This is a genomic window from Arthrobacter sp. KBS0703 (assembly GCF_002008315.2).
Lineage (GTDB): Bacteria > Actinomycetota > Actinomycetes > Actinomycetales > Micrococcaceae > Arthrobacter.
Genome location: NZ_MVDG02000002.1, coordinates 226,930 through 283,692, shown reverse-complemented (window position 1 = coordinate 283,692; position 56,763 = coordinate 226,930). Strand labels below are relative to the sequence as shown.

Annotated in this window: 53 protein-coding genes and 3 pseudogenes (2 of these 56 cut by a window edge); 19 read left to right on the top strand and 37 right to left on the bottom strand. The window is 66.3% G+C overall.

The genetic code is table 11. The features are described 5' to 3' along the window. From B1A87_RS21845 to B1A87_RS24410, 4 genes and pseudogenes are all read right to left on the bottom strand, one after another. Window positions 1–63 carry the 5' end (the start) of a glycosyltransferase family protein gene (locus B1A87_RS21845; protein WP_260681115.1) on the bottom strand. The gene continues 1,098 nt to the left of window position 1, outside the view, so only the first 63 of its 1,161 coding nucleotides appear in the window; the start codon lies at window positions 61–63; its stop codon lies beyond the left edge, outside the window. Between the two features lie 810 nt (window positions 64–873). Beyond that, window positions 874–1,454: pseudogene (locus B1A87_RS21840) on the bottom strand (thymidylate kinase). A gap of 147 nt (window positions 1,455–1,601) precedes the next feature. Then, complete coding sequence (ykgO, locus tag B1A87_RS21835; protein ID WP_056624948.1) at window positions 1,602–1,724, bottom strand: type B 50S ribosomal protein L36; 123 nt, start codon at window positions 1,722–1,724, stop codon at window positions 1,602–1,604. A 151-nt stretch (window positions 1,725–1,875) separates the two neighbouring features. Continuing rightward, window positions 1,876–1,953 (bottom strand): annotated as a pseudogene (locus B1A87_RS24410) (hypothetical protein); the annotation flags it as partial. Window positions 1,954–1,956: 3 nt separating this feature from the next. Here B1A87_RS24410 and B1A87_RS24405 point away from each other — a divergent pair. After that, window positions 1,957–2,721, top strand: coding sequence for a hypothetical protein (locus tag B1A87_RS24405; protein ID WP_260681114.1), 765 nt, complete (start codon window positions 1,957–1,959; stop codon window positions 2,719–2,721). A gap of 199 nt (window positions 2,722–2,920) precedes the next feature. Then, window positions 2,921–4,312, top strand: a complete 1,392-nt coding sequence (locus B1A87_RS21825) for a cation:dicarboxylate symporter family transporter (protein WP_078029623.1) — start codon at window positions 2,921–2,923, stop codon at window positions 4,310–4,312. Between the two features lie 29 nt (window positions 4,313–4,341). Here B1A87_RS21825 and B1A87_RS21820 read toward each other — a convergent pair whose 3' ends face one another. From B1A87_RS21820 to B1A87_RS21810, 3 genes are all read right to left on the bottom strand, one after another. Further along, window positions 4,342–5,190 (bottom strand): PhzF family phenazine biosynthesis protein, encoded by an 849-nt coding sequence (locus B1A87_RS21820; RefSeq protein WP_078029624.1) that lies wholly within the window; start codon window positions 5,188–5,190, stop codon window positions 4,342–4,344. 122 nt (window positions 5,191–5,312) lie between these two features. Beyond that, window positions 5,313–5,828, bottom strand: a complete 516-nt coding sequence (locus B1A87_RS21815) for a YbaK/EbsC family protein (protein ID WP_221937618.1) — start codon at window positions 5,826–5,828, stop codon at window positions 5,313–5,315. A 146-nt stretch (window positions 5,829–5,974) separates the two neighbouring features. Next, the gene (locus B1A87_RS21810) at window positions 5,975–6,421 is read right to left on the bottom strand and encodes a hypothetical protein (RefSeq protein WP_185982434.1); all 447 of its coding nucleotides are present in this window, start codon (window positions 6,419–6,421) and stop codon (window positions 5,975–5,977) included. Window positions 6,422–6,626: 205 nt separating this feature from the next. Between B1A87_RS21810 and B1A87_RS21805 the strand changes: the two genes are divergently transcribed. The 3 genes from B1A87_RS21805 to B1A87_RS21795 all read left to right on the top strand — a co-directional run bounded on the left by B1A87_RS21805 (window position 6,627) and on the right by B1A87_RS21795 (window position 11,580). Beyond that, on the top strand, window positions 6,627–8,384 hold the full coding sequence (locus tag B1A87_RS21805) for an ABC transporter ATP-binding protein (RefSeq protein ID WP_144275929.1): 1,758 nt from the start codon (window positions 6,627–6,629) through the stop codon (window positions 8,382–8,384). Next, entirely contained in the window at window positions 8,381–10,420 is a 2,040-nt protein-coding gene (locus tag B1A87_RS21800; protein WP_078029625.1) for an ABC transporter ATP-binding protein, read from the top strand. Before B1A87_RS21805 ends, B1A87_RS21800 begins: the two co-directional genes overlap by 4 nt. A gap of 401 nt (window positions 10,421–10,821) precedes the next feature. Further along, window positions 10,822–11,580 (top strand): phosphotransferase, encoded by a 759-nt coding sequence (locus B1A87_RS21795; RefSeq protein ID WP_260681113.1) that lies wholly within the window; start codon window positions 10,822–10,824, stop codon window positions 11,578–11,580. 116 nt (window positions 11,581–11,696) lie between these two features. Here the strand turns inward: B1A87_RS21795 and B1A87_RS21790 are convergent, their stop codons facing one another. Continuing rightward, window positions 11,697–12,116: a hypothetical protein gene (locus B1A87_RS21790; protein ID WP_078029627.1), complete on the bottom strand. Its 420-nt coding sequence runs from the start codon at window positions 12,114–12,116 to the stop codon at window positions 11,697–11,699. A gap of 293 nt (window positions 12,117–12,409) precedes the next feature. Here B1A87_RS21790 and B1A87_RS21785 point away from each other — a divergent pair, with 293 nt between their 5' ends. Beyond that, window positions 12,410–12,958 (top strand): hypothetical protein, encoded by a 549-nt coding sequence (locus tag B1A87_RS21785; RefSeq protein ID WP_078029628.1) that lies wholly within the window; start codon window positions 12,410–12,412, stop codon window positions 12,956–12,958. Between the two features lie 78 nt (window positions 12,959–13,036). Here B1A87_RS21785 and B1A87_RS21780 read toward each other — a convergent pair whose 3' ends face one another. The 4 genes from B1A87_RS21780 to B1A87_RS21770 form a co-directional block, all read right to left on the bottom strand. After that, window positions 13,037–13,756 carry an anti-sigma factor gene (locus B1A87_RS21780; protein WP_078029629.1) on the bottom strand — a complete coding sequence of 240 codons (720 nt, stop codon included), beginning with the start codon at window positions 13,754–13,756 and terminating at the stop codon, window positions 13,037–13,039. Continuing rightward, the gene (locus B1A87_RS21775; RefSeq protein WP_078029630.1) at window positions 13,753–14,259 is read right to left on the bottom strand and encodes a sigma-70 family RNA polymerase sigma factor; all 507 of its coding nucleotides are present in this window, start codon (window positions 14,257–14,259) and stop codon (window positions 13,753–13,755) included. Before B1A87_RS21775 ends, B1A87_RS21780 begins: the two co-directional genes overlap by 4 nt. Window positions 14,260–14,425: 166 nt before the next feature. Next, a complete protein-coding gene (locus tag B1A87_RS23190) occupies window positions 14,426–14,599 on the bottom strand; it encodes a hypothetical protein (RefSeq protein WP_185982433.1) in 174 nt (57 codons plus the stop codon). Window positions 14,600–15,535: 936 nt separating this feature from the next. Next, window positions 15,536–16,141, bottom strand: a complete 606-nt coding sequence (locus B1A87_RS21770) for a TetR/AcrR family transcriptional regulator (protein WP_078029632.1) — start codon at window positions 16,139–16,141, stop codon at window positions 15,536–15,538. 83 nt (window positions 16,142–16,224) lie between these two features. Between B1A87_RS21770 and B1A87_RS21765 the strand changes: the two genes are divergently transcribed. Together B1A87_RS21765 and B1A87_RS25135 are read left to right on the top strand one after the other, a co-directional pair. Beyond that, complete coding sequence (locus B1A87_RS21765; protein WP_260681112.1) at window positions 16,225–16,668, top strand: SDR family NAD(P)-dependent oxidoreductase; 444 nt, start codon at window positions 16,225–16,227, stop codon at window positions 16,666–16,668. Window positions 16,669–16,989: 321 nt separating this feature from the next. Further along, window positions 16,990–17,379 (top strand): ATP-binding cassette domain-containing protein, encoded by a 390-nt coding sequence (locus B1A87_RS25135; RefSeq protein WP_395940286.1) that lies wholly within the window; start codon window positions 16,990–16,992, stop codon window positions 17,377–17,379. A gap of 16 nt (window positions 17,380–17,395) precedes the next feature. Here the strand turns inward: B1A87_RS25135 and B1A87_RS21755 are convergent, their stop codons facing one another. Next, window positions 17,396–17,995, bottom strand: a complete 600-nt coding sequence (locus B1A87_RS21755; protein ID WP_078029634.1) for a TMEM175 family protein — start codon at window positions 17,993–17,995, stop codon at window positions 17,396–17,398. 563 nt (window positions 17,996–18,558) lie between these two features. Between B1A87_RS21755 and B1A87_RS25130 the strand changes: the two genes are divergently transcribed. Next, window positions 18,559–19,008, top strand: coding sequence for a Rieske (2Fe-2S) protein (locus B1A87_RS25130; RefSeq protein WP_078029635.1), 450 nt, complete (start codon window positions 18,559–18,561; stop codon window positions 19,006–19,008). Between the two features lie 422 nt (window positions 19,009–19,430). Next, on the top strand, window positions 19,431–23,081 hold the full coding sequence (gene metH, locus B1A87_RS21745) for a methionine synthase (RefSeq protein WP_078029636.1): 3,651 nt from the start codon (window positions 19,431–19,433) through the stop codon (window positions 23,079–23,081). On the opposite strand, the gene B1A87_RS21740 is transcribed toward metH, so the two are convergent. The 6 genes from B1A87_RS21740 to B1A87_RS21715 form a co-directional block, all read right to left on the bottom strand. Continuing rightward, entirely contained in the window at window positions 23,071–25,989 is a 2,919-nt protein-coding gene (locus B1A87_RS21740; protein ID WP_144275928.1) for an ATP-binding cassette domain-containing protein, read from the bottom strand. The genes metH and B1A87_RS21740 overlap by 11 nt on opposite strands. Continuing rightward, the gene (locus B1A87_RS21735; RefSeq protein ID WP_078029637.1) at window positions 25,986–26,543 is read right to left on the bottom strand and encodes a hypothetical protein; all 558 of its coding nucleotides are present in this window, start codon (window positions 26,541–26,543) and stop codon (window positions 25,986–25,988) included. Before B1A87_RS21735 ends, B1A87_RS21740 begins: the two co-directional genes overlap by 4 nt. Window positions 26,544–26,688: 145 nt before the next feature. After that, complete coding sequence (locus B1A87_RS21730) at window positions 26,689–28,326, bottom strand: APC family permease (protein WP_078029638.1); 1,638 nt, start codon at window positions 28,324–28,326, stop codon at window positions 26,689–26,691. Window positions 28,327–28,431: 105 nt separating this feature from the next. After that, window positions 28,432–30,087: a GMC family oxidoreductase gene (locus B1A87_RS21725; RefSeq protein WP_078029639.1), complete on the bottom strand. Its 1,656-nt coding sequence runs from the start codon at window positions 30,085–30,087 to the stop codon at window positions 28,432–28,434. Then, window positions 30,088–31,626, bottom strand: a complete 1,539-nt coding sequence (locus B1A87_RS21720) for an aldehyde dehydrogenase family protein (RefSeq protein ID WP_078029640.1) — start codon at window positions 31,624–31,626, stop codon at window positions 30,088–30,090. It abuts the gene before it with no gap. Between the two features lie 75 nt (window positions 31,627–31,701). Continuing rightward, window positions 31,702–32,295, bottom strand: coding sequence for a TetR/AcrR family transcriptional regulator (locus B1A87_RS21715; protein WP_078029641.1), 594 nt, complete (start codon window positions 32,293–32,295; stop codon window positions 31,702–31,704). A 150-nt stretch (window positions 32,296–32,445) separates the two neighbouring features. On the opposite strand from B1A87_RS21715, the gene B1A87_RS21710 reads away from it, so the two are divergent. After that, on the top strand, window positions 32,446–32,751 hold the full coding sequence (locus tag B1A87_RS21710) for a hypothetical protein (protein ID WP_078029642.1): 306 nt from the start codon (window positions 32,446–32,448) through the stop codon (window positions 32,749–32,751). 102 nt (window positions 32,752–32,853) lie between these two features. On the opposite strand, the gene B1A87_RS21705 is transcribed toward B1A87_RS21710, so the two are convergent. Next, window positions 32,854–33,777: a LysR family transcriptional regulator gene (locus B1A87_RS21705; protein ID WP_078029643.1), complete on the bottom strand. Its 924-nt coding sequence runs from the start codon at window positions 33,775–33,777 to the stop codon at window positions 32,854–32,856. Between the two features lie 263 nt (window positions 33,778–34,040). Between B1A87_RS21705 and B1A87_RS21700 the strand changes: the two genes are divergently transcribed. Next, window positions 34,041–34,388 carry a YgjV family protein gene (locus B1A87_RS21700; RefSeq protein ID WP_078029644.1) on the top strand — a complete coding sequence of 116 codons (348 nt, stop codon included), beginning with the start codon at window positions 34,041–34,043 and terminating at the stop codon, window positions 34,386–34,388. Window positions 34,389–34,488: 100 nt separating this feature from the next. On the opposite strand, the gene B1A87_RS21695 is transcribed toward B1A87_RS21700, so the two are convergent. Continuing rightward, a complete protein-coding gene (locus tag B1A87_RS21695) occupies window positions 34,489–35,583 on the bottom strand; it encodes a type I restriction endonuclease (protein WP_078029645.1) in 1,095 nt (364 codons plus the stop codon). Window positions 35,584–35,761: 178 nt separating this feature from the next. On the opposite strand from B1A87_RS21695, the gene B1A87_RS21690 reads away from it, so the two are divergent. Both B1A87_RS21690 and B1A87_RS21685 read left to right on the top strand, forming a co-directional pair. Next, window positions 35,762–36,637, top strand: a complete 876-nt coding sequence (locus tag B1A87_RS21690; RefSeq protein ID WP_260681111.1) for an aminoglycoside phosphotransferase family protein — start codon at window positions 35,762–35,764, stop codon at window positions 36,635–36,637. A gap of 54 nt (window positions 36,638–36,691) precedes the next feature. After that, the gene (locus B1A87_RS21685; protein WP_185982432.1) at window positions 36,692–38,116 is read left to right on the top strand and encodes an HNH endonuclease signature motif containing protein; all 1,425 of its coding nucleotides are present in this window, start codon (window positions 36,692–36,694) and stop codon (window positions 38,114–38,116) included. Between the two features lie 109 nt (window positions 38,117–38,225). On the opposite strand, the gene B1A87_RS21680 is transcribed toward B1A87_RS21685, so the two are convergent. The 4 genes from B1A87_RS21680 to B1A87_RS21665 are packed head-to-tail and all read right to left on the bottom strand — an operon-like array spanning window position 38,226 to window position 42,150. Beyond that, entirely contained in the window at window positions 38,226–39,464 is a 1,239-nt protein-coding gene (locus B1A87_RS21680; RefSeq protein WP_078029648.1) for an NYN domain-containing protein, read from the bottom strand. A 45-nt stretch (window positions 39,465–39,509) separates the two neighbouring features. Beyond that, window positions 39,510–40,376, bottom strand: coding sequence for an alpha/beta fold hydrolase (locus B1A87_RS21675; protein ID WP_078029649.1), 867 nt, complete (start codon window positions 40,374–40,376; stop codon window positions 39,510–39,512). Beyond that, entirely contained in the window at window positions 40,373–41,404 is a 1,032-nt protein-coding gene (locus B1A87_RS21670) for an NADP-dependent oxidoreductase (RefSeq protein ID WP_078029650.1), read from the bottom strand. Before B1A87_RS21670 ends, B1A87_RS21675 begins: the two co-directional genes overlap by 4 nt. Next, window positions 41,401–42,150 (bottom strand): SDR family oxidoreductase, encoded by a 750-nt coding sequence (locus B1A87_RS21665; RefSeq protein WP_078029651.1) that lies wholly within the window; start codon window positions 42,148–42,150, stop codon window positions 41,401–41,403. The genes B1A87_RS21670 and B1A87_RS21665 overlap by 4 nt, the downstream gene beginning before the upstream one ends. Window positions 42,151–42,238: 88 nt before the next feature. Here B1A87_RS21665 and B1A87_RS21660 point away from each other — a divergent pair, with 88 nt between their 5' ends. After that, a complete protein-coding gene (locus tag B1A87_RS21660; protein ID WP_078029652.1) occupies window positions 42,239–42,877 on the top strand; it encodes a TetR/AcrR family transcriptional regulator in 639 nt (212 codons plus the stop codon). 15 nt (window positions 42,878–42,892) lie between these two features. Here the strand turns inward: B1A87_RS21660 and B1A87_RS21655 are convergent, their stop codons facing one another. Both B1A87_RS21655 and B1A87_RS21650 read right to left on the bottom strand, forming a co-directional pair. Further along, window positions 42,893–43,594 carry an SCO1664 family protein gene (locus B1A87_RS21655; protein WP_078029653.1) on the bottom strand — a complete coding sequence of 234 codons (702 nt, stop codon included), beginning with the start codon at window positions 43,592–43,594 and terminating at the stop codon, window positions 42,893–42,895. 46 nt (window positions 43,595–43,640) lie between these two features. Then, entirely contained in the window at window positions 43,641–44,312 is a 672-nt protein-coding gene (locus B1A87_RS21650) for an MSMEG_4193 family putative phosphomutase (RefSeq protein ID WP_078029654.1), read from the bottom strand. Window positions 44,313–44,399: 87 nt separating this feature from the next. On the opposite strand from B1A87_RS21650, the gene B1A87_RS21645 reads away from it, so the two are divergent. The 4 genes and pseudogenes from B1A87_RS21645 (at window position 44,400) to B1A87_RS21625 (ending at window position 49,436) form a co-directional block, all read left to right on the top strand. Further along, window positions 44,400–45,788 (top strand): sigma 54-interacting transcriptional regulator, encoded by a 1,389-nt coding sequence (locus B1A87_RS21645; RefSeq protein WP_078029655.1) that lies wholly within the window; start codon window positions 44,400–44,402, stop codon window positions 45,786–45,788. Window positions 45,789–45,817: 29 nt separating this feature from the next. Further along, a pseudogene (locus B1A87_RS21640) lies at window positions 45,818–47,850 on the top strand (VWA domain-containing protein). 308 nt (window positions 47,851–48,158) lie between these two features. Beyond that, window positions 48,159–48,989, top strand: a complete 831-nt coding sequence (locus tag B1A87_RS21630) for an oxidoreductase (RefSeq protein WP_078029657.1) — start codon at window positions 48,159–48,161, stop codon at window positions 48,987–48,989. 48 nt (window positions 48,990–49,037) lie between these two features. Further along, window positions 49,038–49,436: a cupin domain-containing protein gene (locus B1A87_RS21625; RefSeq protein WP_078029658.1), complete on the top strand. Its 399-nt coding sequence runs from the start codon at window positions 49,038–49,040 to the stop codon at window positions 49,434–49,436. A 22-nt stretch (window positions 49,437–49,458) separates the two neighbouring features. Here B1A87_RS21625 and B1A87_RS21620 read toward each other — a convergent pair whose 3' ends face one another. The 10 genes from B1A87_RS21620 to B1A87_RS21575 all read right to left on the bottom strand — a co-directional run. After that, complete coding sequence (locus tag B1A87_RS21620) at window positions 49,459–49,968, bottom strand: mycothiol transferase (RefSeq protein ID WP_078029659.1); 510 nt, start codon at window positions 49,966–49,968, stop codon at window positions 49,459–49,461. Window positions 49,969–50,070: 102 nt separating this feature from the next. Further along, entirely contained in the window at window positions 50,071–50,463 is a 393-nt protein-coding gene (locus B1A87_RS21615; protein ID WP_078029660.1) for a DUF6221 family protein, read from the bottom strand. A gap of 998 nt (window positions 50,464–51,461) precedes the next feature. Beyond that, entirely contained in the window at window positions 51,462–52,244 is a 783-nt protein-coding gene (locus tag B1A87_RS21610; protein ID WP_221937617.1) for a class I SAM-dependent methyltransferase, read from the bottom strand. A 24-nt stretch (window positions 52,245–52,268) separates the two neighbouring features. Further along, window positions 52,269–52,400 carry a hypothetical protein gene (locus B1A87_RS24400; protein WP_260681110.1) on the bottom strand — a complete coding sequence of 44 codons (132 nt, stop codon included), beginning with the start codon at window positions 52,398–52,400 and terminating at the stop codon, window positions 52,269–52,271. Window positions 52,401–52,683: 283 nt separating this feature from the next. Continuing rightward, entirely contained in the window at window positions 52,684–53,400 is a 717-nt protein-coding gene (locus B1A87_RS21600) for a uridine kinase (protein ID WP_260681109.1), read from the bottom strand. Window positions 53,401–53,469: 69 nt separating this feature from the next. Next, a complete protein-coding gene (locus B1A87_RS21595) occupies window positions 53,470–53,790 on the bottom strand; it encodes a carboxymuconolactone decarboxylase family protein (RefSeq protein WP_078029662.1) in 321 nt (106 codons plus the stop codon). Between the two features lie 59 nt (window positions 53,791–53,849). After that, window positions 53,850–54,251: a flavodoxin gene (locus B1A87_RS21590; RefSeq protein ID WP_078029663.1), complete on the bottom strand. Its 402-nt coding sequence runs from the start codon at window positions 54,249–54,251 to the stop codon at window positions 53,850–53,852. Next, complete coding sequence (locus B1A87_RS21585) at window positions 54,251–55,108, bottom strand: aldo/keto reductase (RefSeq protein WP_078029664.1); 858 nt, start codon at window positions 55,106–55,108, stop codon at window positions 54,251–54,253. Before B1A87_RS21585 ends, B1A87_RS21590 begins: the two co-directional genes overlap by 1 nt. A gap of 25 nt (window positions 55,109–55,133) precedes the next feature. Further along, on the bottom strand, window positions 55,134–55,544 hold the full coding sequence (locus tag B1A87_RS21580; protein ID WP_078029665.1) for a cupin domain-containing protein: 411 nt from the start codon (window positions 55,542–55,544) through the stop codon (window positions 55,134–55,136). 40 nt (window positions 55,545–55,584) lie between these two features. Beyond that, window positions 55,585–56,763: the 3' portion of a DHA2 family efflux MFS transporter permease subunit gene (locus B1A87_RS21575; protein ID WP_078029684.1), read on the bottom strand. The gene runs 186 nt beyond the window's last position; only the last 1,179 of its 1,365 coding nucleotides appear in the window; its start codon lies beyond the right edge, outside the window; the stop codon is at window positions 55,585–55,587.

Sequence of the window (56,763 nt, the reverse complement as noted above, 5' to 3'; positions counted from 1 at the left end):
ACGCCCGATCAGTCCGGGAAGTTGGTTGGTCAGGGCATGGGCGAGGGCCAGATTGCGGCGCACGTGCCCCAGACCGAGGGAGTCGTGTGAATAAAGAACAATTCGTATGTGTTCCAAGGTGGGCCCCATAGCCTGCCGGACTCTCACCGGAATAACTCTTGATGTGCAAGCCAAAAGACAAGGCTTGTTCGGGAATCAGGGAATCATTAAAGAATTCTCATAAATGTCCGCCGCAAGATGTCGGAGGACATTGCCGACCAATTTCACGCTACCGACCAAGTTCTCGCTGACAAATGTCGAATCACAAAAGGAACAGTGCCTGGGCTGCTGGTGCCTGGGGGTGGCCGGCCTCGGCCAGAGACGAACGCCGCCACGAACGCCGCGAAGGCTGCCGTGTCGGCAAGGAGTAACAGGGCCCCGGCGCGGCGTGGGCTGCTCCGTCCGCGCCTGCCCGAATCAAAAACCAAGGCTATGAAGTACATGTGCATTAAGACCCCCGCGTCAATGGGAGGGTGGGAACTGACTCCCACGTTGCCACCGCTTGACGTTAAGGTCAATGCTCAAATTCAACGTTCCACCACTGAATTAAATGCATCGAATGGCGAATCTCGGAAAATGTTGGCGGGGGATCTGCTGCGTTGCTTTTCCTGCAATTTGGTGAGGTCTGTGGATGGGGCGCAGTCCGGATTTTATGCCCGGCCAGGAACGTGCCGGTCTGGCGGAAGTATGAAGGAAGCCTCCGCGCGAATCCTGCGGACTCAAGCGCGGAGGCTTCCGGCGCTCCGTCTTGGGGGGAAGCGGAGAGCTCGAATCCAATGTAGCGTCGCGCTGACGCGCACGTCGGCGGATCCGCCGGGTTTCGGAAATTCTTGACTAAACCTTGAGCCCGCCGGTGTCGTCGGTGGCTTCCGCCAGCCCGGAGAGCACGGCGGCCGGCGTCGCATCGGCGTCGATCTTCACGAAGTCCGTGTACTCCGGCAGGGAGCGGTAGGCGTCGCGCAGCGACTGCAGATCGGCCAGGGATTCCTCATCGGTGCCGCGGGCCACGATTCGCTCGTGTGCCCGCTTCGGACTGACGTCCAGATACGCCACCAGGTCCGGACGGGGCAGCGCCCCGATGAGCCGGGGAGAAGCCATCCGCGCGGCATGTTCCTGACCCGGCGCAGCGCCAGCTGGCACTGGAGATGGCGGTCCATGACCACCAGGCCGGGAAACCTCCGGGCCCGGGCATGGGACACCAGCACGTTGGTTATGCGGATGGCAGTCTCCACGGCATCGGCCAGTCGGGCCGGGAGCCGGGCGCCCAACCTGGTGCTGAGCAGCGACATCCTGCGCCGGCCCGCGTAGTTGCTGAGCAGCAGCGCTTTGTTGCCGCGCGCGCGGGCGGCGGCAACCAGGGCGTGGGCGGCCGTCGTTTTTCCTGAGCCGTCGATTCCTGTCAGGACAATGATCAAGTGGCCTCCTTCCGCCACTGGTTCCAACGACGCTCGGCGCGGGATCGTCCCTAGGTGAGGCACAGCTCACTTCGTGCAGCAGCGAGACCGGCACCTGGTCCCGGCGGCCGGTCCCGGCGCCGCTCCCCGCGGCCGATCCGGCGGGTCTCAGCCCTGGCGAGCCTTCATGCGCGGGTTCTTCTTGTTGATGACGAACGTCCTGCCGCGGCGGCGTACCACCTGCGCGCCCGGCATCTTCTTCAGTGCCCGCAGCGAGTTCCGAACTTTCATGCGTTGCTCCTTTGTTTGGGGTCTTTGGGATGGGTTTCGTCGGGCCCGGTTTCGCGTCCGGGTCCGTGCTGCGGTCCGCCGGGGTTGCGCCCTGGTCGGCCAGCCACGGGCCGGTGTTTTCCAGCCAGACGCGCGGCCCGATTCCCTGGACGGCGATCCGGCAACCCGGGGCTGCCGCTACCCACAGCCGGCCGCGGAGCCAGCAGCATCCCTGCGCCAGCGTGGCCAACGCGTGCCGGAACCGCTCGGGGTGGAGGGGCCGCTGAACCCGCTGGATGACGGTGGTAAAGGGTGCCGCGGGTGGTCCGGCCGGGGTCCGCACCGTGCCGGGAACGGTCCTGCCGGCGGCCTCCGCATGGTCATGCCGGCCACCGCGGATGCTGCCGGCGTCCTGCGTGATGTCCGCATGCGGCGCCAACTCCCGGAGCAACTGCAGGCCGCGGGCACGCCCCTCCGGGTCCACCGGGAAGAGTTCGGGATCGGCCCAAAGAATGGTGTCGTTGAACTGCAGCTCTCCGATGAGGAATTCTCCGGGGGTCCGCTCGTCGTCCGGGACGGGAGTGAACCCGGATTCGAACAAGGTGTAGTGGTCCCAGATGTGGTCTTCCACGGCATCCGGCGCGCACGCGAGTACGGCCGCGTCCACGGCGAACTCGTGGGCGGGTCCCCGCTTCAGGGCCTGGATGGCCGTCGACGAGGGAACCGCGGGCGGCAGCCCGACGATGATGTGGTCCTCGCCGAGCGCCAAGAGCCGCTCGACGGTGGGAACCACGTCCAGGCGCACCGTGCAGCTGAGGCAGCCGTGTTCCAGCAGGGTTTCCTCGCGCTCGAGGGGCCCGGACCGGCCGAAGATGCGGCGGATGACGCGACCGTTCTCGGGCAGGTCGTGGAGGACGATGACGGCCCCGGGGTGGGTGGCGGCCAGGGCCTGGCACGCCTGCTGCCGGCACAGGGCATCGAGGGAACTAACGACGGTGAGATGCATGGCTCCAACTAATGAGAATCGTTCTCAAATACAACTTGAGCCGCACCGCGGCTGGCCCGCCCCTCGAGCGCGCCATTCAACGGACGAGAAGTTCCATTAAGCGGTTAAACAATTCCGCAGTGCGGATGTAGCGTGCCGGAAACATGAGGTCCCTAGCGTTGCCTGTGACCGAACGGCACCCCTGTGCCGCCGCACATCGATAGGCAACCAGATGAAGCTCCCAGCGTCTCCCGCTGTCCAGGCACCGAAGAAGCCCTTCCACAAACAGCTGTTCTTCCAGATTCTCGTGGCGGTGTGCCTCGGCGTGCTTGTCGGGCACTTCTGGCCGGGCCTCGGCTCGAACCTGCGGCCCCTGGGGGACGGCTTCATCCAGCTGATCAAGATGATCATTGCGCCGCTGATCTTCCTGGTGATCGTCACCGGGATCTCTGCGGTGGGGGACGTCAGGGCCGTGGGCAGGGTCGGGGTGACGGCCCTGGTGTACTTCACGGGCGCCACGCTGCTCGCGCTGGTCTTCGGCCTGATCGTGGGCAACGTGGTCCAGCCCGGCGCCGGGCTGAACATTGACCCCGCCACGCTGTCGCAGGATGCGCTGGACGCCAAAACGGGGACTGCCCCGCCCAAGGACGCGGGCCAGTTCCTGCTGGGCATCATTCCCACCAGCGTTGCTGGCGCCTTCGCCTCCAACAGCCTGCTCCAGGTGCTCTGCTTCTCGGTCTTCTTCGGGGCGGCCATCGTGGTGGTGGGCCGTGAACGCTGCCTGCCGGTGGTGAACCTGCTGGAGACCGTGCTGGAGCTGTTCTTCAAGATCATGGGCTGGGTCATGCGCGTGGCGCCCATCGGCGCGTTCGGTGCCATGGCGTTCATCATCGGCCAGTACGGGCTCGGCTCCCTGGGCACCTACGCGGTGCTCATCGCCGCCTGCTACGGCGCGGCCATCATCTTCATCGGGCTGCTGTTCCTCGTTGCCTGGGTCTATCCGCGGGTGCCGCTGTGGCAGTTCATCAGGTATTCCCGCGAGGAGTTCCTGCTTGCCCTGGGCACGGCCTCCACCGAGTCCGTCCTGCCGCGCATCATGACCAAGCTGACCAACGCCGGGTGCTCGCGCGCCACCACCGGGCTGGTGGTCCCCACCGGCTATTCATTCAACCTCGACGGCGCCGCGCTGTACCTCTCCATCTCCCTGCTGTTCCTGGCTCAGGCCTTCGGCCACAACCTGGACCTGGGCCAGCAGCTCGCGGCCCTGGGCGTCCTCATGCTCACGTCCAAGGGCATGGCGGGCGTGCCGGGCTCGGCCTTCCTGGCGCTCTCCGCCACGGCCGGTGCGCTGGGCATCTTCCCCGTGGCCGGCGTGGCACTGCTGCTGGGGGCGGACCGCGTCATGGACTCCATGCGGGTCGCCGTGAACCTGCTGGGCAACTGCGTGGCCACCTTTGTGGTGGCGAAGTGGGAGGGCCAGTTTGACCGGGAGGCAATGCTCCAGGCGTTCCGCGGGGAAAGCGGTGAACGCCCGACGGCGGCCGGCGCGCCTGAGGTTCCTGCCGCCGTCGGCAGCGTGCCGGCGGGATCCGGCGAACGCGAGGTGGCTGAACCGGTGCGGTGACCCGCCGCCGTCGTGGGCTTCCTGGTGGCCTACAGCCGGACGCTGCCGCGGATGACGGTGCGGCTGGCGCCGCCCACCCACATGGTGTCCGCTTCGCTGGTAAGGGTGACCAGTCCGCCGCGTCCCAGGACTGTTCCCTGCCGGACCGTGTAGTCCCCGGCCACCACGCCTTCGCTGCGCAGCCACAGCGCCAAGCCGGCGTTGAGGCTTCCAGTGACGGGGTCTTCGGGCACATCCAGTCCGGGGGCAAAGGCCCGGACCTCGAAGTCCGCCGGGCCGCCGGGCTCGAAGGCGCCGATGACGCCGACCAGGAGGTCGCCCATGGCGGCGAAATCGGGCTTGAGGTCAACAACCTGCTGGGCCGTGGCCAGGCGGATTCCCAGCCACCCCGGGCCGTTGTCCACCCAGTTGCTTCCCAGAACCTGCTCCGGGCTGATGCTGAGGCTGGCCACCGCCTGAGCCAGCACCGCGGGTTCCACCGGGCCTGATTTGCGCAGGGGCGGCGCCGCGAAGGACAGCCCGTCTTCCGTGCGCCTGAGGTTCACCAGGCCGGCCCCGCATTCCTGGACCAGCTGTCCTTCACTGCTGGGCTGGCCGCCGTTCTCCAGCCAGGCGTGGGCCGAGCCGAGGGTGGGGTGCCCGGCGAACGGAAGCTCGGCGCGGGGTGTGAAGATCCGCAGCCTGTAGTCCGCCTCCGGGCGGGACGGCCGCAGCAGGAAGGTGGTCTCCGACAGATTGGTCCAGTTGGCGAAGCTCCTCATCTGTTCCGTGGACACGTCATCGGCGTCATGGACCACGGCGACGGGGTTGCCCGGCTTCGGTCCCGGCGCAAAGACGTCTACTTGCGAGAACGGATATTCGTTGACGGCGGCGCCCATGCTGCCCTTTCTCTCGGATTTAGCGGATCTTCTGACGAAGCCCTCATCCACGGTAGGCGGGTGGCCGGACGCCGCACCATAGCCACATCGCGAAAGTGGCCTCCGGTCAGTCCAGCTGTTGCCTAGTCCCGCTGTTCCGCCGGTTCGCGCGGAGTGGCGAGCCCGTCCACCACCTCGACGCCGGGCAGCTTCAGGAGCTCGGCCGGGGCGAGGACGATCTTGCTGGACCGGTTCCCGCCGCCTATGACCACCCGGGGCGCGTCCATGACGGCCCGGTCAACATAGACCGGGAGCCCTTCGATGCCGGGGGCGGTGACGCCGCCCACCAGCATGCCGGTCTGGGCCACGGTGGTTTCGGCGTCGGCAAAGGAGGCCCGCTTCACGTCCAGCAGGCCGCGGACGGAACGGTTGACGTCGAGGCGCGTGGTGCCGAGGACGACGCAGACGGCGTACCGGGGCGGGTCGAGCTTGCGGGACGCCACCAGGATGGTGTTGGCCGCCTGGTCGAGGGTGAAGCCGTAGTGCTCGCAGAACTCGGCGGTGTCCGCGAGTTCGGGGGAGCATTCGAGCACCTCGTGGCGGACGCTGTGGGCGGCCAGGGCGTCGGCCACCGCGGGCAGGAGGATCGTGTCAGTCACAGGAGTTCTCTCTTCCGGCTAAAGCGGCGGGCGGTATTCCCGCGACGCGCAGCCTGGCCGTCACGGCAGCGGCTTTCCCTGACGATAACCAGAAAGGCGGCCGCCGCCCAAGCTCTGGCCCAAGACACATCGTCAAATGGTCCTGCTCAGGCACCCACTGTCGCGCAGCGCCCGGACTCCTGGTCCAAAGCCTCTGCCCGCGCTCCGTTCCGGACCAGCAGGAAGTGCCGGTTGCTCACGGGCAGCCACATCAGCACCGTGCCGGCCAGCGTCAGCGCCAGGCCGGCCAGGATGGGCACCGACGGGTCCAGCGGCACGGCCAGCACGGACACGACGGCGGCCGCTGTCAGGAGGAGCCGCGCCCACCGCGCCCCGTGCGGCAGCTGGAGTGCCGCCCACACCTGGAGGGTAGTCAGCGGGACCGCGAATGCCACGATGTAGGGCACCGCCCACTGAGGCATGGACTGGCCGAAGTTGATTCCTGCCACGTCCAGGATGACCGGCACGATGCCGAATAGCACGGCGCTGGTGAGCCAGCACGCCGTCGATAATCGGATGGCCGCCGGTATGTCCCCGGGCGCGCCGGAATCCAAACGCTGTTCCCCCAATGAAGTCCCCAATCTTCAACATGCGGATACCGCGGTTTTCCGGCGGTGAGCACAGCCTACAGGGGCGGCCGGACAGCCGCCTGTCATATGCCCCGCGGCGGCCCCCAACATGCCCAGCCAGCCCAAGTTCGTCCCAAGCAGTCCGGACGTAGACTGGCCTTCAAATCACTTCGAGTGACGTGGAGTCCCGATGCTCTGGAAGCTGCTCGTTGAATACCTGCGGCCGCAGCGGCGGCTGCTGATCGCCGTCGTGGTTTTCCAGCTGGCGCAGTCCATCGCCTCGCTGTACCTGCCCACGCTGAACGCGGACATCATCGACGAAGGCGTGGCGAAGGGGGACACCGGGTACATCCTGCGGGTGGGCAGCCTCATGCTGTTCATCACGCTGCTGCAGATCGCCTGCGCCGTCACCGCCGTGTACTTCGGGGCGAAGGCCGCGATGGGCATGGGGCGGGACCTGCGCGGGGCCATCTTCACCCGGGTGGGCGAGTTCTCCGAGCAGGAAGTCACCCGGTTCGGCGCCCCGAGCCTCATCACCCGCTCCACCAACGACGTCCAGCAGGTCCAGCAGCTGGTGCTGATGTCCGCCACGCTCATGGTGGCCGCGCCCATGCTCAGCATCGGCGGCGTGATCATGGCCGTCCGGCAGGACGCGCAGCTGTCCTGGCTGATCGCCGTCAGCGTGCCCGTGCTGCTGATCGGCGTCGGCTTCATCGTCAGCCGGATGGTGCCGCTGTTCCGCAGCATGCAGGTCCGGATCGACACCGTCAACCGCGTGCTCCGCGAGCAGCTGGCCGGCATCCGCGTGGTGCGGGCGTTCGTGCGGGAGGATCTGGAGACCGACCGCTTCGCGCAGGCCAACGCGGACGTCACGGAGACCGCCCTGCGCGCGGGCCGGCTGATGGCGCTCGCCTTCCCGGTGGTGATGCTGGTGCTGAACGTCTCCAGCGTGGCGGTGATCTGGTTCGGCGCGTTCCGGATTGAGGACGGCTCCATGCAGGTGGGCACCCTCATCGCGTTCCTCAGCTACCTGCTGCAGATCCTGATGTCCGTCATGATGGCCACGTTCATGGCCGTGATGATCCCGCGCGCCGCCGTTTCCGCGGACCGGATCGGCGAGGTGCTGGAGACGGAATCGTCCGTGCGCCCGCCGGCCCGCCCGCTTGGCTTTGCCGGCGCGGGCGGCGGGCCGGGCGCCGTCGGCACCGGCGAGCTGGAGATGCGCGGCGTCCGCTTTGCGTACCCCGGCGCCCAGCAGCCCGTCCTCAGCAACATCACCTTCACCGCCCGCGCGGGGCGGACGACGGCGATCATCGGCAGCACGGGGTCGGGGAAAACCACGCTGGTGAACCTGATGCCCCGGCTCTTCGATGCGAGCGGCGGCACGGTGCTCATGGGCGGGGTGGACGTGCGCGAGCTGCACCCGGACCTGCTGTGGGGGCACATCGGGCTGGTGCCGCAGCGGCCGTACCTGTTCTCCGGCACGGTTCGCAGCAACCTGCTGTACGGTAAGCCGGACGCCACGGAGGACGAACTCTGGGGTGCGCTGGCCACGGCCCAGGCGCAGGACTTCGTCCGGGAGATGGAGGGCGGCCTGGATGCGCCCATCTCGCAGGGCGGCACCAACTTGTCCGGCGGCCAGCGGCAGCGGCTGGCCATTGCCCGGGCGCTGGTGAAGCGGCCGGAACTGTACATCTTCGACGACTCGTTTTCGTCGCTGGACACCGCCACGGACGCCCGGCTCCGCCAGGCGCTCAAGCACGACACCTCCGGGGCCACCCTGGTGATCATCGCCCAGCGGGTGTCTAGCATCATCGACGCGGACCAGATCCTGGTGCTCGACGACGGCAGGATCGTCGGGCGCGGAACGCACGGCGAGTTGCTGGAGACGTCCGAGACGTACCGGGAGATCGTGTCCTCGCAGCTGGCGGCGGAGGAGGCGGCATGAGCACCTCCAGCCGCACCGGGCGGGCCCCGGAAACCGGGCCCACCGCCGTCGTACGTCCTGCGGGTCCGGCGGGGAGCGCGGAACGGCCAGCAGGCCCGCCGCGGCCTCCGATGGGGCCGGGCAGGGGAGGGCCGTTCGCCGGGATGAATGTGCCGGCGGAGAAGGCGATGAACTTCGGGGCGTCGGCCAGGCGGCTGCTGGGGACGCTGCAGCCCGAGCGGCTGTGGCTGGTGCTGGTCCTGGCGCTCGCCGTGGCGAGCGTGGCGTTCTCGGTGATCGGACCGCGGCTGCTGGGGGAGGGCACCAACCTGATCTTCGCCGGCGTGGTCTCCAAGAACCTGCCGGCCGGGGTGAGCAAGGCGGACGTGATCGCGGGGCTGCGGGCGGCCGGCAAGGATTCACAGGCGGACATGATCGGCGCCATGACGCTGACGCCGGGGACGGGAATCGACTTCGCGGCGCTGCTCTCGGTGCTGCTGTGGGCGCTGGCGCTGTATGTGCTGGCGTCGGCGTTCGGCTGGATCCAGGCGTACGTGCTCAACGGCGTGGTGCAGCGGACGGTGTACCGGCTGCGCGAGCAGATCGAGGCGAAGATCCACCGGCTGCCGCTGCGGTACTTCGATTCGATCCAGCGCGGCGAGCTGCTGAGCCGGGTGACGAACGATGTGGACAACATCTCGCAGAGTCTGCAGCAGTCGATCTCCCAGGCGGTCACGTCGTTGCTCACCGTGGTGGGCGTGCTGGTGATGATGTTCCTGCTCTCCCCGGTGCTGGCGCTGATTGCGCTGGTGACGGTGCCGCTGACGCTGGTGACCACGGCGCTGATCGCGAAGAGGTCGCAGAAGCTGTTCGTGGCGCAATGGAAGCACACGGGAGAGCTGAACGGGCAGATCGAGGAGACGTACACGGGGCACGCGCTGGTGAAGGTGTTCGGCCGGCAGCGGGAGGTGGAGGAGCGGTTCCGGGAGAAGAACGGTGAACTGTTCGCGGCGAGCTTCGGGGCACAGTTCATCAGCGGCCTGATCATGCCGGCGCTGACGTTCATCGGGAACCTGGTGTACGTGGGGATCGCCGTGGTGGGCGGGCTGCAGGTGGCGTCCGGGGCGATGCAGCTGGGCGACGTGCAGGCGTTCATCCAGTACTCGCGGCAGTTCACCCAGCCGCTGGCCCAGCTGGGGTCCATGGCCAACCTGCTGCAGTCCGGCGTGGCGTCCGCGGAGCGGGTGTTCGAGCTGCTGGACACGGACGAGCAGAGCCCGGATCCGGCGCCTGCTGAGTCGCCGAACGGCGGGCGGGGCAGGCTGGTGTTCGGCGACGTCTCGTTCTCCTATTCGCCGGACAAGCCGCTGATCTCTTCCCTTTCTTTGGTGGCGGAGCCGGGGCAGACGGTGGCGATCGTGGGCCCGACGGGTGCGGGCAAGACCACCCTGGTGAACCTGATGATGAGGTTCTATGAACTGGATGCGGGGCGGATAACGCTCGACGGCGTGGACGTCACCGCGATGACGCGGCACGAGCTGCGCTCGCGGATGGGCATGGTGCTGCAGGATACGTGGCTGTTCGGCGGGACGATCCGGGACAACATCGCCTACGGCCGGCCCACTGCCACCGAGGCGGAGATTCTGGAGGCGGCGCAGGCGACGTATGTGGACCGGTTCGTGCACTCCCTGCCGGAGGGGTACGACACCGTGCTGGAAGACGAGGGTTCCAACGTTTCGGCCGGCGAGAAGCAGCTGCTGACGATCGCGCGGGCGTTCCTGGCCCGGCCGTCGGTGCTGATCCTGGACGAGGCGACTTCTTCCGTGGATACGCGGACCGAGGTACTGGTGCAGAAGGCGATGAGCGCTTTGCGCTCGGATAGGACGAGCTTCGTGATCGCGCACCGGCTGTCCACCATCCGCGACGCCGACCTCATCCTGGTGATGGAGGCAGGCCAGATCGTGGAGCAGGGCACGCATGCTTCCCTGTTGTTGGCCGGCGGGGCTTACTCGGCGCTGTACGCGGCGCAGTTCGCGGCTCCGGTGGCGGAGGTCTAAGGGCGGTCCTCGCGAAAGCAGAGGGTTGCGAGAGCGGCTGGTTACGGGGAGGAGAAAGCATGGATGGACGGAGCATCTCGCCCGTTCCAGAGTCAGCCGACGACGATACGGGGACAACTTGGCTGATTCAGCGGGCATGGCCGGACAAGACACCAGGAGAATTTGTCCTGGAGGTCCTGACTCCGGGGCGGCCCGGAGTCCGGGGAGCTCACCTGCGTCACGGGCAGTTCGAACTTATCCCGTTGGACGATCCGGGACTGCCCGCCTTGCGGCGGGAAGCACAGCAGGGTGAATTGATTTCGTACTGGCCCCACCACCAGGCGGTCGTCCGGGCGGAGGGTCGCTACATAAAGATCTTTAAGCGCGGCAGCGCCGTCGTGCCGGCCGAGCGTTGCGCACAGATGGACGTCCTACTGGACGTCGGCAACTTCACAACACCCAGAATCCTCCGGCAGAGCTCCCAGGAGGACGTCATCGTATTTAGCGCCATCGCGGGACAGACTCTGAACGAGCTGGGCCGGGAGGACGCCGCCGTCGGCGATGAAGCGTTCGCCGGGGCGTGGGAGAAATGGTCGCGGGCCTGGGTCGCGGAACTGAACGGATCCCATGGTCCCGCAGCGCAAAGCGTTCTCGACAGCCTTCCGCTCCGTTCACCGGAGTGGGAAGCCACGAAAATGTGTCGCCGGGTGGACGACTGGCTGCGGCACAATGAAAACGCCCCGGAGTTCTCGCCTCAGCGCGATGCCTTGCGCGCCGCTGCGGAGCATGTGGCCGTGAACCTGCTCCGGACGGCACCGGATCCGCTGGTGTGGGCCCACGGAGACCTTTACGACAGGCAGATCATCGTTTCCGACGGCGACATCCCGCCCGGGTTGCTGGACTTCGACAGTACGGCCCGGCACGAGGCCGCCCGGGATCTGGCCGGCCTGGACGTCCGTCTGGAGCTTCATCTACGAAACAACCGCATGACGCCCGAACGATATCTGACGGCTCACACGCAGGTGCTGGCCACCGCCGAGGAACTGCGCGTCAGTCCGGACCGGTTCGATGCGTACTCGGACGCCGTCTGGCTCCGTCTGGCACTTTCTCCGCTACCTGGCCGCTTCTCCCTGGCCATCGGCGTCCTCGCGGAACGGGCCGAAAAGGTACTGAGACAGTGAGCCGGCCCGCCAGATGACGGCATCGGCACATTCCTCGAACGCCCCTGAACCAGCAAGATGCCCGGGCACCGATTCCGAGGCGTCCGGGCATTCTTGGAGCAGGTGGAGTAAACACCCTAGAAGGTGATGCGCGTGCCTCCGCCCCAGGACGTGGTGGGTCCCGGAACCCAGCGCTGCGCCGATGCACGGCCCGCATTCAGGTAGTTGGGCTTCCGATAGGTCGCCACGACCCGGATGAACCTGTCCCGGTCATTCTGGGTAAGCCGGTACGTCGATCCGGTGGCTCCGGCGATCGGCTTCTCGTCCCGCTGCCACTGCCAGGTAACGGACGTTGCGGCGGGGAACGTCGCCGTCGTAGATGCCCGAAGAACCTGCCCCGCGGCGTAGGTGCCGTGCACGACGGGGTTGGCAAGCCTTGTGAAGACCGCCAGAGGCCTAATCGCACCTGAGGACATGGTGGCATTGACGGTGCCGGCGCGTTTGAACGTGACCTTAAAGGTGATCTGGTACCGGGATTGAGTGCCGCCGGGCCCCAAAATCGATTTATGGGGAGCAGGGCCCGGCGGCCTGGTCGGTCAGTTCATGGGGTGCGCTTCCCGACCAGATACTGAGAGTCTGCTGAGAGCACCCTAGAGTTAGCTAGTAACCTTGGGCCGCCCACCACGTGGTTCCCCCTTGATTTCGGACAGGGGATGGCTCCTGCAGCGCACGGAACTCTTTCCGTGGAACGGACCGGCGCACGCCGTCTTGAACCGCCCCGCGTTCGGATACGTGTGCTCAGTGTGGACGGAAATTCCGGCCGCACCGACCCGGGAGGTCAGGATCGATCATGAATAAGAGCATCCCACTAGTGGTCTTGGCCTGCGCCCTGGGCATCGCGGCTCTCACTGGCTGCGGGTCCTCACCCACGGGGGGCTCGACTGGGCAGGGCTCGTCTTCCTCGGCAAGTTCTTCGCCGGCAGGTTCCGGTCCTGCGGCATCGGCGCCGGCCGTGGCCGGAGCCGTGGTCCTGAAGACGGCCAGCACCTCGCTAGGAACCATCGTGGTCAATGAGAAGGGAATGGCGGTGTACTTCTTTGACAAGGACACCGCGAACTCGGGCAAGAGCGCCTGCGATGCCGGGTGCTCAATGATGTGGCCAGCGGTTAAAGCCACCACCCCGATGCCCGGCGTGGACGGGGTAACGGGCAAGGTCGGCACCATCAGCCGCGACGACGGAACGATGCAGGCGACCGTCAACGGGCGCCCGGTCTACACCTATGCCAAAGACATGGCCGCCGGCGACGTCAAGGGCCAAGGCGTTGGCGGGATCTGGTGGGCCGTCGCTCCGGGCGGTGACAAGGTCAGCGGTTCCACGCCTGGGTCGTCAGGGTACTGAGCAGCCGCCACCAACACCTCGGAACTCCTCGACTCTCCGCCCCTTCGGATAGACCCCTTCGAGGCGCTGATTGGTTCCCTATAGCTTGGCCGCCAGGATCGTCTTTCCACTGGCGAGCGAGCGGATCTCAATGCTGCCTATCTGGGCTACCGGGAGGCTGGTGGTTGCGGCGGGAGTCACTTCTGTCCCTGATCCCGCTGCCCAAGTCGCGACCTGGGTTCTTGTGCCGTGGAAGTCCACGATGACCAGTGCATACTCCGCGAAGCCAGAATCGCCGGAGTCCGATTGAGGGGGAAGGTTGCCCGGGGAAGACGTGTAACGGCATGTCCAGTCGATCCGTGTTCCCCAAGGCACCGCGGTGAGGGACCCTGTGGCGCTCAGTTGGGTGGGAGCGACCGGCGCAAACTTCAGATTGATTGCCGTGGTGGGCTGGATCTGCCCGGCAGGTGGCGCCGGAGCAGTGAGCATCACCGTCAGGCCCGAGGCTATCGCACTGGCCCCGAGTACCAGCGCGGCGACGGCCAGGCGCGTCCTCTTCCGGCGCCGCCGAACCTTTGCAGTCAGCCCTGGAAGCATGTTCGGGGAGGGCGCAGCCGTGCCATCGTTGATCGCTTCTGCGTCCGCCGGAGTCAGCGCGGCCAGCAGGCCGGGGAGCCCCGCGAGATCCACGACGGCGGCGGTGCAGGCATCGCATCGCGCGAGGTGCTCCTCGAACTCGTGGCGTTCCGAGGAGTTGAGGGATCCCAGAACATAGGCGGCGTCCCACTGGCGGTACCTGTCCATCCCGTTCGAAATCATAGTGTGACTCCCCGTTCCTGGAGGGCCAGCCGCATTGCCCGGAGCGCATAGTGGAGCCTGGACTTCACCGTGCCCTCGGCAACGTGGAGTTTTTGGGCGATTTCTGACGTGGTTTCGCCGTGATAGTAGGCGTGCATTATGACGTCCCGGTGCTCGGGGGAGAGGCCAGCGAGGGCGTCTCCTATCAGCCACGTATCGAGGATCCGATCGGTTTGATCCGCCGCCGCCGTCTCGGGCAGACTGTCGCCAGGGACTTCGTGCTGCTTGCGGGCGCTGCGCCGGTCATCGATGACCAGATGTCGGGCGACGGTGAAGAGCCAGGAGCGGACCGCCGGCTCCGGACGCTGCAACACGGCCGGATGCTTCCAGAGGCGGATCAGGGTCTCCTGCACGATGTCCTCGGCCGCGGCATGGTCCCTGGTGAGACCGCTGACGAATCGCCATAGAGCGGGAGCATAGGTCTCGTGCAGCAAACGAAGCATCTCATCCTGCTGATCAGCCATGTTCACCTCCCGCTAGCTATGACGTTGCCGGGCCGCCGACGGTTCATTCTGAACGTTGAAACAAGGTCAGCCACACGAAAGCGATCATCTGTGTCCGCAGCGGATTGCAGGCCCGAACTTCTTAGAATTTCGTGGCTGTGTTTCGCCCCTCGCCAGTCGTGCCTTATCACCGCGGCGCGAAGACGGCGCCGACGCTAAAAGTGCCCGGTACCAATTTCGTGATCTTGCAGAGGCGTGAGGCGCCGCATGGGGCGGCAACACCGTTCCAGCCCAGGAATTCTGTCACGGTCATGCCGCCCATCATTCCGACGTCGGCTCCTGGCTCCGCGTCAAGCGTCACCGTCTGCCCTACGCTGAAGGAAGCTGGCTGACAAAAGACGGTTCCCACCTGTCCTGAGAAGCAATTTACGCCCGCGGGGCTGCTCGTGACTGAACCTGAACCGCCGACAAGTGCGCCGTTCATGCTTCTGATCAGCTGATTCTCGATCGAAACGCTGATGGTGAATGCTGCGGCGGGCGGAGGCATCATAGGCGGAGGCATCATCGGCGCAGGCAGCGCAGGAGCTGGCGGTCGAGAGGGTGGCGTAGCGTGTTTTGGAGCCGTCGGTTTCGGGCGCAGGCTGGGGCTGGCTGGGGTATGTGCTGGAACAGTCCTGGCCGGTGTCCGCGGGGCCGCCGTCGAAGACGCCGCAGGTGCCCCCGCCGGGGCGGTTGGGCTTTGGGTTGGACCGGGCGGTGAGGTTGTGGACCCGGCCGTTGTCGCGGACGGCGCCGGGCCAGAGCAGGACGCGACCGAAAGGCAAATGAGTCCGGCCAAGACAAGCAGGGGATGCTTCGTGGCCTTCGCCGTCCGCGGGCGAGACATGGGCTGGTCGGAGGATCGGGTCCAGCGGGCCGTGGCCGCGTTTACGGCTGCCACAATGGCAGCGTTCGTCGTGGCTCTGGTGGTACTCATTATCTGGCCCTCCCGGGGCCCCTGCGGCTTCTGATTCGGTTCATTTCCCCGAGGCCCTAATACTCGTTTTCCCTGAATGCGATCCGGGCGAGGAGTACGCACTGGGGGACATTGCTCGTGCCCGTACATGAACCCGCCTGACCGAACCGTATTACTGGCATTACGGTATGGGGCTGTGTTTGGTTCAATGTCCGGGATGAGTTGTAGGGTGCCGGATCTCGTCATGCGCAGCGGGAGGTGAAGATGCCTGACCAGCAGGATGGGTCGGCTCCGTTGCTTTGCCTTGGTCGGCTCCGTTGCGAACATTGGCCGCCGAGGCACCTATGTGCCCGGCGCCTGCAGCACCCCAACCGCCGCCACCAAATAAGGCACCGGATCCGGATCCGTCCCGGCGGCCCACTGCATCCACGCCTCGAACGTCGCGCCCATGAACGCGGCACACAGATACCCCGCCACATCCTCACCGACCCCAGCCGAAACCAGGTACACCCGCGCCCTATCCCGCTGCGGCGCCAGGGACTCGTAGCTCCGGCTGGCCAGCTCGGGGTGTTCGGCGATCAGCCGCAGCCGGCCCCGCGTCACCGCGAGGTCAGGCAGAACAGAAACCCCCGCAATGGCCGCCTCCCGCAGCCGCGCCAGGACGTCCTCGCCGGCGCCGCCGGTAACCCGGGCTGAATCCAGAACCCGCCCAGACGCCTCGATCACCGGCTCCATGCCGCCCCAGATGAGCTCGGCTTTGCTGGAGAAGTAGCGGTACAGGCTCTTGCGCCCGATCCCCGCCTCGCGCGCGATGTCCTCCATGGACGTCTGCTCGTAGCCGCGCTCGGCGAACAGCTGCAGCGCGGTGGCGGCAACAGCGTCAGGATCAATCGTCACCGGGCGCCCGGTGGAACGCTGAACTGCGGTCTTCACAGCATCCGAAGGCATCCCATCAGTATTCACCCTTACATAATGACACGGAGTGTCATAAAGTGGACTCCACCCAATAAAGCAACGTCTGGATGGACATCATGGGCAACGAAGCCACATGGCAGGAAGCCACCACCAGCGGCCGCTTCGCCGGCAAGACCGTCATCGTCACCGTGCTGGACGCCGGCACCGGCTCTGTGGTCAACGTCGCCTCCGAGGCCGGCCTGCGCGGGTCCGCCGCCGGCGCCGCCTACACCGCGTCCAAGCACGCCGTCGTCGGTCTGACCAAGAACTCGGCCGTGATGTACGGGCCCAGGGGCCTGCGCTTCAACGCCGTGGCACCCGGCCCCACCATCACCAACATCGTGGCCAACTGGGGATCCCAGCTCGCGGCCGAACGGCTCGGCCCGCTGATGCAGGCCACCGTCCCCACACCCGCCACCGCCGCGCAGCTCGCCGCCTCCATCACCTTCCTGCTCAGCGACGACGGCACCAACATCAACGGCTCCATCCTCGCCTCCGACGGCGGCTGGTCGGCGCTGTAGGGGAGCGACACCAAGCGCAAGCGGACGACGGCGGGAGGTCCCGCCGTCGTCCGCCACCGTCGCGGCGCACAGCCGTGCTCGCCTCGAATAGGCTCCACGAGTCACGCTGGTGAACCTGATGATGAGGTTCTATGAGCTGGATGCGGGGCGGATAACGCTCGACGGCGTGGAGGTCACCACCGTCTCCCGGCGCGGGCTGTGCTGCGGATGGGCATGGTGCTGCATGATTCCTGGCTGTTCGGGGGGCCATCCGGGACAACATCGCGTACGGCCGGCCTTCGACTACCGAAGCGGAGATCCTGGAGGCAGCAAAGACGGCGTATGTGGACCGGTTTGTGCACTCTGCCGGAGGGCTACGGCGCCGTGCTCGACGACGAGGGCGCCAATGTGTCCGCCGGCGAGAAGCAGCTGCTGACGATTGACCGGGCGTTCCTGGCCCGGCCCTCTGTCTTGATTTTGGACGAGGCGACGAACTCGGTGGATACGCGGACCGAGGTGCTGGTGCAGAAGGCGAAGAGTACTTTGCGGTCCGACCGGACGTGCTTCGTGATCGCGCACCGGCTGTCCACGATCCGCGACGCCGACCTCATCCTGGTGATGGAGGCCGTGCAGATCGTGGAGCAGGGGACGCATGCTGAACTCTTGGCGGTGGGTGGGGCGTACTCGGCGCTGTACGCGGCGCAGTTCGCGGCTCCGGTGGCGGAGGTTTGAGTTCCAGGGTCTGAGGTCAGTGCCGGCGTTGGTCTTGGTGCGCCTGAGCTACGAAGTGCTCAACCCGACGATCCGGAACAAGCCAGATCAGCGCCACCACCGTATAGACCGCAACTCCCAACAAGGGCTGTACTCCGCTCAGCGCAAGGCCCGTCAAATAGATCAGCGGGGACGCCTTACCCTTCCAGTCCCTGCCGACGGCCCGGGCGAGGGCACCGTCCCTGCCCTGCTGGCGGATGAGGGCCTGCTGCAGGATGAAGTAGGCAATGGCTGCGCAGAGGAGATTGATCCCGTATACAAGAACCGGGACCTGCAGAAACCCGGACTCGTCCATCCAACGGGTGCTGAACGGGAAGAGCGACAGCCAGAACAACAGGTGCAGATTCGCCCAGAGGATCCCGCCGTTTACCCGGTCGGCCAAGTGGATCATGTGGTGATGGTTGTTCCAGTAGATACCCACGTATACGAAGCTGAGCAGGTAGCTGAGGAACGTGGGCAGCACAGCGGCCAACCCCTGCCACGTCGGTTCGTGGGGCACACGCAGTTCAAGCACCATGATGGTGATGACGATGGCCAGTACGCCATCGCTGAATGCCTCGAGGCGATTCTTGTTCACTGAGTTCCCTTCATCAGCGCATCATCCCAAGCCCCTGCCTCGTGGCCAATACCCGTCAGCGAGAAAGTTCAGGCCCAAGGTTCCCGCCCTCGATGGGGCGGTTGCGACAGGCGTGTATGCACGCGTAGCCGGGCCCAGTCGGGGGAGGCGTCGAACGATGTTTTTAGGCGTCGGAGCTAGTGGGCGTGACGTCCATTGACCGCGACCACTGCTCGCCCAGAACTCGTCAAATTCCCCGGCCCTCCCTAGGCTGCGGTCGACGTCCGCGACGGGTTGCCGCAACGGGCCAACGGACTCGGAGCACGATCTTGCCGCCAGGGTTTCGTGGCCAGACTCGTCAAATCGAAACCGCTCGGTCAAAGAACTCTCCCTTGGACAGAACCCCGCCTTAACAGAAGCGGCGAGAGGCGAAGCACCGGCTTTCCACCTTCAGTGGGCTATGCCGCTCCTCCTCGAACCAGCCGTTGAGGTCGCCGGAGTTTCGCCCCTCCCGGCCTGTCGCAGGCGTGCGGTGTTTCCAGGGAGCGCAGCATACTTTCAGGCCGAGCTGGCACGATAGCTCCATGAGTTCCGAAAAATCCCTGCCTCGACGCTCCGTGTTGCTGGGTACAGCTGCGACCACGGTGGGCGGCGCGCTGGGCTTGTCCGCCTGCTCCGTCTCTCCCTCGGGCGGCACCACCGTCCCGCTGGCTCCCGCCCCTTCGGCGCCACCCGGTCGTCCCTTCCGGATCGGGAAGCTCAGCGAGGTTAACGTAGGCGACACCGCCACAGGGAAAGCCAATGTAAGGACCGTTGTTGTCTTCAGACCTGAAGACAACAACGTCGTGGCTTATGACGCAACGTGCACGCACGCCGGCTGCACGGTGGCGCCTGCCGGTATGAACTTCGAATGTCCCTGTCACGGCTCCACTTTCAACGGGTCGGACGGCAGCGTCATCACCGGGCCGGCGCGCCGCCCTCTCCTGCCTTTAACCGCCGCCATCGACGGGGACTGGATCACAGTCATCGCTTGACAATGGATTAAATGGCACGTGGCGCCTCGCTTGGACTGTCGGGTCTGCTCTTTGAGATACCAAGCCCAGATGCGTCTGAGAGCGCCGGAAGGCTCGGTCGGGCCTGCCGCACGGCCCTACAACACGGCCCGGCCTGGGAGGTCCTCACCTTGCGCCCTGGCACGAGCAAACAAACTGTCCACAGCAATACGGAAGCGATATACGCTGTGCAAGCTTGGGAACTCCGCCTGCTGGCCGTGGCGCAAGCTTCCACGGCCGCTCCACTGCCGGTTGACGGAATCTCGCGCTCATGCTGGCAGGGCGTCGAATTCCGCCGTGACGCTGTGGAGCGGGAGGCAGAGCAGCACCCCGGCCCTCCACCCGCCGTCGTAGTACATGGAAAACACGGCGCAATGTTCGGACCCCGCCCGTAATGTGGTCACATGCCTCGTTTTGCGCTTGATATTGAGTCCGTCCCCCGCCCCGTCCGTTCGCAGGAGCTGCTGGATGCCGTGAACCACCGGGTCGTCATTGCCGATGGGGCGATGGGCACCATGCTGCAGGGGCGGGAGCTGTCGCTCGAGGACGACTTCCTGGGGCTGGAAGGCTGCAACGAGATCCTCAATGCCACGCGGCCGGATATCCTCGCGGACATTCATGACGCGTACTTCGCGGTGGGAATCGATGCTGTCGAAACCAATACCTTCGGCGCGAACTGGTCCAACCTTTCCGACTACGGCATCAGCGACCGGATCGAAGAGCTCGCCCGGAAGGGTGCGGAGATCGCCCGGGACCGCGCCGAAGCGGCAGAAAAATCAGACGGACGGATGCGGTGGGTCCTGGGCTCCATGGGGCCGGGCACCAAGCTCCCCAGCCTCGGCCACACCACCTACGACTACCTCAAGCAGACCTTCGCCCTGCAGGCCCAGGGCCTCATCGACGGCGGAGCGGACGCCTTTCTCATCGAGACCAGCCAGGACCTCCTGCAGACCAAAGCCGCGGTCAACGGCTGCAAGCAGGCCATCGTGTCCCGCGGCATCCGGCTCCCGATCTTCGTCGAGGTGACCGTCGAAACCACCGGAACCATGCTGATGGGCTCCGAGATCGGCGCCGCGCTCACCGCCCTCGAGCCGCTCGGCGTCGACGCCATCGGCCTGAACTGCGCCACCGGGCCGGACGAGATGAGCGAGCACCTGCGCCACCTCGCCAGGCAGTCCTCCGTGGCCATCGCCTGCATGCCCAACGCCGGCCTGCCCGTCCTTGGTGCCAACGGCGCGCACTATCCGCTCTCGCCTACCGAACTCGCCACCGCGCACGAGCAGTTCGTGCGCGAATTCGGCCTGGGCCTCGTGGGCGGCTGCTGCGGTACGACGCCGGAACACATGGCCGCCGTCGTCGAGCGTCTTGCGCCCTTCCGCGCCAGCGCCGCCGTCACCAGCGGTGGGCGGGCCGCCGACGGCGGCCGCCTTCCCACCGAGCGTGAAGCAGGCATCGCTTCCCTTTACCATCACGTGAATTTCGACCAGGAGTCTGCGTACCTTGCCATTGGTGAGCGCACCAATGCGAACGGTTCGAAGGCGTTCCGCCAGGCGATGCTGGAAGAGCGCTGGGACGACTGCGTCGACATTGCCCGCGAGCAGGTCCGCGGCGGCGCGCACCTGCTCGACGTGTGCATTGACTACGTGGGTCGCGACGGCGTGGCCGACATCAAGGAGGTCGTGTCACGTTTCGCGTCGGCCTCCACGCTCCCGCTCGTCATCGACTCCACCGAACCGCCCGTGCTGCAGGCCGGGCTCGAACACATCGGCGGGCGCCCGGTGGTCAACTCCGTCAACTACGAGGACGGCGACGGCCCGGACAGCCGCTTCGCGCGCATCATGCCGCTCGTGAAGGAACACGGCACCGCCGTGATCGCCCTGACCATCGACGAACACGGCCAGGCACGCACCACCGAGGGCAAGGTGGCCATCGCGTCGCGCCTCGTCGACGCCCTGGTGGGCGAATGGGGGATGCGCGTCGAAGACATCATCGTCGACGCCTTGACCTTCCCCATCGCCACCGGCCAGGAAGAAACCCGCCGCGACGCCATCGAAACCATCGAGGCCATCCGCCAGATCACCACGAAGTATCCCGGTATCCAAACCACCCTCGGCGTCTCCAACGTGTCCTTCGGCCTGAACCCGGCAGCGCGCATGGCCCTGAACTCGGTGTTCCTGCACGAGGCCGTGCAGGCGGGCCTCACCAGCGGCATCATCGACGCGGCCAAAATCGTGCCGCTCGCTTCACTGCCGGAGGAGCAGCGCAAGGTGGCCCTGGACCTCGTCTGGGACCGCCGCGAATACGACGCCGAGGGCAACCTCACGTACGACCCCTTGGCCAGCATGCTGGACCTGTTCGCCGGCGTCGACACCGCAGCGCTAAAGGACCAGCGCGCCGCGGAACTTGCGGCGCTGCCCACCGGCCAGCGGCTGGAGCGGCGCATCATCGACGGCGAAGGAAAGGGCCTCGAAGAGGACCTGGACCTGGCGCGCGCCGAGGGGATGACCCCGCTCGGCATCATCAACGACTACCTGCTCGAGGGCATGAAGGTTGTGGGCGAGCGTTTCGGCGCCGGCGAGATGCAGCTGCCCTTCGTGCTACAGTCCGCCGAGGTGATGAAGACCGCGGTCGCTCTGCTCGAGCCGCACATGGAGAAATCCGATGCTTCGGGCAAGGGCACCATGGTGATCGCCACCGTGCGCGGCGATGTGCACGACATCGGCAAGAACCTGGTGGACATCATCCTCACCAACAACGGCTACAAGGTGATCAACCTCGGCATCAAGCAGCCGATCTCCGACATCATCGCCGCGGCCGAGGAGCACAACGCAGACGTGATCGGCATGTCCGGCCTGCTCGTGAAGTCCACCGTGGTGATGAAGGAGAACCTTGCCGAGCTGCAGTCACGTGGCCTGGCGAAGAAGTGGCCGATCATCCTCGGCGGCGCAGCCCTGACGCGCGCCTACGTCGAGCAGGACCTCGCGGGACAGTTCGACGGCGAGGTCCGCTACGCCAAGGACGCCTTCGAAGGCCTGTCGCTCATGGAGCCGTTGGTGCAGGTGGCCCGCGGCGCTGACCCCGCAGAGGTGGGCCTGCCCGCGCTGAAGAAGCGGATCCATAAAGGAGGCCCGAAGTTCAAGGTGACCGAGCCGGAGGCTATGCCCGGGCGTTCCGACGTCGCCGTCGACAATCACGTGCCTTCGCCGCCGTTCTGGGGCACCCGTATCGTGCGCGGCGTCTCGCTCCACGACTTCGGTGCTTTCCTCGACGAGCGCGCCACGTTCATGGGGCAGTGGGGGCTCAAGCCCGGCCGCGGCGAGGACGGCGCCTCCTATGAGGAACTGGTGGAACGCGAAGGCCGGCCGCGCCTGCGGTACTGGATGGACCGCATCCTCGGCGAGGGAATGCTCGACGCGTCCGTCGCGTACGGCTACTTCCCGGTGGTTTCCGAGGGGGAACAGGTGGTGGTGCTGCACCACGGGGAGGACCGCGACGGCGTCCTCGGCACCGCGGGCCTGCTCGCCCCCGACGGCGGATCAGGCGGTCCGCTGGGCACCGAGCGGCTGCGTTTCGACTTCCCGCGCCAGCGCCGCGACCGCCACCTGTGCCTCGCCGACTTCGTGCGCTCGCGCGAATCGGGGCAGATAGACGTGCTGCCGGTGCAGCTGGTCACCGCCGGCGGCAATGTCGACGAGGTGACTGCCAAGCTCTTCGCTGGCGACCACTACCGCGACTACTACGAGCTCAACGGCCTGGTCATGCAGCTCACCGAGGCGCTCGCGGAGTTCTGGCATGCACGCATCCGCTCCGAGCTGGGTTTCGCAGCCGAGGAGCCGAAGGACAAGGCCGGCCTGTTCAAGCTCGACTACCGCGGTGCGCGGTTCTCGCTCGGATACCCCGCGTGCCCGGACATGGAGGACCGCCGCAAGGTGGTGGAACTGCTGCATCCCGAGCGGATGGGCGTGGTCCTGAGCGATGAGCTGATGCTGCATCCCGAACAGTCCACCGACGCGTTCGTGTTCCACCACCCGGAGGCCAAGTACTTCAAGGTGTGAGTTGAAGCCGGTCCCTGGCCTGGGCGGACGAAGCCTTCGCGGCTTGCCCGCCCGCGCGGGAGACCGGCTTCACCCGCCGGAGTGCCGCGAGAATGGCCCGCCCCACCACAGCGATTCCGACCACCGTGGTGATGCCACGCAAGGTGTCCCAGCCGGCCGTCGACGTCACCAGCGAGTAGAGCAGGAAGCTGCTGAGGTTGGTGCCCAGCGGCGCGCCGGGCACGTAGGAGATGCCTGTGCCGGCGCCCACCGCGAAGGGCCAGAACCACAGGTTGGTCAGCAGGCCGAACGCATAGGACGCCAGGATGCCGTAGCCGCACAGCATCCACAGTTCGGCTTTCCCCCGCACCCGCCGGGGGAGCAGTCCGGCCCCGGCGCCCACCCACGCGCAGGCGAAGATCTGGAACGGTGTCCACGGCCCGATGCCACCCCACAAGGCGCTGGAGATGGCGATGGTGGCGGCGCCGAGGAGCATGCCGAACCGGGGCCCGAAGGCCCGTCCGGCGAGGATCAGCAGGATGAAGACTGCCTCCACGCCCCCGACGCCGGTGCTGGCCACCCGCACCGCGGAACCTACGGCGGCCAGGACGCCGAGCAACGCCACCGTGTGCGCGGAGCGGACTGAACCGTCCATGGACACGACGACGGCGACGGCGGCGAGCGGCGCAATGGCCAGCGCCGCGTAGGGGAGGGCCGCTGCGGCATCCTCCGGGAGGGCCGCGGCGAGGAGCGGCCAGCAGAATGCTGCGAGGGCCAGAAGGTTTGCGGCCGCAAGAACCGCGAGCTCGACAGCCCGTGGCATCCGGATGCTGCGCTGGCGTTCCGTTGCCGGGCTTTCCGCTCCCTGGGAGTCTGTGCGTTCGATGACCCGTAGCCTTGGTCCGGTGCCCGCCTGACGGGCAAGCGGGAGGGGCGATTCAGGTGCATTGGCGGCCACGGATTCTGGCACGGAAGAGGGCGCGACGCCGTCACGCATCGGGAGGATCCGGGCGCCGAGGCCGTGGGCAAAGTCGAGGTCGTGCGTGGCGATCAGGACGGCCGCACCGGAGTCCGCGGCGGCCCGGAGTGCCGCCGAGACTGCTGTGCGCGCCGCGGGATCCAGTCCGCGGGTGGGCTCATCGATGAGGAGTACCTGGGGGTCGTGCATGGTCTGCAGTGCGATGGCAAGGATCCTGCGCTCTCCTGCGGAGAGGTCCCGGGGATGCTCATGTCCAATGGGGATCCGTACGTCTCCCCGCAAACGGGCCAGTCGTGACGCCGCAGGCATTGGGGGAAGCTCGTCGCTGCGCCGGTCCTGGTGACGCCCGATGCGATCCTGGCGCGCAGAGCGACGCCGCGCGCGCCGGTCTGCCGCGCGAAGCTCTGCTGCGACGGTATCCCTCGTGAAGAGGTCGTCCGAGGCGTCCGGGACAAGGGCGACTCGGCCGCCGTCGACCGTGCCGCCGTCGACCGTTTTTACACCGACTGTTCCTTCACCAACCGTGCCTTCGCCCAGGGCGAGCGCCACAAGGAGGGACGACTTCCCGGCCCCGTTCGGCCCCACCAGGGCCACCACTTCGCCGCGGCGCAGGGTCAGGGATGCATCGCGCACCAGCGGCTTGCCCTTGCGGTGCACCGCGAGATTTGTCGCCGTCAGGACGGCCACCCGCTCCGCCGGCTGCGCCGGCGTTGGATGCGCAACCGCCGGGGAAGCGGACGGCGCAGCACCCGGCACCAGGGCGCTGCCGTCGATGGTCCACCACGAGTCGGCCACGGGCACGAGCGGCTGCGCCCGGTGTTCCGCCACGATGACGCAGACACCGTCGTCGCGGGCGAGGGCGTTGAGCACGGCGATGACGTGTCCGCGTGCTGAGGTGTCAAGGTCCGCCAGGGGCTCATCAACCAGGAGCAGGGCCGGCTGCTCCACCACCGCGGCGGCGATGGCCACGAGCGTTGCCTCACCCGCCGAGAGGGTGCTGACATTCCGGTCCAGCAGCGCCGACACTCCGATATGGTGCGCGATCTCCAGCACCCGGGCTTTGGCGGTCCCGGATGCCATGCCGCGCAGCTCCAGTGCAAGGGAGATTTCGTCCCGAACCCGGGTGCTGGCGAATGCGCCGCGGGGATTCTGCAGGACGACGCCGACGAGGCGTGCGGTATCGCGCGGCGGCGTGGTGGCACGGACGGTTCCGGCGAGACGCACGGTGCCGGAAATCTCTCCGCCGTCAACGTGTGAGAGGAGGCCGGCGATACCTCGCAGGATGGTGGACTTGCCGGAGCCCGTCGGCCCGGTAATGACCGTTATGGACCCGCGAGACGGCGTGAATCCGGCGACCCGCACCTGCGCGTCACCAATGCGGAACTGTGCGTCCCGGACAAGAAGCGGTGCCTCGGTACCGCGGATGGGCTGATGGGCTGCCCGGCTCCCGAAGCCGCGCAGCTCCAGGGCCGCGGCAACCCGGCCGGCGTGCTCGAGGGTGCGCTCGAGCACGGGCACCAGGGCGCGGGGGCCAAAGCGTTCGCCCCGCAACCGAAAGGCCAGGCGTACGGAGGCCACGGCGTCGGAGAGGGCCGGCAGCGCCGCCCAGGCCACCACAAGGGTCCTGGCCAAGCCCTGCAGTGGGCCGCCGCGGGCCAGGTGCACGAAGCCGCGGGCCACGTCCACCCAGGCGTTGAGCAGGCCGAAACCGAGGATCATCCCGGCAATCGGCAGGGCGGACAGGACCGCCTCCCGCAGGCCGGGCGCCGTTACCGGACCGAGCAGGACCACGTGCGCGTACGGGGCAGGCAGCGGCACGGCCGGCAGGTTGAACAGGACCGGCTCACCGATGCCGGCCCCGTTGAAAAGGATGCGGTAGATGACCCGCGCCGCGATGAAGACGGCGGAGAGAGCCGCCGCTGCGCGTAACGGCGCGGGCCGAAAGGTCATGCCGCGGGTGAGGCCGGTGCGCCGTCGACCGTGTAAAGCAGTTCCAGGCTCTCTCCCGGGCTCACCTTCAGGGTGGCGAGGCCTTCCTGCGCGTATGCCCACTTACCGGAGGCCGGCTTGACCCACAGTGACCAGTAGGCAAAGGCGGCGGGCATCTTGCTGCATTCTTCCCGGTACGTGCCGCCCTTGTGGGCGATGTCGAGGTCTGCGGCGGGCACGCCGTTCACTCGGCACACCAGTTCCTTGGGATATTGGGCGGTGCCCTCGGTTTTCACCTTTGCCTCGTCGAGCACCTTGGAAGCGGGCGTCGGCGCGTCCACGGGCACGCAAACGGACGTGTCAGCGGCCGCCTGCTTCAGAGAGCCCGAATCGACGATGACCTTCACGCCGGCGCATGGCTCGGAGGCGGCGCTGGATGAAGCCGTTGCCTCGGACGCCGGGGCAGAGGTAGTCGGCTGGGTGGCGGCGGGCGTGGAACAGGCGGCGAGGGTAAACAGGAGACCTGCGGCGGCGAGGGAGCTCGCGGCGGCAGTGCGGATCTGAGTCAAAGTCACGTGTCAAGGGTAGGGCGTTGTGTGTCCGGATCCGGATGCCGTCGCGTTGTGTGACGTTTAGTCACTCATCTGCGCGGGGCCACTGACGCAAAAAGGGCCGACGACGGCGCTCAGGTGAGTGCCGTCGTCGACCTTTCCGGGGGCGTTACCAGGCTTCCGATGCGGCCATCTTGGCTGCGACCGCATCCTCCGGGGCTTCGTACTGCGCTGCTTCGTGCTGCGCTTTTTCCTGCTGCGCGGCGCCCGACGACGGATGCGCTGCGACTGCCGCGGCGTGCTCGGCCAGCACCCCGGTCTGGTGGCGGATCTTCAGTCGGTAGAGGAGAGTGCCGCCAATGATCACGGCGGCTACGAAGATCACGCCGCCCCACTGCAGGTACCACTCGAACGGCGGCACCGAGTTGTAGATCTCAGACCGGGGCCAGACCAGGTTCACCGTCATGGCCGCGCCCCAGAGGACCGCGAGGATGTTCACCGGCAGACCCCATGTGCCAAGGCTGAATCCGGCTTCGGACTGCTGATCCCGTAGCGGCCATTGCTTCAGGAGCCGCTTCCGCAACAGGGGAACCGTGACCAGGAGGTAGGACAGGTAGATCAGGACGATGCTGATGCTGGACAGGATGGTGAAGATGGCCGGCTGCATGACGTTGACTAGCAGCGGGATGACGGCGATGACACCGATCACGATCGCCGCGACCTTAGGGGTCCTGCGGACCGGATCCACTTTGCTGAGCTGCCGGCTGAACGGCAGGTTGTTGTCCCGGGCCATGGCGAACATCATGCGGATGGCTGCGGCGTGGACGGCCAGGGTGCAGACCACCACGGCCACCACGATGCATGCCAGGAACGCCTTGCCGAAAGGCCCGCCAAGGACGGAGAGCACGATGTGCTGGAGGCCGCCGTCGGCAGCCCCCACCTGCGGGTCGCTCAGGTCCGGTGCGGCCAGGATGCCGAAGAGCAGGATCAGCCCGCCCAGCAGGAATGAGGCGGTGACGGCGCGCAGGATTGCCTTGGGCGCGGTGCGCTTGGGGTCCTTCGTTTCCTCGCCGAGGGAGCTGGCGGTATCGAAGCCGTACATGACGTAGCCCGAAGCCATGGCGCCGATGAGGAAGACGCCGAAGAAGCCGAGGTCGTGGCCCTCGCCGAAGCCGTTGGTTTGGAAAAAGACCTCCGGTCCCCGCACAACATGCCAGCCCAGCGCCAGGATCAGCAGGACGGCCGCGATCAGTTCCACGAAGACGCCGATGCTGTTGATCCTGGTCATCAGCTTCACGCCGAATGCGTTGATGAGGGTGGAGATGGTGATCATGATGGTGGCCAGCACCACGCCGTTCATGGCGAAGTCGTAGGGGCCCGTGCCGTCACCGACGAACTGGAAGCCGGACCAGAGCTGGGGCAGGGTGAGCTGCAGGGCCAGTGCCACGGATCCCAGCGCCATGATGGAGGAGAGCAGGAGCAGCCAGCCGGCCAGCCAGGACGAGGTCCCCGATGAGAGCCGCTTGGCCCAGTTGTAGACCGATCCCGCCACGGGGTAGCGGCCGGCCAGCTCGGCAAAGCACAGCGCCACCATCAGCTGGCCAACGAACACAATGGGCCAGGACCAGGCGTATGCGGGGCCGGCCATGGAAAAACCGAAGTAGAACAGTTGAAAGACACCGGTGAGGATGGAGATGTAGCTCACGCCTGCGGCGAAGCTGGCAAACTTGCCGATGCTCCGGTCCAGGGTCTGGGTGTAGCCGAATTCGTCCATGCCGCTTGAATCAATACTCTTGCTGGGTTCCATGTGAACTCCTATGTCAGAAAAGTACGACGTCAGAAAAGTACGCTCGATGCAACCCGCGGCCGCCATTGGATGCGGGTGAAATCAGTAGCCTCCGGAACTTGCCTCTCAGGCGAAGGACGGGCTGAGCTCCACCTCTTTCTTGACAGCGCCGCCGGCGTGGCTGGCGCGGATGAGGTCGGCCCGGATCAAATCAGCGCAGCGCTCGCCGATCATCATGACGGTGATGTTGGGGTTGACGGTGACGTGCTCGGGCATGACGGACGCGTCGGCGACGCGGAGGCCGGTGACGCCCTTGACCCGCAGCTCGGGATCCAGCGGTGACATGTCGTCGTCGGCCGGGCCCAGGCGGACCGTGCCCACCGGGTGGTACACGGTGTTGTGGGTCTTGCGGATGTAGTCCCGCAGCTCCTCGTCCGTCTGCGCTTCGACGCCGGGCGAGAGCTCGCGGCCGGTCCATTCGGCCATGGCGGGCTGGGCTGCGATTTCGCGGGCCTTGCGGATGCCGGCCACCATGACGCGCATGTCGTGGCCTTCGGGATCCGTGAAGTAGCGCGGATCCACCATGGGTTTGTCGCGGAAGTCGCGACTGCGCAGCCTCACGGTGCCCCGGGAGCGGGCGTGCGTGACGTTCGGGGTGAGGGAGAAGCCGTTCTCGGTGGTGGGGTAGCCGTGCCGCAGGGTGTTCATGTCGAACGGGACGGAACCGTAGTGCATCATCAGGTCCGGGCGGTCCAGGCCCTCCTCCGTGGGGGTGAAGATGCCGATCTCCCACCACTGGGTAGAGGTCTGCACCATGGGCTGCCTGGCCTCGAACTGGACCACGCCTTCGGGGTGGTCCTGCAGGTTTTCGCCCACGCCGGGTGAGTCCACCAGCACCTCGATGCCGTGCGCAGCGAGGTGGGCTGCCGGGCCGATGCCGGAGAGCATCAGGAGCTTGGGGGAGTCGATGGCGCCGGTGGACAGGACCACCTCGCGGCGGGCGGAGAGCCGGTGGGTCCGGCCGAATGCGGAGTCCACCACGTCCACGCCGGTGCAGCGCTTGTCTGCGTCGAACACCAGCTGGCGGGCGCGGAGGCCGGTGAGCAGGGTGAAGTTGGGGCGTTCGATGATGGGGTGGATGTAGGAGACGGAGCTGGAGGCCCGGGTGCCGTCCGCGCGGCGGTTGATCTGGAAGAAGTTCGCGCCGTTGACCACGGTGGTGCCGGTGTTGAACTTTGCACGGGGAATGCCCGTCTGTTCGCAGGCGTCCAGGAGGGCGACGCCGGCAGGATCAGCCGGGGGCACGTTCATCAGGTGCACGGGTCCTGAGTCCCCGTGGTGGGGTGCGTCAGGCCCGGCGTCCTCGTTGGTTTCCAACCGCTTGTAGAGGGGCCAGGCGGCGTCGGCGTTCCAGCCGGTGGCACCGTACTTGGACTCCCACTCGTTCAGGTCCTCGCGGGGTGCCCAGAAGGCGATGCAGGAGTTGTGGCTGGAGCAGCCGCCCATCACCTTGGCCCGGGCGTGGCGCATGAAGGAGTTGCCGTTTTCCTGCGGTTCTACCGGGTAGTCCCAGTCGTAGCCGGATTCGAGCAGCTCCATCCAACGGTCCAGCTGCAGGATTTCGGGCAGGTTGCGGTCATCCGGGCCAGCCTCCACGAGGGCCACGGTCACGTCCGGGTCCTCACTCAGCCGGGCGGCGACGGCAGCACCGGCGGATCCGCCGCCGATGACGACGTAGTCGAATCCGCGGTCGGTGAGGTTGTCTATATTGTCGATGTGCATCTAGTTCTCCTTGCCGTGGTCGGCGAACCAACCGGTTACCTCGGGGCTGGTGTTCTGGTAGATGTGCTTGGCTTCCTGGTACTCCGCCAGGCCCGTGGGGCCCAGCTCGCGGCCCACGCCGGACTGGCCGAAGCCGCCCCACTCGGCCTGCGGGAGGTAGGGATGGTAGTCGTTGATCCATACCGTGCCGTGCCGCAGCCGGGATGCCACGCGCTGCGCCTTCCCGGCATCCTGGGTCCAGACCGCGCCGGCCAGGCCGTAGATGGTGTCGTTGGCGGTAGCCACCGCTTCGTCCTCGGTGCGGAACGTTTCCACCGTCACCACCGGGCCGAACGCCTCGTCCACGACCACGGACATTCCTCTTTCCACCCGGTCCAGGACGGTCGGCTGGTAGTAGAACCCGCCGTCGTACTTTTCCCCCTGCGGCGCCGCGCCGCCGGTCCGCAGCCGCGCACCCTCCTGGATGCCGCGCTGGACATAGGCGTGGACCTTGTCGCGGTGGGCTTCGGAAATCAGCGGCCCGGTTTCGGCGGCGTCGTCAAAGGGACCGCCGAGCCGGATGGCCCGGGCGCGGCGGACCAGCTCGTCCACGAAACGTTCGGCGATCGATTCCTCCACCACCAGCCGCGCCCCCGCGGAGCAGACCTGTCCGGAGTGGACGAACGCGCCGTTGAGGGCATTGTCCACGGCGGCGTCGAAGTCCGCGTCCGCGAACACCACGTTGGGATTCTTCCCGCCCAGCTCCAGTGCCACCTTCTTGACGGTGCCGGCGGCGGCCGCCGCGATGCGCTTGCCGGTCTCCAGCCCGCCCGTGAAGGAGACGAAGTCGACGGCGGGGTGTTCCGAGAGCGGTGCGCCCGCCTCCGCGCCGGCGCCGGTCACGAGGTTGGCGACGCCGTCCGGCAGGCCGAGGTCCTGCAGCAGCTGCATGGCCAGGATGGCCGTGGACGGGGTCAGCTCGGAGGGCTTGAGGACGAAGGTGCACCCGGCGGCGAGGGCGGGCGCGATCTTCCACGCCGCCTGGAGCAGTGGGTAGTTCCACGGCGTGATCAGGCCGCAGACGCCCACGGGTTCGTAGACGACTTTGCTGACGACGGCGGGGTTCCCGGCGTCGACCATGCGGCCCGCCTGCTGCCCGGCGAGCCTGCCGAAGTACTCGAAGCAGGCAGCAATGTCGTCCATGTCGATCCGGCTTTCGACCAAGCGCTTGCCGGTGTCCAACGACTCGGCGCGGGCGAACTCCTCCCGGCGCTCGCGCAGGCCGGCGGCGACTTTCAGCAGGAAGGTGCCGCGTTCCGGGGCCGGGACGTTGGACCAGGTTCCGGAGTCGAAGGCTGCACGGGCTGCGGCAATGGCGCGTTCCGCGTCCTCCCGGCCTGCCTCGGATACCGTGGCCACCAGTTCGCCGTCGGCGGGGTTGCGGATTTCGCGGACAGCGCCGGAGGCGGCCGGCTCCCATGCACCGTTGATGAACAGGCTGGATGCTGTTTCAGTTTTTGTGGTTTGGGTGACGTCCCGAAGGGGTGTGGCGTAAGTCATATGAGGGACAGTAATGCACATTGAACGACTGTTCAATAGTTTTCTTGAACAGTCGTTCAATGATACGTGGCGGGCTTACTCCTGAAACGGCGCGAAGGCGATTTGCTCCGTGCGGGCAATGCTTCTCTGGATGGCGGCCTCATCAACGCCGAGAAGCGCCGTCAGCCACATGCCGTTTTGGATGACGACAATGTCAGCCGCCCGGTCCCTGCAAGCCTCCCAGGAAAGATCGGGTTGGGCGTTGGAAACCAGCGCAGCGAGGCCGTCGAGATAGCGGTCGAAGGCCTCGGCGTTGATCTGTGCATAGCCCTCGTCCGCTTGGGCGAGGGCCCAAAGGTGCAGGCGCAGGGACAGGTAGCGGGTGGTCAGCAGATCGGCGGCTGCCACTCGCCGCAGGGCCTGGCGCAGTTGTTCCTCCGGAGTGGACGACGGGTCGGGCGCCACCAGAAGAAGGTCATGCTCGTCGACCCGGCGCAGGGCTGCCCGTATCAGGGTCGTCTTGTCGTCGTAGTAGTAGTTCACCAGGCCGAGCGCGACGCCGGCTTCGCGGGCCACGGCCCGCATGCTCACACCCGAAATGCCATGGCGGGACAGCAGATCCAGCGCCGCCTCGAGAATGCGCGACTGCCTGTCCATCTGTTCGCCAGTGTTCACGGCATTCGTCCCCATCTGGCCAGACTATTGCCTAACCCGTAACGAGTGCATTTTCCGGGGCCGCATGACCTCGCGGCACCGGTTCAAGACCGCCCTTCGGCCCTAGCGGGATGACGCTGGAAGGCCTATCTTTGACCTGCCATAGCCCGAGGGAAAGGAACGACGATGTTCACCTTGCAGATCAGCTATCCAGTCCGGGACTACGAGGCTTTCAAGAAAGTATTCGACTCCGATCCTGCAGGCCGCGCGGCCTCGGGCGCCAGGCTTGTCCGCCTGTTCCGGGATACCGAGGACCGGGACAGCGTGGCCGTGCTCCTTGACTTCGACACCAAGGATGCTGCGAACGCCTTTCTGGAACGGCTCCGCAGCGAGGTGTGGGACAAGCCGGAGGTGGTGGGGCAGTTGATGACGGCGGCGCCCACAGCCAGGATTCTGGAGGAGACGGCCCGCGAGGGCCAGGGCGCAGGCTGACCGCCGAGAATCCGGTGGTCGGCGCTGTAGGGGAGCAGCGCTAGCCGCAAACGGACGACGGCGGGAGGTCCCGGCGTCGTCCGTTCCTGCGGGTGTTGGCGGTCAGGATGTTGACCGCGTGTCGAACGCCGCCGCCGATTCCCGTAGGAGGCGCGCGACTGTGTCCACGGGCGTGCCGGCTGACCGTCGCCGGTCGAACCGTCGCAGGACGATGCGCCGCGTGCCCAGTCCGGGGACGTCGAGGACGTCCACCCCGTCATGGTTGATGCCGCTCAACGCCAAGGTCGGCACGATGGCGACACCCTCGCCCGCCGCGACGAGTGCGAGAGCGGTCAGTGTGTCCTGGTACTGATGCACGGTCTCCATCGGGGCGCCCGTTGACTGACGGAGCCGGCCTACGACCGAAGCGTTGGCGGCTGAGGAGTCGACGCCGATCCACGGAAGTGGCAGGCGGCCAAGGTCGACGTTCTCGGTGGTCAGCAGGGCACCGGCGGGAACCACCAGTTTCCAGGGCTCGTCCAGTAGGGGTTCCTCGATCATTCCGGCGGACAGTGAACGTGGCCCCGCCGTCGTCGAGTCGAGCTCGACCACAACGGCGTCGAGCGCGCGCTGCCGGAGCAGCCGCATCAAGGCAGGGAAGTCGTCCTCAACGATCCGGATCTGTAGCTGCGGGTACCGGATGCGCCACCCGGGCAGGCGCGGGATCACCACCGTGCGAATAAAGCTGGTGAATCCGCCCACGCGCACCACCCCTGCGACCTTGGCCCCGCCTTCCATTCGGGCGCGGGCGACGCTGAGTGCGCGTTCGATCTCCTCGCCCGCTTCTGCTACCGCCAGGCCTGCGGGTGTCAAAACCGAGCCTTTGGGTGTGCGCACCACCAGCGCGTGCCCCGTCTCGTCCTCCAATTTATTGAGCTGCTGGGACACGGCCGACGGCGTAATCCCTAGTTCGTCAGCCGCGGCGAGCACTCCGCCCGTGCGGGCAACCGCAAGAAGAACTCGCAGTCGGCGCGGATCTATATCCATGTTAAGCAGTTCTAAACCCTATCTACAGCGGAATGCAATTGATCTACAGACTCGTTCGTCCTCATAATTGCTGTAAATGTGCAAGCAAGGGATGCAGGCTGGACCGTCCGGCGAATGAGGGCCCGGCCCGACCGCTGAGAAAACGGTGTTCCGGCAATGCCTGATCCCTACGGCAATGGAGCCGCTTCCCAAACAAAACACATAGCCCGCCATCTCCACTCCGTCCGGCGAATGGCAGCCGGGCATACCTCTGAAAGGACAAGATGGAACTGCTGTTTGAAATTTCCGGCTGGGCAGGCGCGGTTGCGATACTCAGTGCGTACCTGGCTGTTTCCATGGGGTGGCTGAAGGCTGGCAAGGGCTTCCAGACCGCGAATCTGTTGGGGGCTTGTGCCTTCATTGTCAATGGTGCATTCCACGAAGCGTGGCCGTCTGTGGTCACCAATATCGCCTGGTTCCTCATTTCGGCGGTAGCGCTTCTTCGCCTGCGCTCCAGGCAGGGGTCGCCGGTGGCCGCTAGTGAGGCCCCGTCGGTGCAATTTCCTGGCGTCCCTGACACAACCGGCCAACTGACCATCGTTGAAGCGCCTCGAGCGGCCAGTTTTACTTAAGCCGACGCAGCTTAGGCGGACGACGGCGGGAGGTCCGCCGTCGTCCGCTTGTCCTGCCTGCGAAATCAGTGGCCGTGGACCAGCCCGTCAGTTTCGGCGTTCACAGGTAGCTCTTTACGCTCGCGCGGAGTGCTTCCGTGTGCTCGTAGATCTCTTCCAACGAGCTAATGGGCACGCGAGTCTCTTCTTTGTTGTCGTCGAATATTCCGATGTATTTCTGATGACTGCGGTTGAAGTGCAGGCGCGCGATCGGCTTGCGGTTGTTGTCATCCAGCAGCACCGCAAAATAGGACTTGGCATCCCTCTGCACCACACGAGCCGGTTTCACCTCGCTGCAGACGATGGCCCGCACGATCTGGTATCCCTCGATTTCCTCGAGCGTTGTTTCCAAACCGTCGGCCTCGGCCAGGTCTGCTTCAGCCACAGGTGCACTGGTGACACTGGCGGCCACGGTTGCGTCCTCATTCTGCGGGAAACTCGGAGCACCCAGCGCTTTCTTCAGGCGCTCGTTAACCTGGTCATTCAGGAACTGCTTGGACGCCTTGGTTACCAACGCCGTGAACTGCTCCCGTACTTTCTGCGTGTAGGGGCCCGGATACACGCGACCGGTCAGGAACTTGACCCACTCGTCCTCCGGCTCCTTGAACTGTGCAGCCAGTGTCCTTTTGAGTTCGCCAATGTATTTCAATTCACCGGCGGCGCTGATGATCGAGTCGAGATCAAAAACGTCCTTGGAAAGTTTTTGCAGTTCCGGTATCAGAGACTCGTCGATATCGGTCAAATCCAGCACCAGGAACGGCTTGGCGTCCATGCGGTTTGGCGCATCGAGGTCAGTGAAGAACTGGTACACCTCGCCGTTGGTGAGAATTGCGATCCTGGCGTTGGTCACGGCAAAGTACCGGAAAAGCTGGGATGCATGCTCGATTTTCACTGGCTCAGTGGACTTTTTGCATTCAATCAGGATCTGCACCTCGCCGTGCTTGACGATGGCGTAGTCGATCTTCTCGCCCTTCTTGAGGCCTACGTCCGCGATGAACTCTGGAACGACTTCCAGCGGATTGAAGACGTCATAGCCCAGGATTGTGGAAATGAATGGCATGACGAAGGCATTCTTTGTTGCCTCTTCGGTTTGAATCACACCTCGCTGTTGGCGCACCTTTGCTGCCAAAGCTGAGAGTTTTTCTGCAAACTCCATTTGCCCCCCTAAGAATTGATGGTGCTGCCAACCGTAGCGCAGCGACAAGCCAAATTGATGCTGCCACCGTCCCCACGCCCGCCACCGCGGCTCAGCTCGGCGATCTGAACTATATTCGGACAAGGAAAGGACCGGACTCATCGCAGAAACGGGTAAGGCGGATCTCTGAATGGCGGGAATGCCACCAGCTACAGTGGAGGTGAGCGACACCGTCGTCCATCGCCTAGTCCGGGACCAGCGGCCCGACCTCGGCGATCGTCCTTTGGCGCGGGTGGCGAATGGCTGGGACAACGCGACCTTCCGGCTCGGCGACGACCTGGCCGTGAGGCTGCCGCGCAGGCCGAAGGCCGTTTCGCTGATACTGCATGAACAGCACTACCTTCCCGACATCGCCCGCCGTTCCCCGGTTGCGGTTCCTGTGCCCGTCCATGCCGGCCGGCCGACGTCGCACTTTCCTTGGCCGTGGAGCATCGTGCGGTGGGTACCCGGAGCCGCAGCGGCCGAAGTCGCCCCGGCACACCGCGGGCCGGCCGCTGAAGGCCTGGCCCTTTTCCTCCGGTCCCTCCACGTGCCTGCCGAAACCGGCGTCCCGGTGAATCCTTTCCGCGGCGTGCCGCTGATGGACCGTGCCGCTACGGTGGCGGAACGGCTCGGGGACCGCGAACGCTACCCGCAGGCAGCAGCGCTGCGGGCGGTGTGGGCGCAGACCTGTGCCGCTAAACCCTGGAATGGTCCGGCGATGATGCTCCACGGGGACCTTCACCCGGGCAATATCCTGCTGGCGGACGACGGCGGGTTGGCCGGCGTCATCGATTTCGGCGACGTTGGGGCAGGGGACCCGGCCGTTGATCTTGCGGTGGGGTGGCTGATGTTCGACGGCGGCGCCCGCCACCGCTTCATGGGCGCCTATGGCCCCGCAGTGGAGAGGGACACCTGGATAAGGGCCCGGGGATGGGCTCTAGTCTTGTCCACCGCCATGCTGAGCAACTCCGATGACAATCCGCGGATGTTCACCGTGGGAGAGTTCGGGATCAGGCAGATTTTGGAAGGCTGACATTGCAACTCTGATGCCGGCTAAATTGTCAGTGCCTGCTGCCATGCTGTGGGTATGGAAGGCAGAGCAGTTGCGGAGACGTTGGAGGCCATGGAGGCCTCTCTCGCTGCCATGGCTGCACTTGCCGGTAGCGGGGCCGGGAAGGTCGCCTCGACCGGTGCTGACCCCCTTCAGGACGAAGCGGACGCTTGCCTGGACGGGCTGGCTGCGGCTGCCCGGGTGGAAGCCGGCATGGCCGCGCTGAAAGTGCACTTCGCCGCCGGATACGCCCACGCTTCCGCAGCCATGGCCGCTCCGGCCGCTTCCCCGCAGGAGCGCAGCGCCCAGGCAATGGCGGTGATAGCAGAGGTGGCCTGTGCCCTGACCGTGAGTGAAAGATCGGCGGCGGCCTTGTTGGCGGAGTCAGCCACCCTGACCACCGCGTTGCCCCTGACGCTGTCAGCGCTGCAGTCAGGGAGCATTTCGTGGCAGCACGCACGGGTGATGTGTGATGAAACATCCGGTCTGGACCCCGCCGCTGCTGCTGCCTTGGAGGCCCATTTCCTGGACCCCGAAGCTCCCTTTGCTGCGCGTGGCTGCCCGGCGGCAGAGCTGGTGCCGGGCAGGTTCCGGGCCAAAGCGCGGAGCTGGCGCGAGCGGCATCATCCTGTAAGCATCGAAGCACGCCACAGCAAGGGCGTGCAGGACCGTCGGCTGGAATATGCCCCGGACCGGGACGGCATGGCCTGGCTCTCGGCCTATGTGACTGCGGACGTGGCCGCGTCTGTTTGGTCCCGTGCCACGGAAGCCGCGCGTGCCCTGCAGGGGCCCGCCGAATCCAGAACGCTGACCCAGCTCCGTGCGGACGTCGCCGCTGACTGGCTGCTGGCGGGGGTGGCTGAAGGAACGCCGTCACCCAAGGCGCAGGTCCTGGTGACCGTTCCGGTGTTGTCGCTGCTGGGTGCCGGCACGGAACCGGCCACGCTGGATGGGTATGGTCCCATTCCGCCGAGCATGGCCCGCCGGCTTGTCGGGGATGGTGCCGGATCATTCCTGCGCGTGCTCACCGATCCGCGCAGCGGAGCGCCGCTGGAGATCGGACGCACCAGCTACCGGGTTCCGAAGGCGATGCGCCATTGGTTGCGGCTCCGGGACGGCCGGTGCCCCTTTCCCGGCTGCAACAACCATTCCTTGGATAATGAAGCAGACCATCTGCTGGCCTGGTCCGAGGGAGGCGGCACCGGCATCACCAACCTGGGCCAGCCATGCCGGAGGCACCACCGACTCAAACACACCACAGCATGGAGGCCGGTTGACGCCACCCGGGACCAGCCGCCCAGCTGGATCTCTCCCGCGGGACGCTCCTATCCCAGCGAACAACAGGACTGGGAACCGCCCGACTGGCCGGACGTACTTGCCAGTACATCCGGTCCCGGAGGGACCGGGCCACCATTTCCGGTGGATCCCTTGCCTGACTGGGCACTATTCATCGCGGCGTAGGATCGACTCTCGCCGGTCCTGCCCGTTGCCCGTTGCCGTTGCCGGTTGCCGGTTGCCCGTTGCCCGCTGCCGTTGCCCGCTGCGAATGGCGGGGACGCCCCGCCGTCGGCTAGCTCTCCAGCAGCCCGCCGCCGGCCCAGCGCCGGAGCGCGAGCTTCTCCGCGTCGTCGAACTCCATGAGGGCAAGGCGGCACAGCTCTTCAACATTCCGTGTCCACGCAGCGGCGAGGTCCCTCGCCGGCATGTCGTCCGGGAGGGATCCGCCCGCGTACACCACGCCTTGGATCACGAAGTTGACGGCTGAGCGGGACACCGGCTGCCCGGCCGCAACACAGTCATCCCGGACGGTCCGTGCCAGTTCGCTGCGGTTGCCGGAGTGCTCGCGCAACTTCGCCTCCAGGGACAGGAAAACCTGCCGGAACTGTTCGGCAGACAGCGCCGGCACGTCGGTGACCCGGGTGACCTGCTCCTCGATGGCCGGCCGGGCGGCGGGTGCCAGCGAGGAGAGCTCCGGCGAAAACCTCTTGGCGTCCCACACCCAGCCGGGCGACGGCGTGGACGAGTACTGAACGCCCTGGCCGATCTGGGCGATCCAGGCCCCGAACTTTCCGAAGCCGCCCCAATCGGTCTTGAGTGACGGGTCTGCGGTCAGGGCCCTGTGCGCCGCAACTGCCCCGGTGACCGGGCCCGGCGCGGCCTGCACCAAGGATCGGACCTCGTCGGCCGCCGTCGTCGCGGCCCTCGGGACACCTGGTGCGGTGCGGGGCGGGGCGCCAGGTCCGGCAGACGCCACCATGCGGGGCATTCCGGCCGAGGTTCCGTTGAGGATTGCCACGAAGTCGTGGGACTCCACTACGCTGTCCGCCATCTCCCGGTACGCGAACGCCACAGCACCGGCAGCGATGACGGTGGTCATGCGGTCAGCCGCCCGGAACCGCTGGACCAGGGAGGTGAAGTCCGCGTCCGCCGACGCGATGAAGAATTCCTCGACGTGTGCCGCACCGGACAGTGCGTCCACCGCGTCCAGCACCAGATTGATGTCGGTGCTGCTCTTGCCCCGTTGCGTGAGGGAGGGGCAATCGATCACGCGGAAGCCCGCCCTGGTCCAGTACGGCCTGTACTTGGAGTAGATCACCGGATTGAGATAGCAGTTGCGGATGAGGAAGCGCCGGGATTCCTCACCTGCGCCGCCATCAGCCAGCGCCTCTGTCCAGTGCTTGGGATCCTCGGCGAATCTCTTGGCCGCGGCCGGGTCCAACGCCATCAGGCCCGTGTAGACGTTGTCGAAGTCAACGAACATCGCGGCGCGGATACCGGGCCGCCTGGACTGTTGTTGAGGTTCCGTCATCGGCTCAGTGTGCCAGCAAGAGTGGCGGACGGACCAGAGGCGGGTCTATCGGCCCAAGAATTCGAGCGCCTGTGTGACGAAGCTGCGGTGGTGCTGGAAGATGCCGCCGTGGCCGGCATCGGGATAGATGATGAGCTCGCTGCCGGGGATGCGCCTGGCAAGGTCCTCCGTATTGACCGTGGGGACCATCCGGTCGTTGTCGCCGTTCACGGCCAGAACCGGCTGGCGAATGACCGACAGATCGTCGGGTTTCTGCAGCCCCCAGCGATGGATCGCTTTCAGCTGGGCGCGATATCCACGGAACGTAATCGTACGGTCGCGGCCGGCTGTCCGCTCCTTGAGGCGGGCGAGAAACTCCCGCGCTGACCGTTTACCGTTCACGGTCCGGGTGAAGAACAGGAATACCTTCGGGTCCTGAAAAGTGAGCAGCGCGCGGCCAAGATCCCTGGTGGCGATGCCTGTCACGTTCTGGATGCCGTCGCCGCCGGCAGGCCCCGTCCCCGCGAGGACGAGTTTGCGGACAAGTTCCGGGTACCGGAGTGCCAGACTCTGCGCGATCATGCCCCCGAGGGAGAAGCCGAGAATATCGACACGATCCAAGCCGAGGGCCCTGATGAACGCAACTGCATCGTCGGCCATCGCCTCGACTGAGTCGCGGACGGCCCCCGTCGAGCCTCCGACGCCGCGGTAGTCGACGGTGATCACCCGGCGCTGCGCGGCAATGCCATCAACCACGCGGGGATCCCAGTTGTCGAGATTGGCGGAGAGGTGGGTGAAGAAGACCACCGGTATCCCGGTGCGGGGCCCGAGGTCGCGAAAGGCGATCCGGTCTCCGCCGACAGTGACAGTACGAGTTACCGAGTCCTTGTACGCGGCGATCAGCCGGTCCCCGGCGCCTTGGTGATTGCTCATGATGATTCCTCGCCCTTCGCCAGGATGGTTGGTAGTTCGTTGTCGACGACGACTTTTCCGCGGCCGCCGCCGGCTCCCGCGGCGGATACCGCCTGGCGTGTCTGGTCGACCGGGAAGACCTGACCGACCACCGGGCGGATAGCGCCGGCATCCACCAGGGACGAGATCTCCTGCAGCTGGCCGCCGTCCGCCCGCATGAACAGAAACTCGTAGCTCACGTTCCGACGGCGGGCTTGGCGGCGAATGCGGCTGCTCAGCACGGTCATGGCCAGCCGCAGGGGTGCACTCGCGCCGATTTCCTTGGCAAACCGCGGGTCCGGCGGACCTGCGATGCCGATCACCCTGCCTCCGGGCCTGAGGACTCGGAGGGACCTCTCCAGGTTCTCGCCGCCGACGCTGTCCAACACGAGGTCATAGCCGTGCAGGACGTCCTCGAAGTCCTGGCTCCGGTAATCGATGACGAGATCCGCGCCCAGTTCACGAACCCAGTCCGCGTTCGATGCGCTGGCCGTGGTGGCGACGAAGGCGCCGAGGTGCTTCGCCAGCTGGATCGCGATCGAGCCCACCCCTCCGGCGCCCGCGTGGATCAGGACCTTCTGCCCGGGATTGACGTTGCCGCGTTCCACGAGCGCTTGCCACGCGGTCAGGGCGACCAGCGGCAACGAGCCGGCCTCCCGCATGCTGATCGACGCGGGCTTGAGAGCCAGGTCGTCTTCGTGCACCGAGATGCGCTCGGCAAACGTCCCAACCCGGTCCTTGGCCGGACGGGCATACACCCCATCCCCGGGCCGGAACTTTCGAACCCCTGCGCCAACGGCGATGACAACGCCGGCCAGGTCGTGGCCGAGGATCAGCGGCATCCGGTAAGGCAAAATTTGCCGGAACTCGCCCAGACGGATCTTCTCATCGAGCTGGTTGACGCCCGCGGCCTTGACCTCCACCAGCACGTCACGGGCTCCTACGGCCGGTTCGGGCACCTCGGCCTGGCGCAGCGGACCCTTGTAGTGGTCGATGACGAACGCCTTCACTTGTCTTCCCCCTTCACGTTGGCCCGGATTTCTGCAGAGGCGGGGCCGATAAGCTCCGGGTAAAGCGCGGGGATCGGGGCGCTGAGAGCGGCTTTGACGGCTGAGGTCAGCTCGTCAGCGATCACCTCGAAATCGCCTGCTTCGACAGCGTCGAAGGTGATGCGCACGAGGTCGGCGGGCTGCATTTTCGGTCCGGTAGCGTGTGCGGCCATTGCCGTGTCGACATATCCCACATGCACGCCGACCACATGCGTGCCCTTGGGGGCGAGCTCGAGGCGGAGGGAGTTCGTGGCCGACCACAGTGCGGCCTTCGCGGCACTGTATGCGCCGCCCCAGGCATGCCAGCTCGCGACCGAGTGCATGTCCACGATCACGGATTCCGGATGCGATGTCAGAACTGGCGCGAACGCCTGGGCGAGCAGGACGGGACCGAAGAAGTTCGTCTCCATCGTCTCGCGTATCTGCCCTTCGGAAAGGTTCAGGATGGAGTCGCCGTCAATGTACATGCCGGCGTTGTTGATGAGGACCGTGACATCTTTCGCGGCCAGGGCGGCGGCAGCGCGGGACACCGGGCTGTTGATGTCGAGCTTCAACGGCACGACGCGGTCGTCATCCCAGTCTTTCGGGGTTCGCGCCGTCGCGTACACCTTCGCAGCGCCTCGGGCGACGGCCTGATGTACAAACTCCGTGCCGATTCCGCCGTTGGCGCCGGTGACGAGCACAGCGGCTCCGTCTAGTGATGGCATTAGGATCCTCCTGGTGAAGTGTTCTGACTATACTCATAATCGAGTACGCTCAAGAATTATTCCCACGAGGATTGTGGATAATCGACTCATGCCTGCTGAACCTCGAACCCCCGGCCGTCGCGAGCGCAACAAGCAGGAGAAGCTCGATCGGATCACGTCCGCGGCCCGCGAACTGTTCAGCGAGTACGGCGTCGACGAGGTCACAACACAGCAGATCGCCGACAAAGCCGATGTGGGTACGGGAACGCTCTTCTTCTATGCGAAGACGAAGGCGGAGCTCCTCCTCCTGGTGCATAACGTCAAGTACGCCGAAGCCATTGACGGCGGGGTCACAGTTGCCGGTGCGACACCGGACATCCTGGACGCCATCATGGCCATCGTGCAGCCGATCGTGGCGTGCAACCGAGTACAGATCGAGAACGGCCGCACGTATCTTCGGGAGCTCGTCTTCGGCGATCCCGACGAATACCACCACAAGGTGGGGCTCGAACTGACCGGTCGGGTGGACGATGCGATCGCCGGAATTCTGCGCAGGGGTGGCGACAGGAACGAACACGATGCGGCCCAGCTGGCGAGGATCATCTCGGCCGTCATGTTCATCAACATGACGGCCACGGTTTTCACGAGTCTTAGTGACGACTCGGTCGTCGGGAACATCCGCGACCAGGTGCGGACACTTCTGGGCGCTCAGCGCAAAGAAGCCGCAGCCGGCCACGTCGCCGGATGATGCATGAGCGGGCGCTTAGACGAGCGGCCACGGGTACCGCATGCCGGTGCGGTCAACGGGCAGCACCCGTTCGCGCAGCAAGCGCTGCACGCGGTGCTTCAGGGCCGCGACCTCCGCGTCGTCGAGGAGCTCGGCCACCTCGGGAGGCGCGGCATCGGCGAGCGGGGCGATGTCCTCGAGCAGGGTCTCCGGTATGGGATCGCCCGCGAAGTCCCAGATCACGGTGCGCAGTTTGAAACCCGCCGAGAAGCACAGCCCGTGGTCGATGCCCCACACCCGTCCGTCATGGCCGCGCAGCACGTGCCCGCTTTTGCGGTCGGTGTTGTTGGCGACGTAATCGAACAGGGCGATCTGCGACAAGTCGCGGTGGGTCTCGGGTGAGTCAGCGTACAGAGTGAAGTAATGCTCCCTGAAGTCGCCCTCGATGAACCACTGCAGCGAACCGATCCCCAAGGGGGCTTCCCCGCGGATCACCGTCGGCGGCACAAGCCCCCACGCCAGGGACTCGCTGAGCAGGTACGCCGCGCGTTCCCGCCGGTACAGCCCGGGCTCGAAATCGGACAGCGGCCGTTCCCCGGCCTCCGGCTTGTAGACCGCATAGGCCGAGTCGTCCCCGCAGGAGACCCGGACGAGGAACGTCTGGTTGCTGCTGCGCGGGATGCGTCCGAGCAGCTCGACCCGGCCCTCGCCGAGCAGCGTCAGCTCCCGGCCGGACACCGGCTGTCCCGTTTCACGGTCTGTCCCAATTCACTGTCCGTCCCATTCACGGTGCCCTCAGCCCGCTCAGGGGCTCCGACGTCGAATTGACCATGAGGACGGCGGGTGCCTGACCTTCCACATACGAGATGGCCGACACCGAGCCCGGGCTGATGACGATCCGCTGGAAGAGGTCCAGGTGCGTGCCCAGGGCGTGGGCGACGGCGGCCTTGATGGGATCGGCGTGGGAGAAGCAGACGACGACGCCCCCGGCATGGGCTGTGCGCAGTACCTCAAGTGATCCGACGATCCTCGCCTGCATCTGCGTGAAGCTCTCGCCATTCGGGAAGCGGAAGGCGGACGGGCTGTGCTGGACGGTCTGCCACTCCGGCAGGGCCGCCAGTTCGGCGAGGGCGGCGCCGGTCCACTCGCCGAAGTCACATTCGAGCAGGCCGGCGTCCTGGTTCACTTCAAGTCCCGTGCGGGCTGCGGTGGGCTCCGCCGTCTCGCGGGTGCGCTCCAGCGGCGAGGAGTAGATGCCATCGACCGGAAGGCCCGCGAGCCGTTCCGCGACCCGTTCGGCCTGGGCCCGGCCGCGGTCGGACAGGTGCAGTCCCGGGACCCGCCCCGGCAGCACTGTGCCCGTGGTCGGCGTCTCCCCGTGGCGCACCAGAAGGAGGAGCGTGCCCTGGGGCCTCGACGGCGGTGCCGATGGTGGCGGCGTGGTTGCTGCAGTCATCAGGATCTAAGCCTAGCGGCAGGGGCCCGCGCGGGTATCGGAGGAATTTGCTCGATTCCCGGCACCTTCGGGGACTACCGTAGAGGGGTGAGTGATCGCCCCGATATCTTCACTGTTGGCGAACTGCGTGCTGCCGGCCACGTGCACAAGGACCTGCGCCACGAAATCCGTGACAACCTGTTGGCCGCGCTCGCCGCCGGCCGCGACCCCTGGCCCGGGATGTACGGTTTCAGCCGGACCGTACTTCCCCAGCTGGAGCGTGCCCTGATCGCCGGCCACGACGTGGTCCTGCTCGGCGAACGGGGACAGGGCAAGACGCGGCTCCTGCGCACGCTGGCCGGGCTGCTGGACGAGTGGTCGCCGGTGATCGAGGAATCGGAACTGAATGAACACCCGTACGAGCCGATCACCGAGCACTCCCGCGCCCGTGTCCTCACGGAAGGGGACCGGCTGCGGGTGGCGTGGCGCCACCGCTCGGAGCGTTACGTCGAAAAGCTCGCGACGCCGGATACCTCCGTCGCCGACCTCATCGGCGACGTCGACCCGATGAAGGTGGCCGAGGGCCGCCGACTCGGAGACCCGGAAACCATCCACTACGGCCTGGTCCCGCGCTCCAACCGAGGGATCATCGCCATCAACGAACTGCCCGACCTCGCCGAGCGCATCCAGGTGTCGATGCTCAACGTGATGGAGGAGCGCGACATCCAGATCCGCGGTTACGTGCTGCGGCTGCCCCTCGACGTGCTCGTCGTCGCGTCCGCCAACCCGGAGGACTACACGAACCGCGGCCGGATCATCACGCCCCTGAAGGACCGCTTCGGCGCCGAGATCCGCACCCACTACCCGATAGAGCTGGACGACGAGGTCTCCGTCATCCGGCAGGAGGGGCGGCTGGTGGCCGACGTGCCGCCCGTCATCCTCGAGATCCTGGCCCGCTACACCCGGGCGCTGCGGCAGTCTCCGGCGATCAACCAGACCTCCGGGGTGTCCGCGCGGTTCGCCATCGCGGGCGCCGAAACCGTCGCCGCGGCAGCCCTGCGCCGGGCCAGCGTGCGCGGCGAGGACGAGGCTGTCGCCCGGATCATCGACCTGGAGGCCGCCGTGGAAGTCCTCACGGGGAAGATCGAGTTCGAATCGGGTGAGGAAGGGCGTGAACAGGCCGTCCTGGACCACCTCCTGCGCACGGCCACCGCCGAGGCCGTGCGGGCGCACTTCCAGGGGATCGACATGGGTCCACTCGTGACGGCGCTCGACGGCCACAAGACCGTGACCACCGGGGATCAGGTCACCGCCCGTGAGTTCCTCCACAATCTCCCGTCCCTCAACGGATCCGGCCTCTACGACGACATCAGTGAGCGCCTTGGCGCGAAAAACGACGGGCAGCGCGCCGCCGCCGTCGAACTTGCATTGGAAGGTCTCTACCTCGCCCGGCGGATCTCCAAGGAGTCCGACGACGAGGAGACGATCTACGGCTGAGTAGCTCAAGGCTAGGCACAGGAGGCTTCATGGGCATTCATCACCAGTCCTCCAGATACGGCCGGTACACGGGAGGGCCCGATCCGCTCGCCCCGCCGGTTGACCTGGCCGAGGCGCTTGAGGCTGTCGCCGAGGACGTCATGGCAGGCTACTCGCCGCGGCATGCCCTGCAGGAGTTCGTGCGGCGCGGCGGCCGCAACAGGGAAGGGCTCGACGACCTCGCCGGGCGCGTTCAACAGCGGCGGAGTGAACTGCTGGGCCGCCACCGGCTGGACGGCACGCTCAGCGAAGTCCAGAAGCTGCTCGATACTGCGGTGCTGGAGGAGCGCAAGCAGCTGGCCCGCGACGCCATGATGGACAACAACGACCGCGCCTTCCGGGAGTTGCAGCTGCAGAACCTGCCGCGGTCCACGGCGGCAGCGGTCAACGAACTCGCCTCCTATGACTGGCAGTCGAGCACCGCACGCGAAGCCTACGAGCGGATCAAGGATCTGCTCGGCCGCGAAATCCTTGACCAGCGGTTCGCCGGCATGAAGGAAGCGCTCGAGAACGCTACGGATGAGGACCGCGCGGCCGTGAACGAGATGCTGCGCGACCTCAACGAGCTCCTCGGCAAACACCGGCGCGGCGAAGACACCGACGCGGACTTCCAGGAGTTCATGGCCCGGCACGGCCGCTTCTTTCCGGAGAATCCACAATCAGTCGAGGAGCTGGTGGACGCGCTCGCCCAGCGTGCGGCCGCGGCACAGCGGCTCCTGCAATCCATGTCCCCGGAGCAGCGCGATGAGCTGATGCGGCTGTCCGCCCAGGCGTTCGGCTCGCCCGAGCTCATGGCCCAGTTGGATCAACTCGACGCCAGCCTGCGCTCCCTCCGCCCCGGCGAGGACTGGTCCGGCTCCGAACGCTTCGAGGGCCAGGAGGGACTCGGGCTCGGTGACGGCACCGGCGTGCTCCAGGACATCGCCGAACTCGACGAGCTGGCCGAACAGCTGTCCCAGTCCTATGACGGGTCGCGGCTCGACGACCTGGACCTAGACGCCCTCGCCCGCCAGCTCGGACAGAATGCCGCCGTGACGGCCCGCACCCTCGCGGAGATCGAGCGGGCAATGCAGGAGCTGTCTCTTATACACATCTAGATGTGTATAAGAGACAGGGGCCGACGGCGACCTCCGGCTGTCACCGCAGGCCATGCGGCGGCTCGGCAGGTCGCTGTTGCGGGACACCGCCAGGCAACTGTCCGGCCGGCAGGGGCGCCAGATGTGTATAAGAGACAGTTGCCGGAGCGGCCGGCGATCAGACCGGCTCCAGCCGCCAGTGGGAGTTCGGGGACGCCGAGCCGTGGGACGTCACCCGCACCATGACCAACGCGATCCGCCGCACCATTGCCGACGGCGGTGATCCGGGCCGCGGACTGCGCCTCGCCGTGGGTGACATCGAGGTGACCGAGACCGAGGCGCGCACGCAGGCCGCCGTCGTCCTGCTCGTGGACGTGTCGTTCTCGATGGCGGCCGAAGGGCGCTGGGTGCCCATGAAACGCACCGCGCTGGCCCTGCACCACCTCGTCTCCACCCGGTTCCGCGGGGACCGGCTCCAGCTGATCACCTTCGGCCGCTACGCGCAGTCCATGGACATCGGCGAACTCACCGCCCTGCCGGCACTGCGGGAGCAGGGAACCAACCTGCATCACGGTCTGCTGCTGGCCAGCCGGTTCTTCCGGCAGCACCCGTCAATGCAGCCCGTCCTCCTTGTGGTGACCGACGGCGAACCCACCGCGCACCTGCTGGCCGACGGCGAATCGTGGTTCTGCTGGCCGCCGGACCCGGAGACCATCCGCGTCACGGTCACCGAGCTGGACCGCCTTGGGCGTGCCGGCACGCAGGCAACGTTCTTCCGGCTCGGCGACGACCCCGGCCTGGAACGGTTCGTCCAGCGCATGGTTCGCCGGATCGGCGGGCGGGTGGTTGCGCCCGAGACCGGGGACCTGGGGGCTGCCGTGGTGGGGGAGTACCTCCGCGCTCATTTCCGCGGCCGCCCCTACGACGACGCCGACTGGGCTTCCTAGCCGGCCGGGACGGCCAACAACGCAAGCGGACGACGGCGGGAGGACCCGCCCTCGTCCGCTCTCCTCTGGGCGCAAGGCATTACTGCGGGGCGGGTTCGCCGTCGAAGCAGGATGCCGTGACGCCGCCGTCCATGAGGAAGTCGCTGCCGGTGATGAACGCGCTGTCCTGATGCTCTCCGGTTCTCCGGTATTCCACCCTAGGAGCCTTCAACCACGGGCGGGAGGCACTGGGAGTACCTGTATCAACGGCCCCTCCCACGCGAGGATTGTGTCCTGTTGTATGGATATGCCCCACGAAAGGAACACCCATGGCTACATGGCTCATCACAGGATGCTCGACCGGACTCGGCCGGGCCCTGGCCCAGGCAGTGCTCGCCCGCGGCCACAACGCCGTCGTCACAGCACGAAACGCTGCCGCGGTGCAGGACATCGCGGCCGCTTTCCCCGACACTGCACTGGCCCTGCCCCTCGACGTCACCGACCGGGCTCAGATCGGCGCAGCGGTGAAGCAGGCGCGAACGCGCTTCGGCGGCGTCGACGTTCTGGTCAACAATGCCGGCTACGGATACCGGGCGGCGGTGGAGGAAGCGGACGACGCCGACATCAGGCAGTTGTTCGACACGAACGTTTTCGGCGCCGTGGACATGATCAAAGCAGTCCTCCCGGACATGCGCGCGAAAAGAGCGGGATCCATCCTGAACATCTCCTCCATCGGAGCGCGCATCTCGCCGGCCGGATCCGGATATTACTCGGCAACAAAGGCGGCCCTGGAGGGCCTGTCCGGATCCCTGCACAAGGAACTGCAGCCGCTCGGCATCAGCGTCACCGTCGTCGAGCCCGGCGCGTTCCGCACCGACTTCGCCGGCCGCTCACTCACGCAGTCTGCGACGGCGATCGGGGACTACGCGGAGACGGCCGGGAAGCGGCGCAAGGAGAACGACACGATGCACGGCACCCAGCCAGGCGACCCGGCCAAAGCCGCGGAAGCGATCCTGGCCGTCGTCGAAAGTGCCAACCCGCCGTCGCTGCTGGTGCTCGGCAAGGACGCCTACGACGCGTTTGCAGCCGTCGCGCAGGCAGCGCGCACGGAACTGGGCCAATGGCGGGACCTCAGCCTCAGCACGGGAATCGACGGCTGAGTTACAGCCGACGGCCACAACTTGCCGCTCACACCTCAAGGAGAAGTTTTGGAAATCCAGCCCAAGACGCCCAGCGTCAAAGGACCCGCGGAAATGTTCACCGGGGATGTGTACTTCGACGTCATCGCCGCCCCGCAGCCCGAACCGTCGCGAATGCGCGTGAACTCGGTCCACTTCGCCCCCTGCGCCCGGACGGCCTGGCACTCCCACGCCGTCGGCCAGACCCTACACGTCACCGAAGGCGTGGGACTGGTCCAGGCCCGCGGCGGGGAAATCCTCGTGATGAAGGCCGGCGACACCGTCTACACGCCGGCGGGCGAGTGGCACTGGCACGGCGCCGCACCCGACCATTTCATGACCCATCTGGCCATGTGGGAGGCCCCTGCCGAAGGACCCGAATCCGCGTGGGGCGACCTGGTCACGGACGAGGAATACGGCAACAAATAGAACACGCCCGCGGGACTGCCCCCTATCCCTGCGAGGGGTGCAGGCCCTTGGCGTACGCTGCCTGCCCCACATGCTGCAGGCAGTCGGCGATGGTGCTGACCAGCCGGACGCCGAGGGTGACGGGCGGGTCCCAGCGCCTGTCGACGATGCGGTCCAAGTCCCCGTCGCCGAGGGTCTTCACAAACTCCACGGTCTGCCGGTGAACGGCGTCGTAGTATTCGAGCAGCAGCTCCGGCGGGGCCTGCACCGCGTCAACCTGGTGCGACGAATGGCCGTAGCCGGTGTCGCGCTCGGGCAGCGCCAGGCCGAACCGGCCGGCAAATTTCTGCGCGGTCCAGACCTGTTCCAGGCCGGCGGCGGAGGCAACCTGGGCGTCCTCCACCCGGCCGAGGTGCCAGACGAGCCAGGCAATGGAGTTCCCGGTGCCTGCCGGCCGGTGGACCAGGGACCCGTCGTCGACCCCTTCAAGGGTGGCGGCCACGGTCTCACGGATCCGGCTGAAGCAGTCCAGCAGCAGTTCGTTGGATTTCATGGCGTCCCCTGACTGTCCGTTTCGGTGAGCCCCATGCTTGCATGGCCGCGCAGCTCTGGATAGGGGCGGGGCCCGCGGGGAGCGGGCGCTGCCTCAGCCGTCTCAGAGTTCGATGGCCCAGCCGTCTTGGTAGTCACGGTGGTCTCTGTAGGGTGATGCCATGCACATGAGGACGAATTCGCTGGTGCCGCCGACTTCGCTGGGGATGTCGGTGACGAGCGGGACGTTGGCCAGCATCTGTCGTTTGGCGGCGCCCTCAGCGAGGATGCGGCCGGGATTGAACCGTGCGATGTAGACCCGGTCTTCGGCTTTGCATTCGAGGTAGCCGGGTGCATGGTCGGCGCGGGCGTCGAGGACGGTACGTTCGTTGGCGGAGTAGAGAGCCGCGGTGTCGCTCCCGGGTTCACCGAACCATTCCCAGGGCGCTGGTGATGCGGCCAGCGCGACTGCTTCGTCTTCGGCGATTCGGGCTTCGAGGAAGGCGATGATGTCCATCCCTTAATCCTGCCACCCTGCGGGCACCAATTCTCAGCACCGTCCGGCGTGTGCGAGGGCCAGACGCTCCGCTCCCTGGGCGTTGAGGGCGGTTGTTGCGACTGGAGACGATTGGAAGAGGCATTCCCCTCGGGCGTTGTGGAGAGCCGGCCATAGGCTTGCCGCCCAGGCCATTTGCCGCTCGTCGTCGCTGAAGGTCCTGCCGCGGGCCTGTTCGTAGGCGCGGATGAATGCCGCCGAGCTTCGGATCGGTGCGAGCGTAGGGGTGCGGGCGCTCGCAAAGGCGCCGGATGCGGCTCCAACAATTGCGGCTTCCGGAAGGCCCACGAGACTGTCCCAGTCGTGGATCGCCCACGCGCCGCGCCCCTTCCACCGGATGTTTTGGGCTTCCCAATCGCCGTGCCCGACGACGTCCGGCAACACGGACGCTCGCAGCCGTTCGGACGCCCGTTCTGCCATCTCACCGACCCAAGCCGGGACCAGCGACTGATCCATCCGGTCAATGGGATCGTTAGGTGGCCAGAGAGCACCGGCCGTGTAATTCCAGTCCATCCAGGGCGGGGGAGGGCCCAGCCCTTCGGGAGAGCAGGGTTCCAGCGTCCTTAATGAGTCCGGCCAGTAGCTCGCCCGAGCGGCCGGCTTGTACGGGTCCGTCGCCCGCCATCATTTCTCCGCCGGGCCGCCGCTCTTCACCGGAGACAACGAGTCCGTTCGCCAGGGTTTGCGCCCCCGTGATCGGGCGCGCACGGCAGTCCGCTGTCGGCTGCCAGCTGCTGAACCTTCAGGCAGCCGTCGATGCGGGCCGGGGAATCGTCTCTGACCTTGATTGCGATAGAGCATGCACGGCCGTCTCGAATCTGAAGATCGTGGACATTTGACCGCCGTCGGCCGGGGTGATTGGCTCCAGCGTTCCGGGGCCCAGCTCGTGTTCGCACCAGGCGAGGACAAGCTGGTCAAGCCCTTCGTGGTTCATCACACCACCCTAGGCGGGATGTTGTTCAGGACGCTTTGCCGGCCATCCAGATCGTCCAATAGTCCACTTCGTTGATGACCCCGGAGCGATCGATCTTGGTTGAGATGAAGTCGATCAGCGTGTTGAGCTCGGCGTCGGTGAGTTCGTGCAGAATGGAGCGTCCCGTGCGCGCTTTCAGGTCCGAGCGCAGGGCGTCGAACGATGCGTAGGCTCGGCGCCGCTCGGAGATAGTCCGCGTGCTCACCGTGGCGAAGCCGGCGGCCCCCATCGATGCAGTCACGCTTTCGACCTCCGGCCGTCGGCTCGACTCGAATGCGATCAGCCCGGGGAATACTTCAAAGAAATACCCGCGCAGGTGCTGCGCGCTGCCCGGCTGAAGGATGTCGCTCATGGTGCGGTCCTGGACCATGAGACTTCCTCGGGGTGACAGGATCCGGTGTGCCTCTTCGAACGCGGGCTGCGTGTCCGGAAGGTGGTGGATAAGCGCCCGCTGGAATACGACGTCGTACTGGCCTGCGGGCAGCCCCGTGCGGGCTGCCTCGGCGACCCGGAAGCTCAGATTTGGATGTTCGCCGGCCCGGTCCTGCGCTGCGCCGATCATTTGTTCCGAGGAGTCGATGCCAATGACGGAATCGGCGCCAAGGTCCAGCCACGCGGTGGAGTAGATCCCGCCGCCGCAGCCGACATCGGCTACGCGGAGTCCGCGGGGATCCATCAGGGTCGTCACAGCCTGTTTCCAGCTCGTGTCGGCGATGCGCGTCGCGTAGGTGTTGCGGTTCCGGGGGCTGGTGAACTCGATGCCCATCATGCCTCTTCCATGTAGTGCTTCCCGTTAGGGGCTATCGACCCAGTAGCGGCGTTTGCCGTTGCGGGTGTCCTCGTAGATGCCGCCGTTCTTTTCGATGATCGCCCGTGAGCCAAGGAACACGTCCCCGTCCCCGATCCACAGGTATGTGCAAGGCACGTACCCAGGCTTCCGCGAACTCTCCGGCAAAGCATCCTTGACGAGTGCGTCGACAAAACGGCGGAAGGACAAGGCATCTCTGAGTTCTTCCAGAGGCGGGCACTCCCCGCCGCCGTGCCTGTGGCCCCCGCAAATTCTGCAGATCCCTCCAGCCAGGAGGAGTGGTAACTTACGTCCGGAGCGATAAGGAGAGCCATCACAAGATCCTATTCGAATGGCCTGCAGCGTTTCAGGACATCCTCCTTCAACAGGATCCGGGGCATCTCAGGATCGGTGTTGTCCACTACCTGTGTTGCACGATTCCAAGGTTGAGCCGCCTCGAAATGGCGGCGTTGGCCGCCCACATACCTGCGCATCGACTGATGTTCAGGGTCCGGGTGGCTTCCGTCTCGTACTGACATTCGACGTGCCGTCTCCGTAAACGGACGTCGAGAAAACACGAGTAGTCCCAACAGCCCGCCAGTTCGTCACGGTGAAGAAACATACCCTCGACGATGACTACGGCGTTCTCCGCCGCCTGCATGATCGGAGGATTGAGCCTGACGTCCTGATGGTGGTCGGTGGCCGCCGGGCGGTAGGACCCGCTCCCTCCTCTTCTGAGTGGGAAAAGCACATGGCGAAGTAGAGCCTCGTAGTCGTAGGTGTCGAGCCAGAATCCTTCCGGAGAGTCGCGCCCGCGCCGGTGGCGGACCGCCCGGAGATTGAGGAAATCATCAGCATGGATGACGATGACTGGCCTCACTCGGATGACTTCCGCCAGGTCATTGGCAAACGTGGATTTCCCGCTGCCGTCCACACCATCGACTGCGATGAGGATTCGCCCGGCCTCGTCCGCCAAGAATTCCGTAGCCAGGGATTGCAGCACGCGTGCCCTATTGGCGGCCGCAGGTGGCGGTTCGGTCATCGGCAGTAGTGGCGGGCCGTCGAGTACGAGGATTGCTCTCGCGGGCAGGACGGTCACGCCGCCCAGATAGTGACCGGCAAACCCCTTGAAGACCATACGGACAGTCAACCTCATCGGGCTTCCCGCAACTATCGACGCGCGGATTTGCTTCAGGAGCGGATTTGCTCAGGAAGTGAAGACCTCTTTCGCGACGGTGATGGCGGACATTGCTTTTGGCCACCCGGCGTAAAAGGCGAGGTGGATGATCACTTCTTTGAGTTCGGTTTCCGTCAGGCCGTTGGCCTTTGCCCGGACGAAGTGTCCGCGGAGCTGTTCGGTGCTGCCGCTGGTGATCAAGCTGGCAACGGTAACGAGGCTGCGGTCCCGTGGGGTGAGTTCGCTGCGCTCCCATATGTCTCCGAAAAGCACGTTGTCTGTGAGGTCGACGAGCTTGGGGGCGAAGTCGCCAATGAGTTGCTGGGCGCGGGTCTGATTCGAATCGCTCATCGAGCAGTCCTTTCGTGGGATGGGTGGGGCAGGCCGGGCGGCAGGTTGCCCGGGTGTGACTAGCTTTCAACGAAGCCGGTGCGGCGTAGCCAGGATTCGATGTCCGCGGCAGCATCTTGGACTTCCTCACCCCGCACGGCTAGTCCTTCACCGATGGTCGCCCCTGGACAGGATCTGGCGTAGTCCTGCCCGGTGGTGCCGAGCCCGCTCATGGCGTAGGTGGTGACCGGGTGGATTGTTTTGCCGGTGAAGTCGTACCTATCGGCGAACGTTGTCATGATCATCGGTGCACGGACGCTCCAGATGCCGCTTGCCAGCAGCACGGTGTCGTACTGGTCGATGGATGGCAGACGGCCGGCCATGGCCGGTCGGTCGTCCGCGTTTTGCTCGCGGACGTTGCGTGCGACGGTGGCGTCGTAGCCGCCAGAGCGCCGGCCAATGGCCCTTTGGCGGTTGGACATCAGGCGATCCTGCGTCCGCCCAACCAACTCACCATGGCGGGGTCACGGTGATCAAAGAAGAGGCTGGCACCGGTGTCCAGGGAGGCCATCTGGCTCATGTGCTCATCTGTGAGGGTGAAGCCGAAGACGTCGAGGTTCTGGGCCATCCGTTCCGGACGCACGGACTTGGGGATCACGACGACCTCGCGCTGGATGAGCCACCGGAGCACCACCTGGGCGACAGACTTGCCATGTGCCTCGGCGATGGCGCTGAGGACCGGATCGGTGAACAGGTTGTTGCGGCCCTCGGCGAACGGCCCCCAGGACTCTATCTGGACGCCGCGTTCGCGCATCAGCGCCTGATCAGTGGCGCGCTGGTGGAAGGGGTGGGTCTCGATCTGGTTGACGGCCGGGACGATCTCGTTGTGGTCGATGAGGTCGACAAGCCGGTCGGGGTGGAAGTTCGACACGCCGATCGCGCGGGCCAGGCCTTCTTTGTTGATTTCCTGCATGGCCCGCCACTCGCTGTAGTAGTCCCCGAGCGGCTGATGGATCAGGTAGAGATCGAGGTAGTCCAGTCCGAGGCGGCGGAGGGAGTTTTCGAAGGAACGCCTCGTGTCCTCTTCAACGCTGCCGCTGGGGACGTGCTGGATCCAGAGCTTGGTGGTGACGAACAGGTCTTCGCGGGCGATTCCGCTCGCTTTGATCGCAGCACCGACGGCAGCCTCGTTGCCGTAGGAGGCCGCCGTGTCCAAATGGCGGTAACCGGCCGCCAGGGCGGCTTCGACGGCGGCCTGGGTTTCGTCGTCGGGGATCTGGAAGACGCCAAAGCCCAGGATCGGCATCTGGACGCCGTTGTTGAGTGTCACGCTGTTCATGGGGATTCCTTTGTTCGGTGAGTGCTTATCGGCCGGTTTGAATGTGGGCGGCTTCGTAGTCCAGGTCGCTGACGGGTTCCAGCCAGGTGGCGCTCTTCCCGTTGTCGTGCTCGACCATGGCGAGGTGGCACATCATGTTGTCCGGGGTTGCGCCGTGCCAGTGTTCCTCGCCGGGCGGGGTGTGGACCGTGTCTCCGGGACGCATGAGGATGACGCTGCCGTCCCGGGCGACGACGATCCCGATGCCGTCGGTGCAGTGCAGGGTCTGGCCCAGGGGGTGGGAGTGCCAGTTTGTCCGGGCACCGGGGGCGAAACGGACCATCGCGGCCACGAACCTGGAGGGAGCCTGGGCGTTGTGAAGCGTGTTGAGATACACGCCTCCGGTGAACCGGTCGCTAGGGCCTTTAGCCGTCGGGGTGGTGGGTATGAGCTGCATCTGTGCCTTCGTCTAATCGGGTGTCATTTGGTCATTAGAGTTACGGTTTTGCGTCCCGCAGCCGGACGGAGGTTGCGACGAGGATGAGGAGGATGACGGCGGTGGCGCCAAGGCCAATGCGGAGCCCATCCATGAAGCCGTGCCCGGTGAGTAGGGCGCCATAGATGGCGACGCCGAGCGAGCCGCCGACCTGCCGGGCGGTGTTGATGACTCCGCTCGCGGTCCCTGCGGTGTCCGCCGGCACGTGGTCCATGACGAGGGCGATAATCGGGGGAACGGTGAAGGATCCGCCGATGCCGACCGGGATCATGGTGAGCGCCACGAGCAGGGTGGGCACGTCGTCGGGTAGCAGCCACAGGCCGGCCAGGCCGACGGCCATGATCAGTTGGCCGGCGATAACCATGGCAACGTTTCCGTAGAGGGCCATCAGCCGGGCCGCCAGGGGGTTGAGGAGGGCGACAAGGCCGGTCATCGGCAGAAACAGGAGCCCGGCCTCCAGCGCTGTCGCGCCGCGTTGCTGCTGGAAGTAGAGGCTTTGGAGGAAAACGACGCCGTAGAAGGCCGCCATCGTGGCGGTCGCTATGGCCAGGGCGCTGGAGACCTTTCGCGAACGGATAAGGTCCAGAGGGACCATTGGGTGCCTCCCGCGGGCCTGCGCCATCAGGAATGCGGCCGCCGACCCGGCACAGACAGCGAACATGGTGAGGATTTCGGGTCTTCCATATCCAACCGCCGCGCCTTCGATGATGCCGTAGGTCAGGCTGGCCAGGGCAAGCACGGCGGTGATCTGCCCGAGCCAGTCAAAGGGCATCGGGCGCCGCCGCGACGGGGCGACGCGGGAGAGCACCAGGAGGGCGGCCGCCCCGACCGGAAGGTTGACGAAGAAAATCAGCCGCCAGTCGATCTGGGTGAGAACGCCGCCTAGCACCGGACCCGCCGCTGCGGCGACGGAGCCGCCCAGGCCCCAGTACACGATGGCCCGGCCGCGCTGGGCCGCGTCATGGTAGGCCTCACGGATGAGCGCCAGTGAGCTGGGCGTGATCATCGCCGCGCCGATGCCCTGCAGGATGCGGCCGGCGACCAGGGCCGGGAGACTCGGGCTGAATGCGCATGCGGCGGATGCGGCGGTGAACAGGATCATGCCGAGGCCATAGGCGCGCCGGGCCCCCGTCCGGTCGGAGAGCGTCCCGGAGAACAGTTGAAGGGCGGAAAACATCAG

Coding starts and splice junctions, on each gene's coding strand:
- B1A87_RS21825 (WP_078029623.1), top strand. CDS start 2,921: ATGAAGCTCCCAGCGTCTCCCGCTGTCCAGGCACCGAAGAAGCCCTTC.
- B1A87_RS21775 (WP_078029630.1), bottom strand. CDS start 14,259: ATGGCTGATCAGCAGGATGAGATGCTTCGTTTGCTGCACGAGACCTAT.
- B1A87_RS21730 (WP_078029638.1), bottom strand. CDS start 28,326: ATGGAACCCAGCAAGAGTATTGATTCAAGCGGCATGGACGAATTCGGC.
- B1A87_RS21705 (WP_078029643.1), bottom strand. CDS start 33,777: ATGGATATAGATCCGCGCCGACTGCGAGTTCTTCTTGCGGTTGCCCGC.
- B1A87_RS21665 (WP_078029651.1), bottom strand. CDS start 42,150: ATGCCATCACTAGACGGAGCCGCTGTGCTCGTCACCGGCGCCAACGGC.
- B1A87_RS21805 (WP_144275929.1), top strand. CDS start 6,627: ATGCTCTGGAAGCTGCTCGTTGAATACCTGCGGCCGCAGCGGCGGCTG.
- ykgO (WP_056624948.1), bottom strand. CDS start 1,724: ATGAAAGTTCGGAACTCGCTGCGGGCACTGAAGAAGATGCCGGGCGCG.
- B1A87_RS21710 (WP_078029642.1), top strand. CDS start 32,446: ATGTTCACCTTGCAGATCAGCTATCCAGTCCGGGACTACGAGGCTTTC.
- B1A87_RS21700 (WP_078029644.1), top strand. CDS start 34,041: ATGGAACTGCTGTTTGAAATTTCCGGCTGGGCAGGCGCGGTTGCGATA.
- B1A87_RS21675 (WP_078029649.1), bottom strand. CDS start 40,376: ATGAGCAATCACCAAGGCGCCGGGGACCGGCTGATCGCCGCGTACAAG.
- B1A87_RS21595 (WP_078029662.1), bottom strand. CDS start 53,790: ATGAGCGATTCGAATCAGACCCGCGCCCAGCAACTCATTGGCGACTTC.
- B1A87_RS21725 (WP_078029639.1), bottom strand. CDS start 30,087: ATGCACATCGACAATATAGACAACCTCACCGACCGCGGATTCGACTAC.
- B1A87_RS25135 (WP_395940286.1), top strand. CDS start 16,990: ATGTGGACCGGTTTGTGCACTCTGCCGGAGGGCTACGGCGCCGTGCTC.
- metH (WP_078029636.1), top strand. CDS start 19,431: ATGCCTCGTTTTGCGCTTGATATTGAGTCCGTCCCCCGCCCCGTCCGT.
- B1A87_RS21620 (WP_078029659.1), bottom strand. CDS start 49,968: ATGAAATCCAACGAACTGCTGCTGGACTGCTTCAGCCGGATCCGTGAG.
- B1A87_RS21580 (WP_078029665.1), bottom strand. CDS start 55,544: ATGCAGCTCATACCCACCACCCCGACGGCTAAAGGCCCTAGCGACCGG.
- B1A87_RS21630 (WP_078029657.1), top strand. CDS start 48,159: ATGGCTACATGGCTCATCACAGGATGCTCGACCGGACTCGGCCGGGCC.
- B1A87_RS21615 (WP_078029660.1), bottom strand. CDS start 50,463: ATGGACATCATCGCCTTCCTCGAAGCCCGAATCGCCGAAGACGAAGCA.
- B1A87_RS21650 (WP_078029654.1), bottom strand. CDS start 44,312: ATGACTGCAGCAACCACGCCGCCACCATCGGCACCGCCGTCGAGGCCC.
- B1A87_RS21680 (WP_078029648.1), bottom strand. CDS start 39,464: ATGACGGAACCTCAACAACAGTCCAGGCGGCCCGGTATCCGCGCCGCG.
- B1A87_RS21765 (WP_260681112.1), top strand. CDS start 16,225: ATGGGCAACGAAGCCACATGGCAGGAAGCCACCACCAGCGGCCGCTTC.
- B1A87_RS21770 (WP_078029632.1), bottom strand. CDS start 16,141: ATGCCTTCGGATGCTGTGAAGACCGCAGTTCAGCGTTCCACCGGGCGC.
- B1A87_RS21715 (WP_078029641.1), bottom strand. CDS start 32,295: ATGGGGACGAATGCCGTGAACACTGGCGAACAGATGGACAGGCAGTCG.
- B1A87_RS25130 (WP_078029635.1), top strand. CDS start 18,559: ATGAGTTCCGAAAAATCCCTGCCTCGACGCTCCGTGTTGCTGGGTACA.
- B1A87_RS21785 (WP_078029628.1), top strand. CDS start 12,410: ATGAATAAGAGCATCCCACTAGTGGTCTTGGCCTGCGCCCTGGGCATC.
- B1A87_RS21820 (WP_078029624.1), bottom strand. CDS start 5,190: ATGGGCGCCGCCGTCAACGAATATCCGTTCTCGCAAGTAGACGTCTTT.
- B1A87_RS21610 (WP_221937617.1), bottom strand. CDS start 52,244: ATGATGGGCATCGAGTTCACCAGCCCCCGGAACCGCAACACCTACGCG.
- B1A87_RS21740 (WP_144275928.1), bottom strand. CDS start 25,989: ATGACCTTTCGGCCCGCGCCGTTACGCGCAGCGGCGGCTCTCTCCGCC.
- B1A87_RS21590 (WP_078029663.1), bottom strand. CDS start 54,251: ATGTCCAACCGCCAAAGGGCCATTGGCCGGCGCTCTGGCGGCTACGAC.
- B1A87_RS21685 (WP_185982432.1), top strand. CDS start 36,692: ATGGAAGGCAGAGCAGTTGCGGAGACGTTGGAGGCCATGGAGGCCTCT.
- B1A87_RS21695 (WP_078029645.1), bottom strand. CDS start 35,583: ATGGAGTTTGCAGAAAAACTCTCAGCTTTGGCAGCAAAGGTGCGCCAA.
- B1A87_RS21585 (WP_078029664.1), bottom strand. CDS start 55,108: ATGAACAGCGTGACACTCAACAACGGCGTCCAGATGCCGATCCTGGGC.
- B1A87_RS21600 (WP_260681109.1), bottom strand. CDS start 53,400: ATGGTCTTCAAGGGGTTTGCCGGTCACTATCTGGGCGGCGTGACCGTC.
- B1A87_RS21780 (WP_078029629.1), bottom strand. CDS start 13,756: ATGATTTCGAACGGGATGGACAGGTACCGCCAGTGGGACGCCGCCTAT.
- B1A87_RS21800 (WP_078029625.1), top strand. CDS start 8,381: ATGAGCACCTCCAGCCGCACCGGGCGGGCCCCGGAAACCGGGCCCACC.
- B1A87_RS21690 (WP_260681111.1), top strand. CDS start 35,762: ATGCCACCAGCTACAGTGGAGGTGAGCGACACCGTCGTCCATCGCCTA.
- B1A87_RS21660 (WP_078029652.1), top strand. CDS start 42,239: ATGCCTGCTGAACCTCGAACCCCCGGCCGTCGCGAGCGCAACAAGCAG.
- B1A87_RS21720 (WP_078029640.1), bottom strand. CDS start 31,626: ATGACTTACGCCACACCCCTTCGGGACGTCACCCAAACCACAAAAACT.
- B1A87_RS21795 (WP_260681113.1), top strand. CDS start 10,822: ATGGACGTCCTACTGGACGTCGGCAACTTCACAACACCCAGAATCCTC.